44 protein-coding genes and 1 CRISPR repeat array (1 of these 45 cut by a window edge) are annotated in these 51,513 nt (G+C 59.9%); of the genes, 26 read left to right on the forward strand and 18 right to left on the reverse strand.

Annotated elements, in window-relative coordinates; translation table 11 throughout:
* From ACKVY0_RS19685 to ACKVY0_RS19700, 4 genes are all read right to left on the reverse strand, one after another.
* On the reverse strand, positions 1-2,639 hold the 5' portion of the coding sequence (locus tag ACKVY0_RS19685; RefSeq protein WP_409216548.1) for an ATP-dependent RNA helicase. 4 nt of this gene lie to the left of the window's left edge; the window shows 2,639 of its 2,643 coding nt (coding positions 1-2,639); the start codon lies at positions 2,637-2,639; its stop codon lies beyond the left edge, outside the window.
* A 152-nt stretch (positions 2,640-2,791) separates the two neighbouring features.
* Entirely contained in the window at positions 2,792-3,139 is a 348-nt protein-coding gene (locus tag ACKVY0_RS19690; protein WP_409216549.1) for a DUF5615 family PIN-like protein, read from the reverse strand.
* 6 nt (positions 3,140-3,145) lie between these two features.
* A complete protein-coding gene (locus ACKVY0_RS19695) occupies positions 3,146-3,532 on the reverse strand; it encodes a DUF433 domain-containing protein (RefSeq protein ID WP_409216550.1) in 387 nt (128 codons plus the stop codon).
* 72 nt (positions 3,533-3,604) lie between these two features.
* The gene (locus tag ACKVY0_RS19700; protein ID WP_409216551.1) at positions 3,605-5,086 is read right to left on the reverse strand and encodes a tannase/feruloyl esterase family alpha/beta hydrolase; all 1,482 of its coding nucleotides are present in this window, start codon (positions 5,084-5,086) and stop codon (positions 3,605-3,607) included.
* Between the two features lie 174 nt (positions 5,087-5,260).
* Between ACKVY0_RS19700 and ACKVY0_RS19705 the strand changes: the two genes are divergently transcribed.
* Entirely contained in the window at positions 5,261-7,111 is a 1,851-nt protein-coding gene (locus tag ACKVY0_RS19705) for a DUF1592 domain-containing protein (protein WP_409216552.1), read from the forward strand.
* A gap of 8 nt (positions 7,112-7,119) precedes the next feature.
* The gene (locus ACKVY0_RS19710) at positions 7,120-8,499 is read left to right on the forward strand and encodes a DUF1552 domain-containing protein (RefSeq protein WP_409216553.1); all 1,380 of its coding nucleotides are present in this window, start codon (positions 7,120-7,122) and stop codon (positions 8,497-8,499) included.
* A 159-nt stretch (positions 8,500-8,658) separates the two neighbouring features.
* Here the strand turns inward: ACKVY0_RS19710 and ACKVY0_RS19715 are convergent, their stop codons facing one another.
* The 3 genes from ACKVY0_RS19715 to ACKVY0_RS19725 all read right to left on the reverse strand — a co-directional run bounded on the left by ACKVY0_RS19715 (position 8,659) and on the right by ACKVY0_RS19725 (position 10,512).
* Positions 8,659-9,213, reverse strand: coding sequence for a cob(I)yrinic acid a,c-diamide adenosyltransferase (locus ACKVY0_RS19715; protein WP_409216554.1), 555 nt, complete (start codon positions 9,211-9,213; stop codon positions 8,659-8,661).
* Positions 9,214-9,340: 127 nt separating this feature from the next.
* Positions 9,341-9,511: a hypothetical protein gene (locus tag ACKVY0_RS19720; RefSeq protein WP_409216555.1), complete on the reverse strand. Its 171-nt coding sequence runs from the start codon at positions 9,509-9,511 to the stop codon at positions 9,341-9,343.
* A 17-nt stretch (positions 9,512-9,528) separates the two neighbouring features.
* A complete protein-coding gene (locus ACKVY0_RS19725; protein ID WP_409216556.1) occupies positions 9,529-10,512 on the reverse strand; it encodes a rhomboid family intramembrane serine protease in 984 nt (327 codons plus the stop codon).
* Positions 10,513-10,607: 95 nt separating this feature from the next.
* Here ACKVY0_RS19725 and ACKVY0_RS19730 point away from each other — a divergent pair, with 95 nt between their 5' ends.
* From ACKVY0_RS19730 to ACKVY0_RS19745, 4 genes are all read left to right on the forward strand, one after another.
* The gene (locus ACKVY0_RS19730) at positions 10,608-11,810 is read left to right on the forward strand and encodes a magnesium transporter (protein ID WP_409216557.1); all 1,203 of its coding nucleotides are present in this window, start codon (positions 10,608-10,610) and stop codon (positions 11,808-11,810) included.
* Positions 11,807-12,703, forward strand: coding sequence for a hypothetical protein (locus tag ACKVY0_RS19735; protein ID WP_409216558.1), 897 nt, complete (start codon positions 11,807-11,809; stop codon positions 12,701-12,703). Before ACKVY0_RS19730 ends, ACKVY0_RS19735 begins: the two co-directional genes overlap by 4 nt.
* Before the next feature lie 90 nt (positions 12,704-12,793).
* Positions 12,794-13,177, forward strand: coding sequence for a hypothetical protein (locus ACKVY0_RS19740; protein ID WP_409216559.1), 384 nt, complete (start codon positions 12,794-12,796; stop codon positions 13,175-13,177).
* Positions 13,178-13,195: 18 nt separating this feature from the next.
* The gene (locus ACKVY0_RS19745) at positions 13,196-13,345 is read left to right on the forward strand and encodes a hypothetical protein (protein WP_409216560.1); all 150 of its coding nucleotides are present in this window, start codon (positions 13,196-13,198) and stop codon (positions 13,343-13,345) included.
* 74 nt (positions 13,346-13,419) lie between these two features.
* On the opposite strand, the gene ACKVY0_RS19750 is transcribed toward ACKVY0_RS19745, so the two are convergent.
* Together ACKVY0_RS19750 and ACKVY0_RS19755 are read right to left on the reverse strand one after the other, a co-directional pair.
* The gene (locus tag ACKVY0_RS19750) at positions 13,420-13,650 is read right to left on the reverse strand and encodes a hypothetical protein (RefSeq protein ID WP_409216561.1); all 231 of its coding nucleotides are present in this window, start codon (positions 13,648-13,650) and stop codon (positions 13,420-13,422) included.
* Between the two features lie 174 nt (positions 13,651-13,824).
* Positions 13,825-14,739: a LysR family transcriptional regulator gene (locus tag ACKVY0_RS19755; RefSeq protein WP_409216562.1), complete on the reverse strand. Its 915-nt coding sequence runs from the start codon at positions 14,737-14,739 to the stop codon at positions 13,825-13,827.
* Between the two features lie 93 nt (positions 14,740-14,832).
* On the opposite strand from ACKVY0_RS19755, the gene ACKVY0_RS19760 reads away from it, so the two are divergent.
* The 12 genes from ACKVY0_RS19760 to ACKVY0_RS19815 all read left to right on the forward strand — a co-directional run bounded on the left by ACKVY0_RS19760 (position 14,833) and on the right by ACKVY0_RS19815 (position 31,666).
* A complete protein-coding gene (locus ACKVY0_RS19760; RefSeq protein WP_409216563.1) occupies positions 14,833-15,933 on the forward strand; it encodes a CmpA/NrtA family ABC transporter substrate-binding protein in 1,101 nt (366 codons plus the stop codon).
* Entirely contained in the window at positions 15,930-17,213 is a 1,284-nt protein-coding gene (locus ACKVY0_RS19765; RefSeq protein WP_409216564.1) for a CmpA/NrtA family ABC transporter substrate-binding protein, read from the forward strand. Before ACKVY0_RS19760 ends, ACKVY0_RS19765 begins: the two co-directional genes overlap by 4 nt.
* 23 nt (positions 17,214-17,236) lie before the next feature.
* Entirely contained in the window at positions 17,237-18,121 is an 885-nt protein-coding gene (ntrB, locus tag ACKVY0_RS19770; RefSeq protein WP_409216565.1) for a nitrate ABC transporter permease, read from the forward strand.
* 17 nt (positions 18,122-18,138) lie between these two features.
* Positions 18,139-19,059 (forward strand): ABC transporter ATP-binding protein, encoded by a 921-nt coding sequence (locus ACKVY0_RS19775; RefSeq protein WP_409216566.1) that lies wholly within the window; start codon positions 18,139-18,141, stop codon positions 19,057-19,059.
* On the forward strand, positions 19,056-19,934 hold the full coding sequence (locus tag ACKVY0_RS19780) for an ABC transporter ATP-binding protein (protein ID WP_409216567.1): 879 nt from the start codon (positions 19,056-19,058) through the stop codon (positions 19,932-19,934). The genes ACKVY0_RS19775 and ACKVY0_RS19780 overlap by 4 nt, the downstream gene beginning before the upstream one ends.
* Before the next feature lie 36 nt (positions 19,935-19,970).
* A complete protein-coding gene (locus ACKVY0_RS19785; protein WP_409216568.1) occupies positions 19,971-21,371 on the forward strand; it encodes an alginate export family protein in 1,401 nt (466 codons plus the stop codon).
* A gap of 177 nt (positions 21,372-21,548) precedes the next feature.
* Positions 21,549-22,754 (forward strand): MFS transporter, encoded by a 1,206-nt coding sequence (locus ACKVY0_RS19790; protein WP_409216569.1) that lies wholly within the window; start codon positions 21,549-21,551, stop codon positions 22,752-22,754.
* A gap of 102 nt (positions 22,755-22,856) precedes the next feature.
* Positions 22,857-24,494 carry a protein kinase domain-containing protein gene (locus ACKVY0_RS19795; RefSeq protein ID WP_409216570.1) on the forward strand — a complete coding sequence of 546 codons (1,638 nt, stop codon included), beginning with the start codon at positions 22,857-22,859 and terminating at the stop codon, positions 24,492-24,494.
* 21 nt (positions 24,495-24,515) lie between these two features.
* Positions 24,516-26,138 (forward strand): sulfite reductase flavoprotein subunit alpha, encoded by a 1,623-nt coding sequence (locus tag ACKVY0_RS19800; RefSeq protein ID WP_409216571.1) that lies wholly within the window; start codon positions 24,516-24,518, stop codon positions 26,136-26,138.
* Entirely contained in the window at positions 26,128-27,861 is a 1,734-nt protein-coding gene (locus tag ACKVY0_RS19805) for a NirA family protein (protein ID WP_409216572.1), read from the forward strand. The genes ACKVY0_RS19800 and ACKVY0_RS19805 overlap by 11 nt, the downstream gene beginning before the upstream one ends.
* A gap of 60 nt (positions 27,862-27,921) precedes the next feature.
* Positions 27,922-29,478 (forward strand): DmsC/YnfH family molybdoenzyme membrane anchor subunit, encoded by a 1,557-nt coding sequence (locus ACKVY0_RS19810; protein WP_409216573.1) that lies wholly within the window; start codon positions 27,922-27,924, stop codon positions 29,476-29,478.
* Between the two features lie 19 nt (positions 29,479-29,497).
* Positions 29,498-31,666, forward strand: a complete 2,169-nt coding sequence (locus tag ACKVY0_RS19815) for a molybdopterin oxidoreductase family protein (RefSeq protein WP_409216574.1) — start codon at positions 29,498-29,500, stop codon at positions 31,664-31,666.
* A 54-nt stretch (positions 31,667-31,720) separates the two neighbouring features.
* Here ACKVY0_RS19815 and ACKVY0_RS19820 read toward each other — a convergent pair whose 3' ends face one another.
* Positions 31,721-32,665 (reverse strand): YHYH protein, encoded by a 945-nt coding sequence (locus ACKVY0_RS19820; RefSeq protein ID WP_409216575.1) that lies wholly within the window; start codon positions 32,663-32,665, stop codon positions 31,721-31,723.
* 106 nt (positions 32,666-32,771) lie between these two features.
* Between ACKVY0_RS19820 and ACKVY0_RS19825 the strand changes: the two genes are divergently transcribed.
* The 5 genes from ACKVY0_RS19825 to ACKVY0_RS19845 all read left to right on the forward strand — a co-directional run bounded on the left by ACKVY0_RS19825 (position 32,772) and on the right by ACKVY0_RS19845 (position 39,515).
* On the forward strand, positions 32,772-33,935 hold the full coding sequence (locus ACKVY0_RS19825; protein ID WP_409216576.1) for a substrate-binding domain-containing protein: 1,164 nt from the start codon (positions 32,772-32,774) through the stop codon (positions 33,933-33,935).
* Positions 33,936-34,240: 305 nt separating this feature from the next.
* Positions 34,241-34,852, forward strand: coding sequence for a DJ-1/PfpI family protein (locus ACKVY0_RS19830; RefSeq protein ID WP_409216577.1), 612 nt, complete (start codon positions 34,241-34,243; stop codon positions 34,850-34,852).
* A gap of 5 nt (positions 34,853-34,857) precedes the next feature.
* Positions 34,858-36,933 (forward strand): c-type cytochrome, encoded by a 2,076-nt coding sequence (locus tag ACKVY0_RS19835; RefSeq protein WP_409216578.1) that lies wholly within the window; start codon positions 34,858-34,860, stop codon positions 36,931-36,933.
* A 110-nt stretch (positions 36,934-37,043) separates the two neighbouring features.
* A complete protein-coding gene (locus ACKVY0_RS19840) occupies positions 37,044-38,468 on the forward strand; it encodes a hypothetical protein (RefSeq protein ID WP_409216579.1) in 1,425 nt (474 codons plus the stop codon).
* 135 nt (positions 38,469-38,603) lie between these two features.
* A complete protein-coding gene (locus tag ACKVY0_RS19845; RefSeq protein ID WP_409216580.1) occupies positions 38,604-39,515 on the forward strand; it encodes a ThuA domain-containing protein in 912 nt (303 codons plus the stop codon).
* A gap of 55 nt (positions 39,516-39,570) precedes the next feature.
* Here the strand turns inward: ACKVY0_RS19845 and ACKVY0_RS19850 are convergent, their stop codons facing one another.
* The 3 genes from ACKVY0_RS19850 to ACKVY0_RS19860 all read right to left on the reverse strand — a co-directional run bounded on the left by ACKVY0_RS19850 (position 39,571) and on the right by ACKVY0_RS19860 (position 41,548).
* Positions 39,571-40,482, reverse strand: a complete 912-nt coding sequence (locus tag ACKVY0_RS19850; protein WP_409216581.1) for a bifunctional riboflavin kinase/FAD synthetase — start codon at positions 40,480-40,482, stop codon at positions 39,571-39,573.
* Between the two features lie 71 nt (positions 40,483-40,553).
* Positions 40,554-40,745 (reverse strand): hypothetical protein, encoded by a 192-nt coding sequence (locus ACKVY0_RS19855; protein ID WP_409216582.1) that lies wholly within the window; start codon positions 40,743-40,745, stop codon positions 40,554-40,556.
* Between the two features lie 104 nt (positions 40,746-40,849).
* Positions 40,850-41,548, reverse strand: coding sequence for a hypothetical protein (locus ACKVY0_RS19860; RefSeq protein WP_409216583.1), 699 nt, complete (start codon positions 41,546-41,548; stop codon positions 40,850-40,852).
* Between the two features lie 505 nt (positions 41,549-42,053).
* Between ACKVY0_RS19860 and ACKVY0_RS19865 the strand changes: the two genes are divergently transcribed.
* Positions 42,054-42,947 (forward strand): hypothetical protein, encoded by an 894-nt coding sequence (locus tag ACKVY0_RS19865; RefSeq protein ID WP_409216584.1) that lies wholly within the window; start codon positions 42,054-42,056, stop codon positions 42,945-42,947.
* 1 nt (position 42,948) lies between these two features.
* Here the strand turns inward: ACKVY0_RS19865 and lspA are convergent, their stop codons facing one another.
* Genes lspA through ACKVY0_RS19880 form a run of 3 tightly spaced genes read right to left on the reverse strand, consistent with a single transcriptional unit; the run spans position 42,949 to position 45,050 of the window.
* Positions 42,949-43,479 (reverse strand): signal peptidase II, encoded by a 531-nt coding sequence (gene lspA, locus ACKVY0_RS19870; RefSeq protein ID WP_409216585.1) that lies wholly within the window; start codon positions 43,477-43,479, stop codon positions 42,949-42,951.
* Between the two features lie 5 nt (positions 43,480-43,484).
* Positions 43,485-44,594 (reverse strand): galactitol-1-phosphate 5-dehydrogenase, encoded by a 1,110-nt coding sequence (locus ACKVY0_RS19875; protein ID WP_409216586.1) that lies wholly within the window; start codon positions 44,592-44,594, stop codon positions 43,485-43,487.
* Between the two features lie 51 nt (positions 44,595-44,645).
* Positions 44,646-45,050 (reverse strand): peptide chain release factor-like protein, encoded by a 405-nt coding sequence (locus tag ACKVY0_RS19880; protein ID WP_409216587.1) that lies wholly within the window; start codon positions 45,048-45,050, stop codon positions 44,646-44,648.
* A 77-nt stretch (positions 45,051-45,127) separates the two neighbouring features.
* Here ACKVY0_RS19880 and ACKVY0_RS19885 point away from each other — a divergent pair, with 77 nt between their 5' ends.
* Positions 45,128-45,925, forward strand: a complete 798-nt coding sequence (locus ACKVY0_RS19885) for a thymidylate synthase (protein ID WP_409216588.1) — start codon at positions 45,128-45,130, stop codon at positions 45,923-45,925.
* Positions 45,926-46,014: 89 nt separating this feature from the next.
* Here ACKVY0_RS19885 and carA read toward each other — a convergent pair whose 3' ends face one another.
* Positions 46,015-47,184: a glutamine-hydrolyzing carbamoyl-phosphate synthase small subunit gene (gene carA / locus ACKVY0_RS19890; RefSeq protein WP_409216589.1), complete on the reverse strand. Its 1,170-nt coding sequence runs from the start codon at positions 47,182-47,184 to the stop codon at positions 46,015-46,017.
* 70 nt (positions 47,185-47,254) lie between these two features.
* On the reverse strand, positions 47,255-48,826 hold the full coding sequence (gene metG / locus ACKVY0_RS19895; RefSeq protein ID WP_409216590.1) for a methionine--tRNA ligase: 1,572 nt from the start codon (positions 48,824-48,826) through the stop codon (positions 47,255-47,257).
* Positions 48,827-49,046: 220 nt separating this feature from the next.
* Here metG and ACKVY0_RS19900 point away from each other — a divergent pair, with 220 nt between their 5' ends.
* Positions 49,047-49,223 carry a hypothetical protein gene (locus ACKVY0_RS19900; protein ID WP_409216591.1) on the forward strand — a complete coding sequence of 59 codons (177 nt, stop codon included), beginning with the start codon at positions 49,047-49,049 and terminating at the stop codon, positions 49,221-49,223.
* A gap of 291 nt (positions 49,224-49,514) precedes the next feature.
* Positions 49,515-51,496: direct repeats of the CRISPR family, unit length 37 nt; unit sequence GTCTCCAATGCCTTTCGGCTGTGTGGGCTTTGATGCC.
* The last annotated feature ends 17 nt before the right edge of the window (positions 51,497-51,513 follow it).

Below are 51,513 nucleotides of genomic sequence, written 5' to 3' on the forward strand. Positions count from 1 at the left end.
CGCCACATCACGCTCGGAAACTTCTTCGCCACTGCCTGCCGATGTTTCGGCCACTCGCGGGTCAGGAAGGTCGGCCAATCAGTCGTTGTGGCCAATCGTTTGCCATCGGGCGTGCAGAGCAGGAGTTGCACCGGGAGGCGGCCTTCGCAGAGCGTCGGGTGTGCAGTGAGGTCGAAGCATTCCTGGAGCTTCACTTGGGCTTCGGGGGTGTCATTGACGTAGCTGACTTTGACGGTGCCGCCGCTGGGCCAGGGGATCGAGAGGGGCGCTAACTCATCGAGCCAACTGACTTGGCCATTATCCAAATGCTGATGGAAAGAGGAGATGAGGGGCGCGGCTTGGGCTTCTTTGGCGAGGGAGAGCCCCTTGAAGGCACGGGCGAGGCTGGCGGTGAGGGCGGCTTCGTCGAAGGGGGTGAACTCCAGCTCGGGCAGCGTGGCGTGGACGAGGTTCACGCGGGCGATGAATTGCTTCAGTCGGTGATCCATGAGCGGCAGATCGAAGGCTCCGGCGTGGTGCGCTTCGGCGAGGCAGCGGCCGCTGGCGACGGGATCGAGGTCGCGCTGCTGGGCTTTTTGCTCGATGACGAGATCGCGGTAGCGCACGAGTCGCATGGCGGCGACGCGCTTGTTTTGGGCATCGAAGAGGTGCTCGATGGTGGTGCTGAGATGCTGCGGGAACATCTCGGCGATCCACGCAGGCTGCACAGAGGTGGCGAGGCTCAGCAGGGTCTGGCGCGAGGGTGTTTCGCGCAGATTGGCGGCGACGAAATAGGCGGCGTCGATCACCACGCTTTCGCGCACGAGCTGGCCTTGGCGTTGATCGGTGAGATCGCACTCAGGCTTGCCGGGAGTGCGACGTTTGGCGAGTTGATCGACGAAACCGGCCATGAGGCAGCGCAGCAGGGCATCGCTCGGTTTAGCGGAACCCTGATTTGCACCGCAGAGATGGGACGGTCGCAGAGGAATGCCATCTGAGTCAGTCCTCTGCGTCCGTCCATTCTCTGCGGTGAAGGTTTGATTCAGCGCCTCCTTAGCGGGTGCGGCATCGCGGTCGTAAAGGCGCTGCTGGTGGGCGGCGTGCAGGATTTGCTGAAACGTCTGCTCCACCTGTCGTGCGACTTGCGCGTTGATGCCGTAACTGCGGCAGCGATCAAAGCTGAAGCCGTTCGCTTTGGCGAAGTCGTAGGCTCGCATCAGCGTGATGAAGTCGGAGTCCGCGCTGTCCTCGAACATCTCGCGGGCGGCTTTGGTTTGCGCATCATCGCGATCCAGTCGCGCGAGCAAATCGCGACCACTCACCAAAGCGGCACACAAGGCGGCATCGGGCACGCAGCCGCGCTGGCTGGCCTCGATCAACATGCGCGAGTAGCGCGGGTGCATGGGCAGGCGCAGCATTTGGCGACCGATGAGCGTGAGGTCCGCATCCAGCAAGGCCCCGAGCATCGTGAGCAGGCGCTCGGCGCGCTCGACGGCCTGCGGATCGGGTTTGTCCAGCCAGTCAAACGTGGCCGCCTCGCGAATGCCGAGCGAGTGCAGCAGCAGCACGACCTCCGCAAGGTCGCTGCGCTGAATCTCCGGCGTGTTGCGCTCCTCGCGGTCTTTGTGGCCGATCACGGTCCACAAGCGATGACAAGTGCCCGGCGCGGTGCGTCCCGCGCGGCCTTTGCGCTGATCCGCACTGGCGCGGCTGATGGGCTCCAGCAAAAGCGTGCCGATGCCGCGCTCGGCATCGTAACGCGCCACGCGGGCCACGCCGCTGTCCACGACATGCCGAATGCCGTCAATCGTGATGCTGGTCTCCGCGACGTTGGTGGCGACGATCACTTTGCGCAGCGCGTTCGGCGCAAAAGCGCGGTCCTGCTCCTGCGGTTCGAGTTCGCCATGCAAAGGGATGCAGGCCACGCGTTCCCGCGTTCTCAGGCCACGCAGAGCATCGAGCGTGCCCTGGATCTCGCCACGGCCGGGCATGAAGACGAGGATATCGCCGGGGTCTTCGTCTTGCAGGATGCGCTCGACCGCTTCCGCCGCCTGCACGGTGATCGGACGCTGGTCAGGCATCGAGAGATAGCCCACCTCCACCGGATAACTTTGCCCTTCGGAGATAAGAATCGGGCATTGATCCAAATACGCCGCCACCGGCTCCGCATCGAGGGTCGCCGACATCACCACCATCGCCAAATCCGGCCGCTGGGTCTGCTGCAAATGCTTCACCAACGCCAGCGCGACATCGCTGAGCAAGTTCCGCTCGTGAAACTCATCAAACACCACCGCGCCGATCTTCGACAGCGAGCGATCATCCTGAAGCCACCGCAGCAGAATGCCCTCCGTGACAAAACAGATGCGAGTGCCAACGCTCGTGTGGTCATCAAAGCGAATCTGATAGCCGACCTCCGCCCCGAGCCGACTCTCACGCTCCCAAGCCACCCGCGTGGCCACCGTGCGAGCCGCGACGCGTCGAGGTTGCAGCACCACGATCATCTTTTCACCCGCGATCCCCGCATCCAGAAGCATCTGCGGCACCTGCGTGGTCTTCCCCGATCCCGTCGGAGCTACGAGCACCAAGCGATTGCCGCCCCGCAACGTGCGCAGGATGTCAGCGTGGATTTTCCAGATGGGAAGCGCGGTGGAGGCAGGCATGTAGTGGGGCACGGAGGCTAGGCCTTCGGGTGGGGAATGCCAACGCGAAGCTGACCTACCACAATGGGCTCAATCGTCGGCTCATGAATGTGCATAGGTATGATGTGAGGGACCTGCCGACGCGAGGAAGGGCGAGTTCCCTCAAAGCACAGTCACTTCGCAGGCCGATTCACCCGCAGGAGCTGCCCGTTCAGAGCGCCTGCATTACGAATGGTCTCGTCTATCCTTTGTGCCAGGGCTGCGGTGTCGTGATCCGTGGAGCAGACGATGATGCCTTGGTGTTCGGCGTTTGTGTCCCGGTGCAGGCGTAGGAAATGCAGGCGATTGAAGGTCAGCACCGCGCGTCCATCGTTCTTCGCAAACTCCAGCACTTCCTCGTCCGGGATTCTCTGATTGGCACGGCCAGCTTCCGCAGAGGTGAGCACATCGTGGCCCAGCTCACGCAGCGCCACGACGACGCGACGGTCGAAGTTCTCGTTGGAGTAAAGACGGGCTGGCATGGCGGATCAGGCTTCCTCGTTTTCGCGGATTGCGTTCTCGACCTCAGGCTTGTTGCCTGCAACATAGGCCCATGCTGCGGCCAAATCATGGCGCTTGAGGCTCGGATAAGCATCAAGCAGTTCTGCTTCGGTGGAGCCGAGCCGTCGCGATTGCTCCAACGTCCAGACCGGAATGCGGGTGCTGGCGATGCAGGCATCACCGCCGCAGATGTTCTCCGTCTTCTCGATTCCCTGAGCTGCCTCTTGAACATAGCCTGCACGACTAGCAGAGCCGCTGTCCGCCATCACCAGCAGCACATGACTCCGCCCAGGCCGTAACCACGCTGGCAGGGGCGACAGCAATCGCACACTGCCGTTGGCACTGATCTCAATGTCGGTTTCAAGGGTGTTCATGGTGCGAGTCTAGGACAGGTTTGGGAAAACGTAAAGCCGACGCTAAGCAGGTGAGGGGCGATGGATTCCGTTTCACTCCACCGCAGCCGGACGGAAGCGCTCGGCAATCCTCTCCACGCCACCGCGTTTGCCATGCACAGGCTCGTGGCTTTTCGTGGCCGCATTCCATCCTGTCTGCGTCGGATACGGATAGATCGGCATCTCCCACGAGGTCTTGCCGTTCTCGGCGTGGCGGCCCTGCAAGGCGACGGGCGCGGTGCCGGTCTCGCGCCAGGCTCGTACGGCATCAAGGAGGTTCGGCGGTTGATTGATGCCGGGGCCGCCGCCGTGGGCGAGGCCGGGGACGACGTAGAAGCGGAAGAAGGACTGGGCTTGGTCGAGTCCGCCGAGGCGCTCGATGACGCGTTCGTAGTAGTCGATGGAGGCGTGGTAGGGCACGACGGAATCGGCGGTGCCGAGTGTCATGATGAGCTTGCCGCCGCGCTTGGCGAAGGCGCTGAGGTCGGGGTTCTCGGCGTTGAGATAGGGCGCGAGCTTGGCGGTGTAGGTGTCGATGTCCGCGCCGAAGTTGAGGCCCTCCATCTTCTTGTCTTTGCCGAAGACCCATTGGAAAAGATACAGGTGCCCGTGCGAGGCCTCGATGGAGCTGCCGAGCGGGATGCCGTTAAAGATGCGTTCGCCAGTCACGGCATGGCGTGGGCCGTCGAAGAGCTTTCGCAAGGCTGCGGCGTGTTCGTCAGTGAGCGTGGCGTCCTTCTTCCGCGCCAGTGCGATGACTGCTTCGATGTCCTGCGCGGTGCAGCGCGGATCGGCGACGAACTCGCCTGCGGCGATGGGGATTTCGCGCGAGGCCATGAATTCATTCGCGGCGGCGATGACGCTGGCATCTTGCGATTTGGTGAAGGGGCACTTCTTCAAAATCTGATCGTTCCACAGGAAGTAAGCATGCAACGGCGTGCGACAATGCGCGGCCACGGCAGCGGCGATGCCATCGTAATCCTCGGGATAACGCTGCGCCTCCTGCAAGGCCTGCTGGCCGCCCGTTGAGCCGCCGCTGAAATACGACAGCTCCGGGTCCTTGCCATAGTGCGCCTTCACGATCTGCTTGCCCACGACGGTCATGAGATGCGTGGCGCGATAGCCGAAGTCCTTCCACACTTCCTCATTGCCGATGCCGGAGTCCGAGTTCGGTGCCGTGCCCATGTCCGTCGTCGCCACGGCGTAACCCGCCGCGCTTGATGCCGCGAGGCTGCCGGAATTGATGCGACCCGCCGCACCACCATTGCCGAGGCCGAGAAAGCGGGCGTTCCACTTCTCCGCATCAGGTAGCCAGACTTCGACGTTGATGTTCGAGCCTTTCGCGGGATTCAGCACCAGCTTGACGATGGTCTTCGTCGCGGATGCATCGCGCTCCACGGTGGTGATGGTGCCTGCGTCGATCTTCAGTGCGCGGAGAGTTGCCAGTTTGGCATCGGCGGCGTTCGGCGGCTCGCCGAAGGCTGAGAAACAACTGAGCAGCGCAATAATGGCGAGGGATGTGAATTTTTGGGTCATGGGAGTGGGCAAGTTCAGGGGAGGAGTCGATCAACACAATGATGAACAGCAAGGCCAACCGCCGCAGTGGGGATTCAAAGCCGATAGAGCCACGACAAATCACGCGTCATAGAAGGCCTCTTTTTGAAGCGCCAATCTCCCAATTCCCGAATTTCCCGCCGTGGTGGGATCGCCATGACTTTGCTGAGCCTCTCACTGGCTTCGGCCTTGCCGTGTTTGGCGGAGACGGACGAGGATAAAGAAGCCGCTGCGCAGTTGGCGGATGCGAAAAAGGCTTTCAAGCAGCACGTCGAGCCTTTCGTGAAGAACTACTGCGTCGAGTGTCACGGCAACCGGAAGTCGAAGAGCGCGATCAACTTTGAAGTGGCGGTGAAGAAACCCGGCGACTCGGCTTTCAGCCAGAAATGGACGCAGGCCTTGGCCAATGTTAACGCGCACGACATGCCGCCGGAGGATGAGGACAAGCAACCGACGGATGCCGAGCGCCAGGGCTTTCTGGACACGATCGCCAAGCTGAAATACCTCAGCGCGCGTGATCCCGGGCCCTTCGTCATCCGCCGCCTCACGAAGGTGGAGTATGGTAACACACTGCACGATTTTCTTGGCGTTGACCCGGCGGTGACCGCTGAGTTGCCCGACGAGGTGGCTGGCGAGGGCTACATGAACTCGCTGTCGCCGTTGCAGTCGGAGCAGTATCTCAGCATCGCCAATGAGGTGCTCCGCAAGATGCCCGCCGAGGTGGAACGACGTCTTTGGGAAAGCGGCCTGAGTTCAGGAGTCGATGTGCGGCAAATCGCCCGTTCACTCGCCCGCACTGCCTATCGCCGTCCGCCTTCGGATACGGAGGTGGACACGCTCCTCGGTGTCTTCGATCTCGGTCGCAAGAACAAGCTCGATCACACTGCCTCACTGCGCCTGATGCTCAAGGCGGTGCTCGTGTCGCCGCAGTTCCTCTTCATCACTCCGGCGAAAGAGGCCGCAGTGGGCCAGAAGATCGTGCCGCTCGATGATTATCAGCTCGCCAGCCGCCTGTCGTATCTGCTGTGGGCCACTATGCCCGATGCGGAGCTGTCAGCGCTCGCGGATGAAGGCAAACTGCACGAGCCTGTGGTGCTGAAAGCGCAGGTGAAGCGTCTGCTCGCCGATGCGCGCTCGCGGGCTTTGTTCGATGGCTTTGGCGCTCAGTGGCTTGGACTTGGAGAGATGAAGAGCAAGACCTTCGACACCGCCAAATTCCCCCAGATGACCGACGCGATGCGCTCGGCGATGTATGACGAGGCGCGACTGTTTTTTGACAGCATCGTGCGCGAGAACCGCAGCGTCGTCAGTTTCGTGGAAAGTGACTACACCTTCCTCAATGGCACCCTCGCCACGCTTTATGGCCTAGAAAAATCCGTCACCGGCCCAGCGATGCGCAAAGTGAAGCTCACCGATGCGAATCGCGGCGGCATCCTCGGCATGCCCGGCATTCTAGCGACCACTTCGTTCCCCAATCGCACCAGCGCGGTCAAACGCGGCGTGTGGGTGCTCGAACAAGTGCTCGGCGAACACGTCCCGCCTGCGCCACCGAACGTCCCCACGTTGGAGAAGCAGAATCAGAAAAAAGTAGCGAACCTCACCCTGCGTCAGCGCACCGAATTGCATCGCACCAACGCCGTGTGCAACAATTGCCACAAGATCCTCGACCCCATCGGCTTTGGCCTGGAGAACTTCGACGCCATCGGTCGCTGGCGCGATCAGGACGATACCGGCGGGAAGATCGACGCCGCTGGCGAACTGCCTGGCGGGAAGCGCTTCTCCTCGCCCAAAGAACTGAAAACCATTATCGCCGCACGAAAGGATGATCTGGCGCGTAATTTGACTGAGAAGCTTCTAGCCTACGCTCTGTGCCGCAAGCTGGAAGGTTACGACGAAATCGTGGTGGATCGCCTGATGGAAACCATCGCCAAGGACGGTTATCGTATGCAGACGCTCATCGCCGAGATCATTACCAGTTATCCCTTCACGCAATATCGGATCCAATAACACGTCCCATGAGAAACAAAGCCCTCATTGATCGCCGCACCTGCCTCAGAGGCATCGGAGCCTCGCTCGCGCTGCCGCTTTTGGAAACCATGGGCTGGGCCGAAGCCGCCAAAGGCAGGCCTTTCAAAGCACCGGTCCGCATCGGCTTCATGTATATGCCGCATGGGGTGATCATGGATCAGTTTTGGCCTGCGACGCCGGAGAGCTTCCTGAAGTCGCCGCCGCCGGCTTTGGAGTCGCTGCGGCCCGTGCTTAGCCAATGCTTGCTGATGAAGGGCATCGCGGGCGTGCCGATCTCGCCGTTCAATGGTGCTCCACATGCGCTGGAGCTATCCACTTGGCTCACGGCGCAGTTGCCGGATGCGGCGACACGGAATCGCATCAACATCGCCATCTCTGCGGACCAGATCGCGGCGAATTACGTGGGTGGACTCACTTCGTTGCCATCGCTGGAGTTGGCGACGATGCCGCAGACGCACAAGGAGAACCAAGAGGGGCTGAATGAGGGCTATTACTCGCATTGCAGCTTCCGTTCGCCCACGCAGGCCGTGCCTGCTGAGACGAACCCACGCAGCGTGCTGAATCGACTCTTCGGCAAGTCCGACAAACCCGGTCACGTGGCCCAAGCGGACCCGCTGGATCGGCAGATGCTGGATTTGGTCATCGGTGGAGCGAAGGACCTGCGCCGTAGGCTGCCGCAGGAGGATCAGCACAAGCTGGATGAATACCTCGACAGCGTGCGTGCCGTGGAGCGCCGCATCGCCGCTATTGAGTATCGCCAAAAAGAAGCGGCGCTCGAAAAAGCCGGTGTCGCTGCCAGCAAACGCACAGCCAGCGATTCACCGCCCATCGAGATCAAAATTCCCGTGGGCGACAAACGCAGCGAATACATGCAGGTGATGTGTGACCTCAATGTGCTGGCTTTTCAGACCGACACGACCCGCGTGAGCACCTACATCGGCTCTACGCCGAACGGGGTGTCCTATCCCGAACTCGGGTTCAATGACGCGCATCACTCCCAAACCCATCACAACAACGAGGTCGGCAAGGCTGGTAAAGTCGCCGCGATCACGAAGTTCAACATCGACCAGTTCGCTTATATGGTGAGGAAGATGGCCAGCCTCCGCGAAGGCGACGGCACACTGCTCGACAACTGCATCATGATGTGGGGCAGCGGTCTCGAAGACGGGAACAAGCATTCTCGCGAAAACCTCCCCTTCATCATTGCTGGTGGCGGTGGCGGCTCCATCAACACGGGGCGCTTCCTGCCCAACACAAAAGGCAATCAAGGCGACTTGCTCACCACGCTGCTCGCGTGTGCCGGTGTGCCGCTAGACCGGCCCATCGGTATCGCGACGAAGCAGATCAAAGAGATGATGAAGGTGTGAGAAAGGAGCGCGGGCACTCCTCAAAAGCATCAGGTGGCCTTCCAAGCTCACTTCCTCTCCCACAGCTTCAGGTCATCAATTTGGCAGGTGCCGAAATCGACGGCCTTGAAGTCGATCTGCGCCTGCCCGGTCATGTCGCTGTTCTTGCTCTCGAAGCGGTCAGTCGTCCGCTACGTTCTGTTGCTCCTCCCAGCGTGCCAGCAGCCAGAGCACGTCCGAGAGGCGGTTGAGGAAGCGGATGATTTCCTCATTGGGCAGGCCGTCCGGCGTGCCTTGCAGGTCGATGATGTTGCGCTCCGCACGGCGGCAGGCGACGCGGGCGAGATCGGCATAGGCACCGCTCATGACACCGGCCTCACCGGGCAGCGCCCAGCCTTTGAATTTCAGCGCACCGCCCGCTTCGAGTTTCGCGACCCAGTCATCGAGCCAAGTAACGTTCTTGGTGGAGATACGGTCGGTGTGGGTTTCAGCGTAGCGGGTTTCATCGCCGGGCGGGGTGGCGAGTTCGCCCATGAGGCTGATGAGCCAGCGCTGCACCTGCGGCACGATTTCCTGCGTCTCCGCGCGTGCGGCGGCGATGCGCAGCGGGCCGAGTGCGGCGTTCAATTCATCCACCGCACCGAGGGCGTGGACGCGAGGATGGGATTTGGCGAGGCGGCAACCGAATAGCAGGTCGGTCTGGCCTTGGTCTCCTTTGCGGGTGGCGATGGACATGATCCTGAGTTGATGGTGGGTGGTTGAGAGTTGATGGACAGGCTGCGAAGTGACTAGTCGCGTCCCCATGCCAAGCCTGCGGGTGTCGGGAGGCTATCAACCATCAACTCGCAGCCATCAACCGCTCTCACTCGTCGGGGAAGGCCGTTTTCGGTGTTTCTTCAATCGGTGCGGCCAATGGTGCCGGGACCACTAGCGGGGCAGGCGCTTCACCTTTGCGATAAGCGCGAACCGTCCAGCCCAGCAGCAGTGCCAGGAGCAGCGTGGCGGCGAGTCGGGCGGAACGTGAGGCGAGCATGGGATGAAGGCTGTGCTTCAAGCGCCCTTGGCCTGCCGGTGGCGGTCCACCTCGCGGCTGGCACGTTCCAGCCGCCGTTTTTCCTCGTCCGTGAGGCTATCCATGCCGTGCAGATTGATTTTATCGAGCAGTGGATCGACTTCGGCTTCGATCAAGGACTCCACCGGATCAAGCGGCCTGCTTGGTGCTGCCTTCATCGGTTCCTGCTCAAGATCGACGACGGGACGCACGCGGGCGCGGGCCATGGCAGGCTGGCGGTGGGTTTGCGCCGTCGTCGGCTGCCACTGGCTGGCATACGTGAGCGGCCGGCCACCGTAGCCGAGGCTGCGCGCATAGAACCAACCCAGCGCCGCGCCGCCGAGATGCGCGAAGTAGGCGATCTGCATTCCCTCGGGCAGGATGTTGAACAACACACCTGCCAAACCGAAGACGAGCTGGATGAGGAACAGGCCTTTGGCCAGCGTCCACAGCCGCATCCGCACGGGAATGATGAAATAGATGAAGGCGGTGATCTCCTCATTGGGCAGCACCACCGCCAGGGCGGTGAGCAGACCGAAGGCCGAGGCTGAAGCGCCCACCAGCGGCGTGATCGTGTCGCCGCGATAGCCGTTCACCGCCATCTCAGCGCCGGCACCCGCAATGCCGGCGAGCAGATAGATCAGCACGAAATGGTGGCTGCCGAAGCGCTGCTGCACGCCGCTCCCGGCGAAGTAGAGCATGAGCACATTCAGCAGCAGGTGGCCCAGGCTGCCATGCACAAACATGTAGGTGAGCAGCGTCCAGATTTTTCCCTGCGACAGCTCATGCACACTCACGCCGCCCAGCGGTAGGATGTCGCCTGTCAGTGGATGGCGGATGGAGCCAGTCTCAAACACGAACTGCATCACAAACACCGCGATGTTCAGCGCGAGGAAGCATTGCAACGCCGTGAGGCCACGCAGCGTCTGCGTGAACGAACGGGGAGATGATTCGCGCATGTAATCGCGGTCGTACAAGGCCATAGGGTGGGAATGTGCGCGCCAGCGCGTCTTGCGCGAGGTTTTTTTCGCCCGGACTGGTGACAAGCCGGTCCGCGTCGGTTACGCTCTCCTATTGCATGAACTCGACCTCCGAATCTCTGCTTGCCGCCGTCTCCGGGAGTGGTGCGCATGACGCCGCTGACCTGCTGGAACAAGCTTCGGGCGAGGACGCCGCCAAGGTGCTCCAGCAACTGAACCCGCTGGTCGCACAGCAGGTGATGGAGGAGATGGAGGACGCCCCACGCACCGCCGCGCTGCACTTTGTGCCGCTCGAAAAAACCCGCCAGTGGCAGGCCAACCGCGAATATCCCGACGACAGCGTCGGCTGGCTCATGGAGTCACCGGTCGCAGTATTCCGCCCGTCCCTGACCGTGGGTGAGACGATTGAGGAACTGCGCAAGCTGACCAGGACGGCCTTTGTCACCTACGGTTACGTCACTGACGATGCCAACAAGCTCCTCGGCGTGCTTGTGATGCGCGACCTGATGCTGGCCAAACCTCACAACACGCTGCGGGAGGTGATGTACACGGACGTTTTCACCCTGCGGCCCGACATGCTGCTGACCGAGGCGATGAAGTCGTGCGTGGGCCAGCACTATCCAGTCTATCCCGTCTGCGACGCTGCGGGGCATCTCCTCGGACTGGTGCGCGGACAGACGCTCTTTGAAGCACGAGCCATCGAAATCAGCGCCCAGGTCGGATCGATGGTCGGTGTGAAGAACGAGGAGCGTCTTTCCACGCCGCTGCTGCGCAGCCTGCGCTACCGCCATCCCTGGCTGCAGATCAATCTGCTCACCTGCTTCGTCGCTGCTGCTGTGGTCGGCGTTTTCCAAGGCACGCTCGATCGTCTGGTGCTTCTCGCGGTGTTTCTGCCGGTTCTTGCAGGACAATCCGGCAACACCGGCTGTCAGGCGCTCGCCGTGGCGCTGCGCGGCATGACTCTTGGCGACTTGAAATCGGGCGAGGAACGCAAGCTCGTGATGAAGGAAGGATTGCTCGGTTTGCTCAATGGCATGCTCGTCGGTGTCTCCGCCGGTCTCGGCATGTATGTGTATGCGCGCATGAACGGCAATCCCAGCCCGGGTGTGCTCGCCGTTGTCGTGTGGATGGCGATGGTGGCCAGTTGTGTCGTCAGCGGTCTCAGTGGCGCGTTGATTCCACTCACGTTGCGGAAGTTCGGCGCTGATCCTGCCACCGCCTCCAGCATCTTCCTCACCACCGCTACGGATGTGATCAGCATGGGCACCTTCCTCGGCCTGGCGACTTTGTTGGTGCCATGATCGTCTTGGTTCGCGATGAATGGCGTTCGCGCATGCAGTCGCATCACGACCGCGTCGCCGCTCATGCGGATGCCTTCGTGGACCGCCGCAGTCGTGGTGCCAAGCATCCGGTGCATGATTTTTTGTTCACCTATTACAGCTTCGCGCCCGCCAAGCTCAAGCAATGGGTGCCGCCATTCGGCGTGAGCCTTGAAATCACCGCCGCCGATCTCGAATCGTGTCCCTGGCTGCAAAGTGACCGCTTCATCAAAGAAAACGGCCTACTGCATCTCGATGCACGCCGCTTCATGCAGCGTGAACGTGAATTCGCCGCGTGGGTCGTCATGCTTTGCACACGCATCCTCGGCAGGGCAGGGCGCTTCACCTGCTACGGCCTGCATGAGTGGGCCATGGTGTATCGCCAGTCAACGGAGCAGGTGCGGCATCAAGGTTACGAGCTGCGCCTTCCTGCCGCAGAACTCGCCGCCTTCGTCGCGTCACAACCCGTCTGCTGCTCGCACTACGACGCGTTCCGCTTCTTCACACCCGAGGCGCGTCCGCTGAATTCCTTGCAGCCCACGCTCGACTCCCGTCCCGATCTCGAACAGTCCGCCTGCCTCCACGCGAACATGGATTTGTACAAATGGTCCTCCAAACTCTGGCCCTGGACCGGCTCCGATCTCATTGGCGAATGCTTCCTGCTCGCGCTCGCGGGCCGTGATCTCGACATGCGCGCCAGTCCGTATGACCTCAGCGCCATGGGCTACGAAACCGTGAAAATCGAAACGGTCGAAGGCCGTGCGCAGTATGAGCGTGAACAACGTGATCTGGCGGCCAAGGCTGCCGTTTTGCGCCAGAAGCTGCTCACAAGCTGCGACAGGCTTCAAACCGTCGCCATCGCGCCCGTGTGCTGATGAGTGCTGGACACCGGCCCTTATAAGGTTGGGAGGAAATTTTTGAACAATGCCCATCCAATAGATAGGCTGGCGGCGCTTATCTCTTGTGTGAACTTTCGCTCCTTGATGGGGCATGAGTTCGGCAATCTCATTGGCATCAGCGAGACAGGACTGGACAAAACGATCCGCAAACTCGCGCCCGGCTACATGACGATGGAAGCCACCGGCATGGGGGACATGGGCGATATGGGCATGAAGGTTCCCGCCAACTCCCTGCCCATGATCGGCGGCCCCAGACAATACGACTACATCACCATGGGCGGCATGTTCACCATTCTCAAAGTGCGCGACTCACTCCCCGCCGATGGCAGCGATCCCGGCTGGTTCAAAAGCCCGCCCGGCATCGTCTTTCAGCTTCTCATGTCCACCGTCACCATCATCGAAGACGGACTGATGCTGGCGATGGCGGTGATCATGTTGCTCCAGTCATGAGCCGGTAAAGTGTCGAACATGCAGCTCAGCAACGCCATCGGCGGCACCCGCAGCAACACGAATGCGGTGAACACGCTCGGCATGACGGTGAGTGATCCGCCGACGCAAGGCGAGATGCAGGCCATCGCGAACAAGCTCGATGAGCTGATCAGCGCATTGCGGCGGTAACCGGCATAAAAAAACCAGCCTGCGCCGCAGGCTGGTTCTTCACGCAAGCCGGACTGAGACGCGCGCTCCAGCGCTTAATGATGCCCTGGGCACCAGAAGTGCTCGTAGCCGCCACACCACTCATGTCCGTGGTGATGGCAGTGATGGCCGCAGAAACGCGTGCATAGATGTTCGCGCATCGTGGCGGTTGCCAGATCGAGCAGCGAAACGGCCTGCGCTGGCATGGCAAAGGCGATGATAGCGACGAGTGCGAGAGCCGCACCCGCCCAGGTGACAGGACGATTGAGTTTATTGGATGGTTTCATGATGGATGGCTGTTGTTGATGTGGCCTGCGGACCTGTGTGGAGCCGCAAAGTCCGGGCTTCGACGAGCCTGACGGGCATCTATTCAACTCCGCTGGCATATCATGGCTCTGCATGTGCAGGCCATCGAGAACAAGCTCGACGAGCTGATCGGCGCGTTGCGGCGGTGAATCTTTTTAAATCCTGACATCAATCATCCGCCGTCCCACTTCCTCGCACAGACCGATGAACGTGCGCTCCGGCAGGTTTAAGGGCCGATCCTTCAGCGTGGAGACGACCCAGCGGCGTTTCAGCTTCGCTTTCGGCAATGGCAGCGCGATCAACTGCCCCGCCTCGATCTCCGCTCGCGCGATCCAGCGTGCGGCAATCGCCACACCGATGCCGAGCTTCGCCAGCTCCTTCGTGGCCTCGGAGCTGCCGAGTTCGATGAATGAACTCAAGCGCACGCCCTGCTTCATGAAGAACTCTTGAATCAGCGCAAAGTTCAGGCTGTTGCGGCTGGCGACGATGAAGGTCTCGCTCGCGGCATCCTTGAGTTTCGGTGCTTTCTGCGCCCACGGATGCAGCGGTGACACGAGAAACTCGAGTTCGTCATCAAAGATCGCGTGGCAGTTCAGCCGCTTCACATCCTGCGGCCGCAAACTGACGGAGATGTCGATTTGATTCTTCACCAGCCGCTCGATCGTGTCCGGCGTCTCGCCGGTGATGACTTTGATCTCATAGAGAGGGAAGCTCTCTTTGAATTCGCGAAACACCGTCGGCAGGATGAACTGCGCCGCCGCCGTGGTGCAGCCGATGCGAAGCTTGCCGCGCGGGGTTTGATCCAGCGTGCCCAGTACGGCGCGTGCATGGCTCATGGATTGCAGGATTGCCTCCGCATGCGGCAGTAGCTCGCGACCGGCATGGGTGAGATGCACGCTCTTGCCCTGACGGTGGAAAAGCTGGCTGCTCAGATCGGTTTCGAGCGACTTGATCGCGTGGCTGATCGCGCTCTGCGTGAGATGCAGCTCGCGCCCTGCCTGCGTGAAGCTGCCGCTGCGTGCAAGGCAGACGAAGGCGCGGAGCTGACGGGTGTCGATGGTATGGTCCATGAATGCAATTCATACGCGAAGTGAAAAACTTTGCGCGCTGTTTATGCATGAGTTTGGCATGCTGGCACTGCTGATGCTTAGAGGATGGCTGTCATGTCCAAAGCCGCTCACTCTCACCAACCTGCTCTCAGCGGAGTCATCCAGCCGGTGCGCATCGGGTTCATCCCGCTGGCCGACTGCGCGCCGCTGCTGGTGGCCAAGGAGCGTGAGCTGTTCACCAAACATGGCGTTCGAGTTGAGTTAAGTTGTGAGGTCGGATGGGCCACCATTCGGGAGAAACTCCTTTATGGCCAGGTGGATGCCGCCCACGCCATTGCCGGCCTCGCGCTGGCCATGCGCATGGGCCTCAGCACGCCGCCCTGCCGGGTGGTGGCACCGTTCGTCTTCAATCTGCACGGCAACGCAATCACGCTGAGTCGTGATCTCTGGAATCGTGGCGTGCGTGATGCCGCGAGCTTGAAGAAACTCATCCGCAGCACCACCAGCCGTCGCTTCACCTTTGGTGTTGTCTCGCGTTGCTCGTCCCACAATTTCCTCCTGCGTCAGTGGCTGTGTTCCGGCGGCATCGACGTGGACGGCGAGGTGCGCATCGTGGTGCTGCCTCCCACTCAGGTGGTCGCCAATCTTGCCGCCGGCCTCGTGGATGGTTACTGCGTCGGCGAGCCATGGAACTCCGTCGCCGTCGAACGCGGCATCGGCTGGATCGCCGCCACCAGCGAGCAGCTTGCACCTGGACATCCTGAAAAAGTACTGCTCACGACCGAGAGCTTCATCCAACGCCACGCCGAGGAGGCCGCCGCCATCATTCAGGCACTCAAAGAAGCCTGTGTGTTCTGCGATGTGAAGGAAAACCGCATGGAAGTGGCGCACATCCTCGCCGCCAGCGGTTACTTCAATGGCAACGAAGAAATCTTGAAGCGCTCGCTCGTCGGCCCGCTCGATCTCGGCACCGAGACGACAGCGGATGTCACCAACTTCCACATTTTCCATCGCAGTGACGCCAATGAGCCCACCAGCGAGCGTGGACGCTGGCTGCTCGATGAATTCATCGCTCATGGCCTGCTGCAACCATCGCAGCGTGCCGAAGCCACCGTGGTACTGCGCCAATGCTGGTCCTCCAGCGCCATCACTTTTCCCAAAGCATCCGCCGCCGCCCCTAAAACCAACAAACGAACCAAACTCGCCCACGCATGAAACCCACCACTCCCATCACCCGTCGTTCCATCCTCCGCACCGGTGCCACCGCCGGTCTCGGTGCCCTCTTCAGCGGCCTGCCGCAAGGCTGGGTCGGCTCCGCCTATGCGGACGACTCACCAGAAATGCCCGACATCAAACTCGGTATCATCGCCCTCACCGATTGTTCCAGCATCATTCTGGCCCACGAAAAAGGCCTGTTCAAAAAATACGGCATCAACTCCACCGTCAGCAAAGGCGCAAGCTGGGCCGCCATTCGCGATTCGCTCACCAATGGCGACATCCAGGCCACGCACATGCTGCTGGGCATGCCGATTGCCTCCACGATGGGCCTCGGTGGTGCGCCGAAGAAGCCGATGATCGCGCCCTTCATTCTGAACCGCAACGGCCAAGCCATCACGCTTGCCAACACCTTCAAAGGCAAGGTCGCCGCTGATCCGAAAGCGCTGAAACCCTTCGTCGATGAAGCGAAAGCCAAGGGCAACCCGCTGACCTTCGCCATGACCTTCCCGCCGGGAACGCACGCGATGTGGATGCGTTACTACCTCGCCGCCGGCGGCATCAATCCGGGCGACGCTGCCGGTGCCGGTGCGGATGTTTCTCTCATCACCGTGCCGCCGCCGCAAATGGTGGCGAACATGAAGGTCGGCAAGATGGACGGCTTCTGTGTCGGTGAACCTTGGAACGCCAAGACCATCGCCGAAGACATTGGTTATACCTCCATCGCCACACAAGGCATCTGGAAGGATCATCCCGAGAAAGTCTGCGCCTTCACGGAAGAATTCGCCGCCAAGAATCCGAAGACCGTCAAGGCTGTGATGAAGGCGCTGCATGAAGCCGGTGTCTGGCTCGACAAGATGGAAAACCGCGAAGAGCAGGCCCAGATCGTCAGCGCCGCGACCTACATCAACTGCCCGCCGGAAACGATCCTTGGCCGTCTCATGGGCAAGTATGACATGGGCGATGGCCGCAAGATCAAAGACCCCGATTACATGATCTTTAGCGACCGCAACTGCAACTACCCGCAGGCCAAGTACGCCAAGTGGTGGCTCACGCAGCTTCGCCGCTGGGGCTTCGTCGAAGGCGCGCCCGATTATGAAGGCGTCGCGAAGCAGGTCATGCGCTCCGATCTCTATGAAGAAGCCATGAAGGAAATCGGCTACGCCCACGGCGGTGCTGATGAGAAGGCCGAGACCCTGTTCGACGGCGTCTCCTTCGATCCGAAGGCCGATCTCGAAGCCTATGCCACATCCTTTGCCGTGAAGACGCTCAAAGCTTAACCCCAAAACCGCATAGCCGCATTATGCACCTGATCCAACGCTACAAACTCGACTCCATCTATCTGCCGCTCGCGGCGATCCTGGTCTGCTGCTTCCTTTGGTATGTCATTGCCGGGAAGTCCGTGATCACGACAAAAAAGGATGATTGGGGAGATACTGTGAAGGTCACGAAACGCCAGGGCATCTCCGCCGATCTCCCGACTCCAGCGGAGACTTGGACAGCGAGCAAGCTCTACGTTACCGAGCCTTTCGCGAAACGTGGCGAGCTGGATCAGGGCATATTGCGGTTCACGTGGATGTCGCTCGTGCTCGTGGCGCAGGGCTATTTCATCGCACTCGTCATCGGTACGCCGATTGGCTTCTTCCTTGGCCTCTCGAAACCATTCACGAAGGCCTTTGATCCCATTATCCAGGTGTTGCGGCCCGTTTCGCCGCTCGCTTGGCTGCCACTCGGCATGATTCTCTTCAGCGGGGTCAAGATCGTCAACGGTGACGGTCGCACCACCTTCGGTGCCTCGGATGCCGCCGCTCTCTTCACCATCGCCATTTGTGCGATGTGGCCCACGGTGATGAACACCGCCGTCGGCGTCCGTGCCGTGCCGCAGGACTACCTGAATGTCGCCAAGGTGCTCAAGCTTTCGAAATCGAAGACGCTGTGGAAGGTTCTCGTGCCTGCCACGCTGCCTTACATGTTCACCGGCTTCCGCTTGAGCCTCGGCATTGCCTGGCTGGTCATCGTCGCCGTGGAAATGCTCACCGGTCGTCCGGGAGTCGGCGGCTTCCTCTGGCAGCAATACAACGCCAACAGCTACGCCCACATCATTCTCTGCATCCTCACCATCGGTGTCGTCGGCTACGTGCTCGACCGCCTGATGAGTGTCATCGAATCGCGCTTCAAGACCGCTTAACCCACTCTGATCAAGATATGCCGCTTATCGAAATCAAAGGTGCCTCCAAAGGCTTTGGACTTCCGGGCAATCGCACGGAAGTGCTCAAGAACATCAATCTCAGCCTGAACCAGGGCGAGTTTGTCGTCATCGTCGGTTACTCCGGCTCAGGCAAGAGCACGCTCATCAATCTCATCTCCGGCTTGGTGAAGCCTGATGCCGGTGAGGCATTGATCGAAGGCAAAAAGATCACGGAACCCGGGCCGGATCGCGGGTTGGTCTTCCAAAACTACTCGCTGCTGCCCTGGCTCACCGTGGAGGAGAACATCGCGCTCGCCGTTGATGAAGTATTCAGAGACTGGACCAAGGAGCAGCGTGTCGCGCATGTGAAGAAGTACATCGAGATGGTCAAACTTACCGCCGCAGCACACAAACTGCCCAAAGAACTCTCCGGCGGCATGCGGCAACGCGTTTCCGTCGCCCGCACGTTGGCCATGCAACCGAAAGTGCTGCTGCTCGACGAACCACTCAGCGCCCTCGATGCCCTCACGCGAGCCACGTTGCAGGACGAGATCAGCGACATCTGGCGTGAGAATCTCACCACCGTGCTGTGGATCACGAATGATCCTGATGAGGCGCTCCTGCTCGCGGATCGTGTCATTCCGCTGCTGCCTACATCTCCCGCCACTCTCGGCGAACCCATGGTGGTGGACCTGGAGCGTCCGCGTGATCGCAAAACACTCAATCACGACCCCAAGTTCAAGAAACTCCGCACTCAGCTCATTACCACGCTGCTGGATGCCAAAGGTCGCACGAAATCGAAGACCAGCGTGAAGCTCACAATGCCCGACATCCTGCCCGAAGACCTCACCTATGTGAACTCGCTTCAGTTCCTCACTCGTAGCGGACCGAAGCGCCGCTCTGACAACAAACGCGAAGAAGTGGAGGTGGCTGTATGAGTTCTCCGCTGCCCATGCTCGAACTGGATCGTCTCTGGAAGACGTACGACACACCGAAAGGTCCGGCGACGATCGTTAAAAACTTCAACCTCAAACTCAAGGAGGGCGAATTCACCACGCTCATCGGTCACAGCGGCTGCGGTAAGAGCACTGTGCTCATGATGGTCGCCGGTCTCAGCGATCTCAGCCAGGGCAACATGATTCTCGGTGGCCGTGAAGCCAGCGGCCCTGGCCCAGATCGTGGCATTGTGTTCCAATCGCCCTGTCTCCTGCCGTGGATGACCGCGTTTGAAAACGTCATGCTTGGCGTGAACCAGGTCTATTTCACCGCCAGCAAGGCCGAGCGACGCCAGATGGCCGAGTACTACCTCACCATCGTCGGTCTGGGTGAAGCGATGCACAAATATCCCGGTGAACTCTCACAGGGCATGCGCCAGCGCGTTGGCATCGCCCGCGCGTTCGTGCTGCAACCCAAGATGCTGCTGCTCGACGAACCTTTCGGCATGCTGGACTCGCTCACACGTTATGAATTGCAGGAAGTGCTGCTCGAACTGTGGCGCCGCAATCGCATCACCACGCTCATGGTCACGCATGATGTCGATGAGGCCATCTTCCTCTCCGACCGTGTGGTGATGATGACCGACGGCCCCGAGGCCGAAGTCGGCGACATCTTGAAGATCCCCTTCGAGCGTCCGCGTAACCGCAAGCAAATCATGGAAGACCCGCGCTACTACGAACTGCGCGAGCACCTCATCACCTTCCTCAACGAACGCTCGCACATCCGTCCGAGTCGTGAGCCGAAGTTCGTCCCATCTCCTGACATGGCCGCCGAACTGGCTGCTCATGCCATCCCTTTCCCCTCAGCCGCCGCTTGAGTCGATAAACCCACACCCCACCACACACATAACATCATGAAAAGGCTGCTCCCGCTCTTGCTAGTGACCACGTCGCTCGCATTCTCCCAAACACCCGCCCCAAAAACGGCAACCCCGCCAGCGGGGCCTGCCTACGGGCCGGCTCCCGTTGTTCCTGCCTATGCTCCCATCAAATTCGGCGCTCTCACCGTCGATTTGCAGGAAAAAATGCGATTCGAGATCCGGGAAAACAATTTCGACTTTAACAGCGCCGTCAACGGCTTGCAGGACGCCTCCTGGCTGCTGCAACGCTTTCGTCTTGGCCTCGGCTACGATATCAATCCTTGGCTCAAGCTCTATGTGCAGGGCCAGGATGTTCGCGAAATCGGCGGCAGTCGTCCCAACATGGCCGGGGTCGCTGGTGCCGAAGGCGATGACATCTTCGACATCCTCAAGGCCTACATCCAGATCGGGAACATTAAAAAAGGCCTGAGCGCCACGCTCGGCCGCCAGTTCCTCTCTTATGGCGATCAACGCCTCGTCGGGCCACTGGAGTGGCTCAATCAGGCGCGCACCTTCGACGCCGCCAAGTTTCGCTACACGACCAGCACCTGGTCGCTCGATCTCTTCACCTCCAGTCCGGTGAGTTACATCAACAATGTCTGGAATCAGTCTGATTTTATCGACCAGGGCGATGGTCGTAACGCGATCTTCAGCGGCGCTTATCTCAGCACCGCCTTCGTGCCATTCAACACCACGACCGACTTCTATTTCTTCCACAATCGTGACGACGGGCTGGCCACCTTCGGCGCTCCCATCGGCACGACGAATTTCTACACCCTGGGAACGCTGTGGAAAGGCAACCCCAAGAAGCTCAACGGCTTCGATTATGAGACCGAGATGGCGCTCCAAACCGGCAAGGTGGGCGGTCGCACCCTCAAGGCCTTCGCCGGCCATTGGGGTACGGGTTACAACTGGCTGAAATCCTCATGGAAACCCCGTCTGGGCGTTCAGTACAACTACGCCTCTGGCGACAGCAACTCGGCGGATGGCGACGTCGGCACCTTTCAGAATCTTTATCCCACCAACCATCTGTTCTACGGCTACATGGACACGACGGCCTGGATGAACATGCACAACCCGCAGCTCAACCTCAGCTTCACGCCATCGGCCAAACTGAAGGTCATGATGGACTACCACCTCTACTGGAATGCCACGAACAACGACGCCTGGTACCGGGTCAATGGTGCCACCCGCGTGCGTCCGGTGAATTCCGCAGCCACCTCCGCCAGCAGTTTCCGCGGTCAGGAGATCGACGTCACCGCCATCTACAAGCTCAACCCTCATGTCGCGCTGCAAGGCGGCTACAGCTACTTCATCGCCGGTGACTACCTGAAGAACACTGGAGCCGGCGACAATGCCCACTTCGCCTACATGCAGGTGCAGATCGACTTCTGATCCTGGCAGGCTGTTTTTGCCACGCCTGCCACACCTTTGCCGGGTGGCAGGCGAATCAAAGATGGATGAGGATTATTCATCAATATCATCAAAAAGATTCAAGCGGCTTTTGGGTGGTCGGCCCAAACTTGGCACGCTGACGGCTAATGTAAGGAGCACCACCCAACAAGCTCACCAATGAAACTCTCCGATCTCAAAACATCCGGTCACTGGCCCACGCTCCTCACCGCTTTTCTTTATTTCGATGTCAGTTTTATGGTCTGGACCATCCTGGGCGCGCTCGGCGCACAGATCGGCACCAGCTTGCATCTCACCCCGCAGGAAAAAGGTCTCATGGTTGCCATTCCTTATCTCTCGGGTGCTTTCATCCGCATCCTGCTGGGCATGCTGGTGGACCGCCTTGGTGCGAAGAACACCGGCATCATCGCCCAGCTCATCGTCATCGCGGGCATGACGATCGCCTGGCTCACCGGGCTGCATCAGTTCTCCCATACGCTCATGCTCGGCGTCGTGCTCGGTGTGGCGGGCGCCAGCTTCGCCGTGGCACTGCCGCAGGCGGGTCGCTGGTATCCGCCGCACATGCAGGGCCTCGTGCTCGGTCTTGCTGGCGCAGGCAATGTCGGTGTTGTCATTGATGCCATCCTCGCGCCTCGTCTCGCCGCCATCTATGGCTGGAACGCTGTGTTCGGGATCGCGCTCATTCCTCTTCTGCTCGTGTTGGCGCTTTATGTGTTCTATTCCAAAGAAGCGCAGGTGAAGGTGAAGAAGAAGACGCTGAAGGACTACGTGAACCTGCTGAAGGAAAAAGACGCGCATTGGTTTTGCTTTTTCTACACCATCAGCTTCGGCGGTTTCTCCGGCCTCGCTGCCTCGCTCATCATTTACTTCACCTCAGAGTTTCAGATGTCACCGGTCGATGCAGGATCATGGGCTGCCATCTGCACGCTGGTTGGAGCGCTTGGCCGGCCGGTGGGTGGTGCGCTGGCGGATCGTCTCGGCGGCATCCGTGCGCTGCATGTCTTCTTCATTGTCGCGGCACTCGCGCTCGTGCTTGCAGCTTCCACCGGATCACTGCCTTTGTGTGCGGCGGGCTTCTTCCTCGCTTCAGGTGCCTTCGGTATGGCGAATGGCTCCGTTTTCCAGTTGCTGCCGCAGCGCTTTGCCAAAGACATCGGTGTCATGACCGGTCTCGTTGGCTGTGGCGGAGGTCTCGGCGGTTTCATGCTCGCCAGTTCGCTAGGTTATTCCAAAGGACTCACCGGCAGCTACCTCACAGGCCTGCTTGCTTTCTCTGCACTCTGCCTCCTGGCCCTCGTCGGTCTCAATCTCGTCAAACTGCGCTGGCGCACCACCTGGGGTGCGCTCGCTGAGGCACGCATCTGAAAGTTGATCGAAAGAGAGTTGGTCGTTGATGGCAGCTTCCAACTTCGCCCGCATCGTGCATCAATCAGGCTATCAACCATCAACTTCAAACCATCAACTGACTTGAAAATCCTCACCACCAGTTACGGCATGGCTAGCGAAGATGGAACTCCATCTTCGGACGCCTTCGACGTGCGGTCGTGGGATCAAACCGTCATCGCCGTGCTCAGCGATGGTGCTGGCAGCGGCGCACCGGCCCGTGAGGCTGCGCAGCGTGCCGTCGGCTCGCTCATCGAGCATTACAGCGCCCGTCCACGTTCCTGGACGCCACAGCAGGCGCTCAGCACCTTTGCCCGCATCCTCAATCGCACGCTCTATCAGGAATCGCAGGTGCGTTACGAGCGCACAGAGATGGTCGCCACCCTCGCCGCCGTCGTCATCGAGGGCGACACGCTGCACGGCATCAATCTCGGCGATTCCTCCGTCTGTCTCTGGCGTGATGGCAGCCTGCGCACACTTTCCACCGCGCATGTTGAAACGGCAGCGGAGCGCTCTCACATCCTCACCCGTGCGCTGGGCATGAGCGAGGAGGTTGAGCCCTTCTGCTTCACCACCACCCTGCAGGACGGCGATGTCGCCATGCTCTGCTCCGATGGCGTCTCCAATCACATTTACGGCGACGATCTCACCAGCGCTCTCGCACGCCGCAGTTCTGCGCGTAGCATCGTGCTGGCCGCCCGCCAGAAGGCGAAGGCGGAAACGCTCGACGACATGAGCGCCCTTGTGCTCGACATTCATCAAACCGGCAAACTCCACGCCATGAATGCACGCACCCTCATTATTCCCGCCGTTTTGAGCAAGGGCGACACCATCGACGGCTACGAGATGCTCCGCTCGTTTCATGGCACCAGTCGCGTCTGGCTGGCTGAAAAGGACGGCCAGCGCGTCGTCATCAAATTCGCCCCGGTTGAGGCCATCGACAGCCCGCAGCACCTCGAAGCCTTCACGCATGAGACCTGGAACGCCACGCGTGCGCAGTCCGCGCACTTCGTTCGTGCGCATGAGCCCATCGGGCAGACCATGCGCTACTACGTCATGGAGTTTGCCGACGCGCCCAGCCTCCACGCCGTGCTGCGCGAGCGTATGCTCTCCGTGGACTCCGCTGTCGCGCTCGGCAAATTCCTCGCCGATGCCGCGCAGACGCTGCTGCGCCTCGATCTCGCCCATGGCGACATCAAACCTGAAAACATTCTCTGCATCGGCGATTACACGAGCCTCAGCTTCAAGCTCGTCGATCTCGGCAGCGCCGCCGCCATCTTCTCTGTTTCTTCACGTGCAGGCACCGCCAGCTACCTCGCACCGGAACGTTTTCACAGTGCGCCCATCAGCGAGCGCACCGAGATCTTCGCCATGGGTGTCACTTTATATCAGGCGCTCACCGGGAAACTGCCCTACGGCCAGATCGAGCGCTTCCAGACGCCCGTCTTCCATCCCGCAAAGCGTCTCTCCAAAATCAATCCCAACATCCCTTCGTGGCTCGAGGCCGTCATTCATCGCGCCATCGCCCTCATGCCGGAGCGCCGCTACCAGCATTGTTCCGAGCTTGCCCATGATCTCGCGCATCCCGGGCGCGTGCAGCCTTTCTTTGAAGCCGACACGCCGTTGCTGGAGCGCAACCCGCTCGCCTTCTACAAGACCGGTTTTTTCGTTTTTCTGTTCACCACGCTCTGGCTGGTATTCAAGCTGCTCAGTCAGAAGTGAACCTCTTTTATCCTCCGCCGCATGACAATCGTCCCCCTCATTCCTGACAACGCGCCCTTCAGCGTCGAACAACGCGCCTGGCTCAACGGCTTCCTCGCCGGAGTACTCAATCGCGGTGCACCGGTGCCTGGTGCAGCGCCAGTGGATTCAAAACGATCACTGCTCATTGCCTTCGGCAGTCAGAGCGGCAATGCGGAAAGTTTGGCCAAGCGGCTGGCCAGGGAAGCAACGGGTCGGGGTTTCGTGGCGCGAGCTGCGGGCCTCGATTCGTTGCAACCTGCCGATCTTGTTAAAGAGCAGAACGTCCTCGTCATCACCAGCACCTGGGGTGAAGGCGACATGCCCGACAACGCCGTCTCCTTCTGGGACAGCATCAATCAAAACGGCAGCAGCCCCAAGCTCGACAACGTCAAATACAGCGTCCTCGCCCTCGGCGACAAAAATTACGCCGACACCTTCTGCCTCGCCGGCAAAAAACTCGACGAACGCCTCGCCGAACTCGGTGCCACGCGCATCACCGAGCGTGTTGATTGCGATGTGGACTTCGACGATCTCGCCAAGAAATGGAGCACCTCCGCGTTTGCCGCGCTCAGCGGGTCAGACTCGTCCGACATGTCAGACCAGTCCGACTCTTCCGAGACCGGCTACACCAAGAAAAATCCTTTCCCAGCCAGGCTGGTCGCCAACGATAATCTCAATGCACGCGGCAGCGCCAAAGACACGCATCACATCGCCCTTTCGCTCGCTGGTTCCGGCCTGTCGTATGAAGTGGGAGACGCCCTCGGCGTCTATGTCCAAAACTGTCCCGAAGTCGTTGATGCCATCATCACTTCTCACGCTTTTGATCCAAACGCCGAAGCCACATTGCCCGATGGCGGCACCGCACCACTGCGCGATGCGCTTTTGAAGCACTACGAAGTGCGCAATCTCTTCGGCAAGACACCCGCAGCGGGTCTCACCCTCACCGCCTTCCTCGAAAACCTGCGGAAGCTCCAGCCGCGTCTCTACTCCATCGCCTCCAGCCTCAAGGCGCATCCCGAAGAAGTGCATCTCTGCATCGCTGCTGTGCGCTACAGCGCCGACGGCGTGCCGCACAAAGGCGTCGCCTCCACCTTCCTGTCTGATCGCCTTGCGCTCGGTGACACCACCGGCATCTATTTTCACGCCGCGAATCACTTCCGCCTTCCCACGGATCTCACCAAGCCAGTCATCATGGTTGGCCCCGGCACTGGCATCGCCCCGTTCCGTGCTTTCCTTGAAGAACGCGAAGCCACCGCCGCCCCCGGCAAGAACTGGCTGTTCTTTGGCGACCAAAAACGCGCCTGTGACTTCCTCTACCACGATCAAATCATCGAGTGGACACAGAAGGGCTTCCTCACGCGGCTCGACACCGCCTTCAGCCGCGATCAGGAAGAAAAGATCTACGTGCAGACCCGCATGCTCCAGGCTGCCAACGAACTCTGGCAGTGGCTGGAGGAGGGCGCGCACTTCTACGTCTGTGGTGATGCCAAACGCATGGCCAAGGATGTCGATGAAGCCCTGCACAGCATCATCCAGACCGCTGGAGGCAAATCTGCCGACGAAGCCGCCGCCTACATCACTCAAATGAAAAAGGAGAAACGTTATGCCCGCGATGTCTATTGAGCCACCCACACCCGCCAATTCTTCGGCTGCCGACTTCTCCGCCGAGCAGAAGCGTTATCTTGAAGGCTTCTTCGCCGGCATCGCCGCCGGTGGCGTCAGCTTCGGCGATCTCGCCCCCGCCCCATCAGTCCCATCCCTCGCATCCGTCCCATCTCTGGATGATTTCACCAAAGAAGAACGCATCAAACGCGAGCTGCATCCCTTCGATGCAATCGAGCAGCTCGTCATGGATGCGCGCTGGAATTCCAAACCGGAGCCGGAATCAGTCTTCCGCTACAAGTGGAACGGCCTGTTCTGGCTGAACCCGGTGAAGGATGGCTACATGTGCCGTCTGCGCATCCCGGGCGGTGTGGTGAAAAGTTACCAGCTTCGCGAGATCGCCGCTATCGCGAGTGAACTCACCACGGGTTACATCCAGATCACCACGCGGAACAATTTCCAAATCCGCCTCATCGAGCCGAAGAACTGCCCCGAAGTGCTGCGTCGCATCCAAGGCTGCGGTTTGCACTCGAAGGGCGCTGGCGCGGACAACATCCGCAACATCACGATGAACCCGTGCGCTGGTTATGATCCGCATGAACTCATCGACGTGCGTCCGCTCGTGAACGAACTGGCCACGCTGATCATCAGCTCCAAGGAGTTCTACGACCTCCCGCGCAAGTTCAACATCGCCTACGACGGCGGCGGCCTCATCAGTGCGGTGGAGGACACCAATGACATCGGCGCTAGCGCCGTGAAAATCGGCGATGAAGTCTATTTCCGCATCGCGCTCGGCGGCGTCACCGGTCATCAGACGTTTGCCAGCGACTGGGGCGTCATCGTGAAGCCTGAGCAGCTCAACGATGTCATGGTGGCCCTGCTGCGCGTGTTCATTCAGTTTGGCGACCGCACCAACCGCAAAAAAGCCCGCTTCAAATACGTCATCGAAGACAAGGGACTCGATGGCGTGCTCACCGAGGTCGAAAAGCTCCTCAAATTCAAACTCACACGTCTAGCCGCTGATTCGCCCACTCAGGAGAAGCGCAGCTTTTCGCAACAAGGCCACTCACACGTCGGCACCTATCCGCAGAAGCAGGAAGGCCTCGTTTATGTCGGCGCGACTGTTCCAGTCGGTCAAATGACCGCGAAGCAACTCGTGCGCCTCGCGGATCTCGCCGACAGCTACGGCAGTGGTGAAGTGCGGCTCACCGTTTGGCAAAATTTCATCATCCCGAACGTCAAAACGGCCTATGCGGCCACTTTGGCGAAGTCGCTGAAGAAGCTCGGCTTCCCCTGCGAGACCTCACCGCTGCGCAATGGCTTCATCGCCTGCACCGGCAACAAATACTGCAAGTTCGCCGCCAGCGACACGAAGGGTCACGCCATCGCCATGATGGACTACCTCGACAAGCGCGTGAAGCTCGACCAGCCGGTCAATGTTCACTTCACCGGCTGCGCTCATAGTTGTGCGCAGCACTTCATGGGCGACATCGGCTTGCTCGGCACCAAGGTGAAATCTGAGAGTGGCGAAGGCTACCATGTCACCGTCGGCGGCGGCTTCGGCGAGAACCGCAAGATTGGCCGTCAGATCTTCAGCGGCGTGGCCTTCGAAAGTCTCGGCACCACGCTTGAAGCCATGCTCAAAGGCTACCTCAAAGGCCGCCAGGGCGATGAATCGTTCCATTCTTACTGCAACCGGCACAGCGTTAATGAGCTGCAAGTGGCCTTTGACTCAGCGGCCTAATTTATGATTTACGATTTGGAAGACACGCTTTCAGGCCGCGCCTGCGCTGCTTCTGAAATCATGAATCATCAATCAAGAATCATAAATGAAGCGCTCCTAGAGCAGCAGACGCTCCGCACCCCCGTCGCACTGTTCGCCGAAGCCCACGATTCCCAATCGGTTGCCTCGCGCTTCTCGCATCTCATCCCGCTCTCCAAGCCGCATCCCGGCGAGCAGTACGCCTTTGAGGTCAATCTCGATGCCTGCACCGGCTGCAAGGCCTGTGTGGCGGCCTGTCATTCGCTCAATGGCCTCGATGACGATGAATCCTGGCGTGACATGGGCCTGCTCGTCGGCACGCGAAAGCAGCCCTATCTGCAAACTGTCACCACCGCCTGCCATCACTGCGCGGAGCCGGCCTGTGCGGATGGTTGTCCGGTGCTCGCCTACGATAAAGATGCTATCACGGGCATCGTGCGGCACCTGGATGACCAGTGCATCGGTTGTAGCTACTGCATCCTGAAATGCCCGTATGACGTGCCAAAGTTCAATCTGAAGCGCGGCATCGTGCGCAAGTGCGACATGTGCCAGGGCCGTCTAGCCGATGGCGAAGCCCCCGCATGTGTTCAGGCTTGTCCGAATGAGGCCATCAAGATCAAAGTCGTCAAACTCACCGAAGTGCCGGATCGTGGCCAAATCATTGCTGGAGCCTTTGATTCGAACTACACACGGCCCACAACAACTTATGTCTCATCGAAGCCGGTTCCCACAGCCGCCAAAGCTGCGGATGCAGGCAGGCTGGAACTCGATCACGGCCACGAACCGCTCGCCTGGATGCTCGTGCTCACGCAGATGAGCGCCGGAACGTTCATCGGCTGCGCCGTGGCGATGTGGCTGAATGCGTTGAGCCCACAACAGGCCGTGATCACGAGTGCTGCGGCACTTGTGATTGGTCTGGCCGGCATCGTCTTGAGTGTATTGCACCTGGGGCAGCCGTTGAAGGCCTGGCGTGCGTTTCTCGGCTGGCGCAAATCATGGCTGTCACGCGAGATCATGGCCTTTGGTGCTCTGCCCGCCGGAGGTTCAGCCATCTTTGCCACATGGTGGCTTGGCAGCATGGATTGGATGCGTTTCGCCGTCACCGGCACCGCCTTGGCGGCCGTGGTGGCCGTGTGGTGCTCGGTGATGGTCTATGTGGACACGCGCAGGCCGTTTTGGTCGATGGTGAATGTCGCGGGAAAATTTGTTGGCACCATGCTGCTGCTCGGCGCTGGCCTGTGTGCCGCAGTGTGGTGCTGGCTCGGCATTCAAATCGTTGCGTGGGCGATGGCGTTCACGCTCTTGTTTCTCTGGGTTCTCTTGATTTGGGACATCTCGACGTTTCGTCAGGCATTGAGTGAAGAAACCAGCACGTGGCACAAATCCGCACGCATATTGCAAAAACATCTCTCTTCTCATCTCGATCTGCGTGGTCTGGTGCTCGTGATGTCCGGCCTCATGATTCCTGTTTTGATCGCTGGCGGCGCTTCGATGCCATGGCTGCTCACGCTGTCGCTGCTGCTCACGTTTGGCAGCCAGTTGATCGAGCGTCGCTACTTCTTCACCGCCGCCGCTGGCTCCAAAATGCCTGGGAACTGACATGATCACCGCACCCGCCATGACTTTTCGCGAATGGACCGGCCCGCTCACGGCGGACTTGGTGCGCGAGCCAGCTAAGTTCGGTCTCGGGCAGGTGCCATCGCGGTTGATGCCAGATGCAACGGCGAAAGCCATCTGCGGCTTCTGTTCGACCGGTTGCGGCCTCACGTTGCATCTCAAAGACGGCGAGGCGATCAATCTCACGCCTGATCCTGACTATCCCGTCAATCTCGGCACCGCTTGTCCGAAGGGCTGGGAGGCACTCAGCGTGCTCGATGCGCCTGATCGCGCCCGGATGCCGCTGCTGCATGGCAAAGAGGTCGATTGGGACACGGCGCTCAAGTATTTCTGCGACAACATGCGTCGCATCCTCGCCACGCATGGCCCGGAGGCTGCCGCGTTCATTAGCACCGGGCAGATCATGTTTGAGGAGATGGCCTTCCTCGGTGCTCTCGCCAAATTCGGCATGGGCATGCGCCACGGCGATGGCAACACGCGTCAATGCATGGCCACCGCCGTCACCGCCTACAAGGAGAGCTTCGGCTTTGATGCGCCGCCCTTCACGTATGCTGACTTTGAAGAGAGCGATGTGCTCGTCTTCATCGGCGCGAATCCGTGCATCGCGCATCCCATCATGTGGCAGCGCGTGCTGCGGAACAAAAGGAACCCCGAGATCATCGTCGTCGATCCTCGCAAAACGGAAACCGCCATGGCGGCCACGCAGCACTACGCCATCAAGCCCAAGAGTGACCTCACGCTACTCTACGGCCTCGCGCATCTCATCATTCGTGAGGGTGGGCTTGATCCAGCCTTCATCCGTGAACACACCAACGGTTTCGATGCATTCTCAGACTTCGTTTCCGCGTTCACGCCTGACCGAGTCGCCACCGAAACCGGACTGAGCACTGAGCACTTGGCACTTTTTGCCAAGACCATCATCACTGGCACCCCACGCGTCTCCTTCTGGTGGACGATGGGCGTCAATCAAGGCCACGAGGCCACGCGCACGGCACAGGCGATCATCAATCTGGCGCTGATGACGGGAAACATCGGCAAGCCGGGCACGGGAGCTAATTCGATCACGGGCCAGTGCAATGCCATGGGATCGCGCCTGTTCTCCAACACGACGAATCTTCTCGGCGGCCACGACTTCCGCAATCCACTGCATCGCGAAAAGATCGCCGCTGCCACCGGCATTCCGGTGGAGCGCATTCCCGACCAACCCAGCCTCGCCTATGATCAAATCATCGACGCTGCAGATGCGGGCACGGTGAAAGCGCTTTGGTTCATCGCCACCAACCCGAGTCATTCATGGATTGATCAGGGCCGCCTCAACCGCATCCTCGACAAGCTCGACTTCCTCGTGGTGCAGGACATGTATTGCACCACGGAGACCGCCAAGCGTGCTCATCTCGTCTTTCCCGCCGCTGGTTGGGGTGAAAAAGAAGGCTGCTTCATCAATTCCGAACGCCGCATCGGCCACAGTCCGAAAGCACGCCGCGCACCCGGCCAGGCACTGGCCGATTTCCACATCTTCCGTCTCATCGCGCACTACTGGGGCTGCGAGGATGTGTTTCGCGGCTGGAGCAGCCCCGAGGCCGTCTTCCGCGTGCTACAGCGCTGTTCAGAAAATCAGCCGTGCGACATCACGGGCATCAACGGTTACGAGATGATTCGGAAAAGTGGTGGTGTGCAGTGGCCGTTGAAAAGAAGTGCTCAGTGCTCAGTGCTCAGTGCTGAAAGGAGGCTGTTTGAGGACGGGAAATTTTACACGTCGGACCAGCGGGCGAAGTTCGTGTTTGATGAGCCACAACCCATCCCCGAGCAGCGCAGCGATGAGTTTCCGCTGATTTTGCTCACCGGACGCGGCACCAGCGCGCAATGGCATACGGAAACACGCACCGCGAAGTCAGCCGTGCTAGCGAAGATGATACCGGTGGAACTGATGCTCGATCTGAATCCAACGGACGCTGAAACGTTGGGCCTCCGCGATGGTGCCATGGTTCGTGTGATCTCGAAACGTGCTGAGCTCGTCACCAAAGTCCGCATCACGACCTGCGTGTCACCCGGCGAGGTGTTTCTGCCCATGCATGACAATCGCGTGAACCAGCTCACGCATGCGTCCTTCGATCCGCACAGCCGCCAGCCGAGCTACAAGCACTCGGCGGTGCGGGTGGCGGCAAAGTAGTCCTGTTGGTGTGCAACACGCTCCTGAGCCGTTGCACAGCAACTGCGCTACTTTTCAAAACGGCGGTGGCGGAAAGCCGGGCGGTGGCGGCGGGCGCATGCCGGGACCGCCGCGTCTCCCGCCACGTCCTGGCGGACCGAAGCCGCCACCGGGCGGCCCACGGCGCTCGAAGCTGGCATCCGGCGTGCCGGCAAACTGGCGCGGGATGAAGGGAAATTCGGCAGTGAGCACATAATAATAGGTGCCCGCAGGAAATTCGGGCGTGATGCCGAAGCGGCCGTTGCTGGCATCGAGATCGCCCACGCCTTCGAGGTATTCGTAATCGTTCACGAAAGAGCCGTCGTACTTGCCGCCGGGCGAGCCTGCGGGGCGTGCGCCTTGTTTGATGGCATAGCTGGCTTCGAGTTTCTTCAATGGACTCGCAGCATCTTTCGCCTCGCTATAACCCCAGGGGCCATAGATGGGGAATCCATCCGCCGCCCAGCCGACGAGCGTCATCTTGGGCTTGTCGCCACTGAGTTTTTCGAGCAGGCCGTTCGGGATGCCGTGGTAGTGATAAGCGCCATTCGGCTGCACATGGGCATTGCTGGAGTCGAGGCCGAGATCAATCGCGCCACCATGCGGTTCATACTGCCAGCCGCTTGCCGGATTGCCCTGCCACCACTCGGCGGCGAAGGGGTCAAACACGACACCATTCACCGCGATGCCAAACGGCTGCATGTGATACGCCACGGGCTGTTTTGCGACCTTCGGCTTCAGCGGCACTTTGTAGTCGTAGTTTTGCGGGCCGATGACGTTCGGGTTGTGGCGGTTGGGAAACTGTCCCGGCGTGTGATCGGGAATGCCATTCGCGGTGATGTGCCGGTAATTGCCAACGGTCGTGATTTTGACCTCGTTCGGCGGCAGTTGCGAAGACGCGGCAAGGCAGGCGGACACGAGGACACAGCCGCTGGTGCGGAGGAACAGAATGGGGACGGGGGAGAGGCGGGAGATTCTCATGTTGGCACGGTTAACCCTGAATCGTCAGAATCGTTACCGCAAAAAATCTGGAATGATTTGTCGATGCCGTCTTTGATGCGTCGTGCCTTCCCGCCAGTCAGCCGCAATGCCATCCCGCATCCCCCAGGTCGCCATTCTCGTCGATACCTCGCGTTCCTACGGCCGCGACATCGTGCGCGGCGTGCGGCGTTATGTGGCGGAGCATGGACCGTGGTCGTTGTATCTGGAGCCGCGTGATCTGCGCAGCCGCTTCCCCGACTGGCTGAAAAACTGGCCTGGTGACGGCATTCTCGCCCGTACCGTCGATGATCAGCTTTTGCGGCACCTGCAGGCCACGAAACTGCCGGTCATCGAACTGCGCACCAGTGTGCTGCAGCATTCGTTTCCCTTTGTCGGGATGGACAACAGCGTCATCGGCGTGCGCGTGGCCGAGCATCTGCGCAATCGCGGTTTCCGGCGTTTCGCCTGCTATCTCGACAGCTCCGAGGCCTTCTTCGTCGAACGCAGCGACCGCTTTGTGCAAACCGTGCGCGAGCATGGTTTCGAGTGCTCGCAGTTCAAATCGAGCGGTGCCGGGAAGAAACCACTGCGCTGGGATCAGCATCAGCGTGCGCTGGCCGACTGGCTCACGTCATTGCCGAAACCGCTCGGCATCTTCGCTGTGAACGATCAGCTCGGCTTCTGGCTGCTCGATGCCGCACGGCGTGCCGGCATCGCGGTTCCTGAAGAAGTGGCCGTTGTTGGTGCTGAGAACGACAACATGCTTTGCGACACCGCCTCCCCGCCGCTTTCCAGCGTGCGTCTGCGCGGCCAGGCCGTCGGTTACGATGCCGCGCGCATTCTTGATGAGTGGATGACCAAGAAACGCATCCCCAAAGCAGGCGAGAAGCATCTACATGCGCCCGGCGACATCGTGGTGCGCCAGTCCAGCGACATCGTCGCCGTCGAAGACTCACGCATCGCCGCCGCGCTGCGCTTCATCCGCCAGCACGCCACCGAGAACCTCGACGTCACTCGTGTCGCCCGCGAAGTCGCCTTGTCCCGCAGCGTTCTCGAACGCCGCATGAAAGCCCTCATCGGACGCAGTCCCGGCGAGGAGATCAACCGACTGCGTTTTGCTGCGGTGGAGAAGCTCCTCACTCAAACCGACCTCACTCTCGATGCCATCGCCTCACGCTGTGGCTTCACCCATCCGCAATACATGGCTGAAGCCTTTCGAAAGCGCAGCGGTGTGACGCCGGGCGAGTTTCGGAAGCGGAGAGCGCTCTAACATCGGAGGTCAGGCATCCTGCCTGACAATGGATCGAGGCGTCCCACCTTTTCTTCTGAGATCAAAGGCGAGACGCCTCGATCCGCTGACAGCCTGGAAGGCTATCTTCCGTGCCGCAAAACCTGAAGAAGGGAAATTAAAGTCTGAATGAAGTGGGTGCGGGGCGGGCGTTTACTCGACCACCATGAACCGCCATCGCTTCCTCTAATCGCTGTCCGCCATCGCCGCAGTGCCTGCTTTCGTGGCGAAAACACCGTGAAGGCCGAATGACAGGCATCGCTACAAACCAATGATTCATTCAAACTATGACCAAAGCCAAAGTCCTCCTCATTGTCGGTGATGCCACCGAGACCGTTGACACTCTCTACCCGTTCTACCGCCTCATTGAAGGCGGTTACACGCCGGTGGTCGCTGCGCCGGAGAAGCGTAAATACCAGATGGTGCTGCATGAAGTGAAGCCAGGCTGGACCATCACGAAGGAGTGGGAAGGCTACAGCATCGACGCCGACATCGCCTTCAAGGACATCAAGCCGGAAGAATATGTCGGCATCTTCTTCAGCGGTGGCCGCGCTCCTGAATACATCCGCGAGGACGTCGATCTGCTGCGCATCACGAAGTGGTTCTGGGAACAGAAGAAGCCCTGCGCCAGCGTCTGCCACGGCGTGGAGATCCCGGCGCGTGCAGGCATCGTCAAAGGCCTGCGCATGGCCACGGTGGCGAAGTGCAAGTTTGACCTCGAGATCTGCGGCGGCATTTATGTGAATGAGCCCTGCGTGATCGATCAGCACATGTATTCGGGCCGCACGTATCATGACTCGGGGCACTTCATCGCCCCGTGGATCAAGGCGCTGGATGCCGAACGTGCAAAAATGGAAGCGGAATGGCCATCGAAACACGTCAAGAAGCGCAAGAAATGAAGCTGATGAAGTTCTGGACCTCTTTTGCCGCTTTGGCGTTTTGTTGCGGCCAGCTCCAGGCGCATCCGCTGCAAGCGGAGCCGATCAATCACGCCTACGTCTTCACCTTTGATCAATTCTACATTCCGCAGGACCCGGATGAGAATGTCGTGAATGGCGGCTTCCTACTGCTGGCGGAGTTGAACTGCACGGCCTGCCATGAGGTGCCGAAAGCGTGGCAGGAGCGGCTGAAATCGAAGCCGGGCCCAAATTTGAGCGGCGTGGGCTCGCGGTTGGATGCGGACACGCTATGGCTGATGATTCGCAGCCCGCAGCATCGGAAGAAGGGCACGCAGATGCCGGGCTTGTTTGCCGGTGAAGCGGGCGATGACGAAAAGGTCGAGGGGTTGGTCGAATTTTTGAGCGCGAGTAAGTGGGATGCGCCGCAAATGCCTGCGGGTAATGAGGATCGCGGCAAGGACCTGTATCACAAGGTCGGCTGCGTGGCCTGCCATGAGCCGGCGCTAGATGTGCGCCCGCCGAAAGTGGCGGCGAACGCCGAAGTCGATAAACCGGGCAATGGTTCGGTGCCGATTGCGCTGGCGGATGCTTACGATGTGAACGCGCTGGCGGCTTTTTTGCATGATCCGCTTTCCATGCGACCTGCGGGGCGCATGCCGGACATGCGCTTGAGCAAGGAGGAGGCGGCGGACATCGCGGCGTATCTGCATGTGGGACGTGTGGCGGAGAAGGCGACGGCGCGTGCGGCGTTGAAGATGCCGGCGCAGGGGATTGAGAAGGGGCGCGAGGTGTTCGAGAAGATGAACTGCGTGGCGTGTCATCAAACGGGTCAGACCAGTCCTCCACGTCAGACGAGTCTGACCAAGCTTGATGCGACGAAGGGCTGCCTCGCCGAGAAGCAGCCCTCCGGTGTTCCACGCTTTGATTTGAATGAGCTGCAAAAACGCGCGCTGAAACTGGCGCTGGCTGCAATCCAAAACGGGGCAGCACCGAAGCTGACGGCGCAGGAGAACGTGGACTGGCAGATGTCGCGGTTGAACTGCTATGCGTGTCATGATCGCGATGGCAAGGGCGGACCGGAGGATCCGCGGGCGCAGTATTTCGGGGTGAATGACTCGACGGCCGAATCCTTGGGGCAGTTGGCGCATTTGCCGCCGAGTCTCGATAAGATTGGCCGCAAGCTGACACGCGGTTGGTTTGAAAAAATTCTGTGGGGCAAGGACGGCAGCGTGCGGCCTTACATGGACACGCGGATGCCGAATTTTGGCCGTGAGCAGACGGAGATGATGATCGGTTGGCTGAACGAGGCCGATGTGGCGGAGCAACCGGTGACCATTGATGTCACCGGCCTGCTCAAACATCATCGCGCGGAGGCGGGACGGCAGCTTTTGGGTGCGAAGGGGCTCGCGTGCGTGGCGTGTCATGGCTTGAAGGACCGCAAGTCGCTCGGGCCGCCGGTGATTCGTCTCACGCACACGGTGGAGCGCATCCAGCCGGAGTATTTCAAGGAGCTGCTGCTCAATCCGCAGGTCACGCAGCTCGGCACGGTGATGCCGCCGATGTTTGTGGGCCGCAAGAAGGCGGATCTGGAGATCGAGAGCATCTGGACCTACCTGCGCGAGGTGGAAGGCCAGCCGTTGCCTGAGGGGCTCATGTCGTCGGAGGATTTCGAATTGAAACCGGGCAAGGAGAAGCGCGTGATCATTTTCCGCAGCTTCATTGAGGGTGCAGGCTCGCATGCGATCGGGGTGGGCTTCCCGAGCGGCGTGAATGCGGCGTTTGATGGGATGACGAGCCGCTGGGCAGTGATTTGGAAAGGGCGATTCCTTGATGCGATGAGCAACTGGCAGGATCGCGCGATGCCGCCGGTCAAACCGCTGGGCACGAATGTGAAGGAGATGCCTGCGGCGACGGGTGAGCGTGTGTTCGGCGGCTACAAGGTCGGCAAGGATGGTGTGCCGACGTTCTTGTATCGTCAGGATGGTCAGCAGGTCGAGGACACGCTGCGTCCGGTGAAGAACGGCTTTGAGCGCAGCGTGAAGATCAACGGCAAGGAAACGAAGGAGGTTGTGTCATGGTGAGTCAATGGACGTTCGATTTTACCGCAGAGGGGCAGAGGAGCAGAGAAGGCAAAGTTCTTTCCTGTTTCAAAAATCTCTGCCCTCTCCGCCTCTTTGCCCCCCTGCGGCTAATGCTGAGTCTCCTGGCTCTCGCCACGGTTTCCCACGCGCAGCAGCAGTCCGACTACTATCGCATCGAGACGTATGAACTGCCGAAGGGCGTGAATTTTGAAGCCAGTGGTCTTGCGGTGACGAGCGATGGCAAACTCGCGGTGGCGTTGCGCAAAGGGGAGGTGTGGATCGAGGGGAAGAAGGGCTTCCAGCTCTTCGCGAGCGGGCTGCATGAAATCCTCGGCCTCGCGTGGCATGACGGGGCGCTGTATGCGACGCAGCGGGCGGAGGTGACGAAGCTGCGGGACACGGATGGTGACGGCAAGGCGGACGAATACCTCACGGCCTCGACGGGCTGGGGCGTTTCGGGCGCGTATCACGAGTATGCGTATGGGCCGGTGTTTGATGCGCAGGGCAATGCCTACACCTCGCTCAATTCCAGCATGGGCAAGGCCTGGAAAGGCGCGGGCGATGAGTCCACGCATCCGCTGTGGCGCGGCTGGGTTGTGCGCACGACGCCGGCTGGCAAGCTGGAGCCGTGGTGCGCGGGATTCCGTTCGCCCTGCGGCATCGGGCAGGATGCGGACGGTGAAATCTTCGTCACCGATCAGCAGGGCAATTGGATGCCGACGACGCCGTTGTTTCATATTCGCAAAGGCGCTTACTTTGCGCATGCGGAGTCGATTCCTGACGCGATGCGGCCGGAGTCGCCGGTGAAGATCGCCGCGAAGCAGCCGGACGGCATCACGGTGGCCGAGGCGATGAAGGCGGTGCAGGGCTATACGCCGCCTGCCGTGTGGCTGCCGTATGTGAAGATGGGCCAGAGCGGCACGGGCATCGCCTGCGACAAAAGCGGCGGCAAATTCGGGCCGTTCGAGAAGCAGCTTTTTCTTGGGGAGTTCGTGCTCTCCGGCGTGAACCGCGTGTTCCTCGAAAAAGTCGGCGGCGAGTATCAGGGCGCGTGTTTTCCGTTTGTGGACGGCCTGCAATGCGCGGCGCTGGCGCTGACGACGCTGCCGGATGGCTCGCTCGTCGTGGGCGAGTCGAATCGCGGCTGGAACAGCAAAGGCAACCGGCCCTTCGGCCTGCAGAAGATCGTGTGGACGAAGCAGATGCCGCTGGAGGTGCAGAAGATGGAGCTGCTGAAGGGCGGGTTTCGTTTCACCTTCACGCTGCCAGTGGACAAGGCGAGCGTGGATGCGCTGACTGGTCAGAGCTACACCTATCCCTTCCAGAGCAAGTATGGCGGCGAGGAACTCGATGCGAAGCCGATCAAGATCACGAGCGTGACGCTGTCCGAGGACGGGCTGGTGCTCGACGTCGCCTGCGCGGAGCTGCGCACCGGTTATGTGCATGAGTTTGAGCTGCCGAAGCTGAAGGCGAAGGATGGCACGCCGCTGTGGCATCGCATGGCGTATTACACGCTGAACCGACTGCAGGAGTGACAGGATGGAAGCGCTCCTCCTGTTCGGGTTTGCCGCAGAGAGGCAGAGTATTCTCCGAGACCGTGCATCGACCGGGCCGGTGGTGAGTATTCGTTCTTGCCAAAATGGCGGCTGACTGATAGCAACATGCCAACCATGCGCTCCTTGATCCTCACCCTCCTCGTTTGCACGCTCACCAGCCTGCACGCCGCCGACAAGCTGAAAGTCCTCATCGTGGACGGACAGAACAACCACAAGTGGGACATCACCACGCCCGTGTTGCGAAACGTGCTGGAGAGCGGCGGTGCGTTTACGGTGGATGTGAGCACGACACCGCCGAAAGGATCGCCGTCCGAAGCGTGGCAGGCGTGGAAGCCGGTGTTCAGCGACTACCAGGTCGTGATGAGCAATTACAATGGCGAACCCTGGCCGCAGAACGTGCGCGAGGTGTTTACGAAGTTCGTCGCGGCTGGCGGTGGCTTTGTTTCCATTCATGCGGCGAACAATTCGTTCCCGGAGTGGAAGGAGTACAACGAGATGATCGGTGTCGGTGGCTGGGGTGGGCGCGATGAGAAGTCAGGGCCGTGGATTTATGTGAAGGATGGCAAATTGTTCCGCGACACGACTGCGGGCAAAGGTGGTGCGCATGGCGCGCAGCATGAGTTTGTGGTGGAGATTCAAAATCCTGATCATCCGATCACGCGTGGTCTGCCGAAGCGCTGGCTGCATGCGAAGGACGAGCTGTACAGCAAGCTGCGTGGTCCGGCGGAGAACGTGGATGTGTTGAGCACCTCGGTGTCCGATCTCACGGCGGTGGGTGAGCCGAACAACATGGTGCTCGGTTATCATAAAGGCCGCGTGTTTCACACCACGCTCGGTCATGCGGACTACTCGATGCTGGACCGTGGCTTTTACACCATCCTGCAACGCGGCACGGAATGGGCGGCGACGGGTAATGTGGAACGCACGGCGGCGGTGCCAGCGGATTTTCCAACGGAAACGGCGGTGAGCGTGGTGAAGCTCGAGGGTTATCCGAAGCAGGAGGCACCGAAGCCGAAGAAGCCGTGAGGAAAAGTAGCCTTGTTCCTGTGGAACAGGCAGTCCTTGTTGCACAGCAACAAGGCTACTTTGCTGCGGCGATGTCGCGCTGGATCTGGGCTTTGAGTTCGTCGAGGCCGCTGAATTTCATCTCGGGGCGTAGGAACTTCGTGAAGCGCACCTCCATGTCTTTGCCGTAGAGATCGCCGTTCCAGTCGAGCAGATGCACTTCGAGCGCAGGTTCGGCATTTTCGGCCACCGTCGGCCGACGGCCGAGATTGGCGACGGCGGGCAGCCAAGTGTCGTCGATGCGTCCCTGCACGGCATAAACACCGAGCGGCGGCAGTTGCTCGTTTTCGACATCGACATTGGCCGTGGGGAAGCCGAGCTGGCGGCCGAGTTTGCGACCTTCGACGACGGTGCCGAAGACGGAATACTCGCGACCGAGCAGACGCGTGGCCTTGGCGAACTGGCCGCTGGCGATTGCTTCGCGAATGAGCGTGCTGCTGACAATTTCGCCGTCGATTTTCAAGGGTGGTACGCCATAAACGGCGAAATCGTGTTGCTGGCCCATTTGCATGAGCAGGTGGATGTCGCCCTCTCGCTTGTGGCCGAAATTCCAGGTGTAACCGACGGATATGCAGCCAAGCGGTCGAGCGGCTTCGACGAGTTGTTGGATGAAGTCGCGGGCGGGTGTTTTCGCCGTCTCAGTGGTGAAAGGGCAGGCCAGCAGACAGGGGATGCCGATCTGAGCGAGGACGAGCTGCTGATGACGCGGGCCGCAGAGCAGTTTCGGTGCTGATCCAGGGCGCAGCACATGCACCGGATGCGGATCGAAGGTGACGACGACGGCGGTGCCGTGATGCTGGGTGGCGTGTTCTTGGGCGGCTCTGATCACCTCCTGGTGGCCGAGGTGGATGCCATCGAAAACTCCCACGGCGAGCGCCAGCGGGCCGGGGATGGAGGAGAGGGCGTCGATGGAGCGGAGAACCTGCATGCGGTGGAGGCTTGAGCCATATCAGCGACGATGCAGAGCGCAAGGCGAAGGGCAGGACGGCGGGGCTTGCTTTACTTGAGGTTGCTCAGCGTGCTCCAGAAGGAGGTCAGGACGCTCTTCTTTTCGAGCTTCAGGCTGCTGGTCACATCGGTGTGGGCGGTGCCGATCAGGCTGGTCATCACTTCGCCGTAAGCAGGCATCGAGGTCCAGCCGAGGGTGATTTCGTTGTTGGAGGCGGTGGAGAGGGTGGCGTTCGTTTTCATATGATTCGTAGGTTTGAGAGGTTTGAGGTGCTTTTGGCGGGTGAGTTTCAGGTTTGAGTGGTCTTTTGGTTTCGTGAATGAGAATCGAGTCACAAAAATGAGAATCACATGCCAAAAGGATGGCGAGGGCTGAAGCCGGCATAGCTGCGGCCCTTGGTGCGCCAGCGGGGGCCTTCGCCAGTGACCTGGCCGGAGGTGTCCATGCGAAGACCGCAGATGGTCATGAAAACATGTTCGCCAGGCTTCACCCAGATGGTGATGAAGCGGCCGACACCAGCGTCGCCATAGGTGGCGAATTCCTTGCTGGACAGGCAGCGGTTCAGCAATCCTGCCTTGATGAGGATGTAAGAAGTGCTGCTGGAGCAGTCATAAGCGCTGTCTTCGATGTTGCGATGGCCGCCACCAAGCACATAGGGCTTGTTCTGGAGGGTGTTGGCAGCGTAAACGGCGAACTGAAGGGCCTGAGGAGCGGTCTGGCCGACGGCGGCGAAGCGGCCGTCGAAGCGGATCTGAGAATTGCCACCGACAGGGGCAGCAGCGGCAGCACGCTGTGCAGCGGCGCGTTGGGCGGCAGCCTGCTGAGCGGCGGCTTGCTGGGCGTAGTAGTTGGACCAGGCTTGAGCATTGGCCTGCTGGGCGTGGTAGGCGGCCCAGGCTTGAGCGTTGGCCTGCTGCTGTGCATAAGCGGCCTGGGCCTGAGGGGCGGCGTAGTAGCCGGCAGCGGAATAACCGTTCTGAGCGTTCGCGGCGGTAGCGACTGTGAGGAGGCTGACGGTGAGGGCGAGGCGGATGAGTGTTTTCATGGCTGCGTAAGTGGTTCTTGTTTCTGCTAGTATTTATAGCAAAAATTAGAATCACTGCAACAACTATATCATAATTAACACAAATTGTTGTAAATTTGATAAACTCAAGGTTTTGGATTTGAGCTAAACAACTCAAAATCAACAACTTAAAATGATCGCGAATTTGACGGCCCTGAACCCTCTTGGGTAAGGCGGATTGGTTTTGGCGAAGGTTTCCGAGCCCAAAACCGGTTTGGCGGCCCGATTTGACCAAAAATGCGATAATTATAGAGGATCCGCTAAAACCTCTTTTTCTAATTCTTGCACATGCGCCATTCGCTTATGAGAATGAGCGACGATGAATGCATGCCTGAACTCGAACTTCGTCCCCTTATTGGTTATGTGCTTGGCCGGAACAGTGGCCCAAGCTGTTGAGTCGCCGGGTGTCTCGCATTTTTTTGATGAGGTGGGACAGCGGTATCTCACTCTCAGCACCTCAGGCAGCCGGGTAGAGGTCAGTGTTCGTATGGCGGCTGAACCAGGATCGACGGGACGCTGGGCAGGGCAGGGGACGCGGAAGGACAACCAGATCGTGTTTGCCGCTGTCGTCGATGAAGGTCAGGATCGTGGCTCGTATTTCATCGCCAAGGGCGGTGAGTCGAAAATGGAGATCAGTTTCAAGCCGGAACAAAAAATTCCGCAGGATCCGGGCATCCTGGGCATTTACCGCCGGGTGAGTGATGAGAAGCGCGTGCAACTGGCTCGCAAAGAGTTTCAAGCCGCCGAGGATCGTCTGGCAGCAGCTTGGAAGAACGCCTCGCGCACCTGGACTGCGGCGGACAAGCCGCTGGCCTCAGACTGGAAGGCACGCTGGCCTGTGCTACGAGAGCGCTGGATGAAGATCGCCTATCAGGCGCCAGCACCGGCGCTGTCGAAGCCTGCACAACCCTTCCCCGCAGGGAAGGCGCAGCCGCTTCAGGAGAAAGATGCCAACTACTGGCTCAAACTGGCTGAGTCCACGGCGTTGGGGTATTATTACATGGAGCAGCCGCCTGACCCGAAAAGCGCCGGAGCGTGGGATGGCGAGTATGACGATGGTTTTGGCGGCCATGTGAGCATCCGCCGTGCGAAAGACGGCAAACTGCGTGTGAATCTCTCCTGCACGCGGGTGAATGAAAACCAAGGATCAGATCTGGCGGGTCAAATCCCAGCCGAGTCGGTGAAATCGAAGAATGGCGAAAACACGGCGGAAGCGGTCTTCGTCGAAGCTGAGGTGCCGGAGAATGCGAAGGACATCAGCTTCAGCTTGAAGCGCAAAGGCGGCTTCCTCTGGGTGGATACCAAGCGCAAAGCCACTCCGACCGGCAGCCTGTCGTGGTTCGACGGCATCTACCGCTGGTCGCCGGTGCCGGTGGAATAACTCAGGCCTTCTTCGCCTCTGGTGTTTCCAAGAACGATGCCAGCGCCAGCAGGATCGCTGCGCAGACGACGCAGGAGTCGGCCACGTTGAAGGACGGCCACGGATGGAATGGCGCGAAGCCGAAGTCGAACTTCAGGAAATCGACGACATAGCCGTCGAGGAACGTGCCGGAGAAAAGTTTCCCGCCATCATGGGCGCGGAACAGGCGGTCGGTGAGATTGCCAAACACACCGGAAACCAGCAGCGCCACGGCGAGACGGCTCAGTTTGCCGGGGAACAGCCCTTTGCGATGCATCACATAGATGAACGTCAGCGCCGCGAGCGAGACGGCGGTGAAGGCGTAGTTCGCATACTGCGTGCCGTTGAACATGCCGAAGGCCACGCCGGTGTTCGCGGCGTGATGCAGCCAGAAGATGCCAGGGATGATCTCTCGCTCGGTTTCATAGAGCCGGAAGTTCGCCACGATCCAGCTCTTCGTGAGTTGGTCGAGGATGTAGAGCGGCAGTGAAAGCAGGAGAAAGAGACGGATCATGGCAATCACGCGGGTTGCAGCACCACTTTGAGCAGGCCTTCTTTGTTATCATGCAGGCGTTTGAACCAGTCGGCACCTTCAGACAGCGGGGCCACGGCGCTGAGCAGTGGTTCGACTTGAATGCTGCCGTCTTGAATGCGGCGGATCGCCTCGGGATACTCACCGGCGCAGGAGCACGAGCCTTTGATCGTGATCTGCCGCGTGACGACTTCTTGCAACGGGAAGGGCGTGTTCGGCTGGAGATTGCCAATGAGAACAACCTGGCCGCCCTTGCGCACGCTGCGGATCGCGAGATCAAGCGGTGCCGCAGCGCCGACGACTTCAAAGCTCGCATCCGCGCCATCACCACCGCAGATTTTGCGCAGGTGCATCGCCAGACCTTCCTGCTTCGCGTTGAAAACTTCTGCCGCACCCAGCTTGAGAGCGAGTTCGAGGCGCTTGTCATCGAGATCGACAGCGATCACTTTTTCCCAGCCACGCGCCTTGAGCGCCTGAATGACCAGCAAGCCGATCAAACCGGCACCTACGACTACGGCGATGCCGCCTTTCGCTTCGGGTTCGCAATCGCAACCGCCTTCATGGCAGTGATCTTCGGTGGGGGCAAAGGCCTCACCCACTTCGATGCCATCGGCCAAATTGACCGCATGCAGTGCAATCGACACCGGTTCGGCAAAAGCGGCCTTCTCATAGGAGAGCGCTTCCGGGATGCGATACAGGATGCGAGTCGGCAGCGCGATCTTTTCGGCAAAGCAGCCGTGACGACGATATTCGCCCGGTGAGACGCCTAACACGCGACGGTTTGGGCAAAGATTGACGAAGCCTTCTTTGCACTCGTCGCACTCACCGCAGTATTCGGTGGAGTCGAAAGTGACGCGATCACCGAGGTTCCAGCCGTTCACGCCTTCGCCGAGGCCGATGATTTCGCCCGCAGCCTCATGGCCCATCACGATCGGCATCTGGCGGCGGCCACTGCGGCCGTCCATGCCGTGAATATCGCTGCCGCAGATGCCGCAGGCCTGCACTTTGACCAAAACTTCACCAGCGGCGGGCGTGGGTTCGGGAAAGTCGAGATCGTAATTGAATTCAGACGGGGCGGTGAGGACGAGCGCTTTCATGGGAACGCGGATCATGCCGCGAGTGCGCTCTCTAGCAAGGAAGTTTGCGACTCACTCATCCCCACCCACTTTGCCGCGTCCTTCTTTGATCCCAGCACGATGGCGCTTGCCAGCGACGAGACGTTTTTTCAGGCCTCGGGGCCGTGCGCGGGTCTGACGGCGCACTTTTTCGCGCTCATTCTGGATTTCGAGCTTCGCTGTCTGAAACGCGGCCTCCAGGCGCTCGCAAAGTTCCTGTCGGGCGATCAGGCGGTTCTGCGATTGTGATCGTTCGCGCTGGCAGCGCACCTCGATCCCGCTGGGAATGTGCCGCAGCACGACCGTGGAGCTGGTTTTGTTGATTTTTTGGCCGCCGGCCCCAGAACCGCGAATGAACGACTCCTCCAGATCCTCCTCGCGGACGCGGAGTTTCTGCATGCGGGTGCGCAGGGTGTTGTCTTCAGGCAGATCGGCCATGGGCGAGCATCGGGGCAGGGGAGCGCTGCCGCAACTGCCGCGTTTGCATCCGCCGCACGCCCCGCTATGACTGGACGATGGAAGAATACCACCGCCTGCTGCGCAAAGTGCTCGAACACGGAAGCTACCGTGAGGACCGCACCGGCACCGGCGCTTACTCAGTTTTCGGCGAGCAAAGCCGCTACGACCTCAGCACCACCTTTCCGCTCGTCACCACGAAAAAACTGCACCTGCGCTCGATCATTCACGAACTGCTCTGGTTTTTGAAGGGCGACACCAATGTCGGCTACTTGCGTGAGAACAAAGTGACCATCTGGGACGAGTGGGCCGATGAAAACGGCGATCTCGGCCCGGTTTACGGTGCCCAATGGCGACGCTGGCAGGGCGCACCCGAGGCCGAGACGCACGATCAGATCGCTCGTCTCATCCACGGCATCAAAACGAACCCCTACAGCCGCCGCCACATCGTCAGCGCCTGGAACGTGCCGCACATTGAAAAAATGGCCCTGCCGCCCTGCCACTGCCTGTTTCAGTTCTTTGTCGATCGCGGCAAATTGAGCTGCCAGCTCTACCAGCGCAGCGCGGATCTCTTTCTCGGCGTGCCGTTCAACATCGCCAGCTATGCGCTGCTCGTGATGATGGCCGCTCAGGTCTGCGACCTTCAACCCGGCGAATTCGTCCACACCTTCGGCGATCTGCACCTCTACAAGAACCATCTCGATCAGGCGAAACTTCAGCTCACCCGTGAGCCGCGCCCGCTGCCCACGATGCGCCTGAATCCCGCCGTCAAAGAGATCGACGCCTTCCGTTTCGAGGACTTCACACTTGAGGGCTACGATCCGCATCCGGCGATCAAGGCGGAGATCGCGGTGTGAAGACTCTGTCGTAGCCACATTCGCCAGAATGTGGAAGTCGGCTCCACAAAGAGAACGCACATCCACGCTCTGGCGAGCGTGGCTACGTCTCACCGTCCCGTCTCAATCATCCGCGCAAACTCGGCGAAGAAATACTTCGCGTCATGCGGTCCAGGTGCGGCTTCGGGATGGTATTGGACGCTCAGCACCGGCGCTTCGCGGTGGCGCATGCCTTCGACGGTGCCGTCATTGAGGTTGATGTGTGTGACTTCGACGTTGCTGGGCAAGGACGATGGGTCGATGGCAAAGCCATGGTTCTGGCTGGTGATGGACACCTTGCCATTGCGCAGGTCTTTGACGGGTTGGTTGCCGCCACGATGGCCGAACTTCAGTTTGAAGGTCTTGCCGCCGTAGGCGTGGCCGAGAATTTGATGACCGAGGCAGATGGCGAAGATCGGCTTCACGCCGATGAGCTGTTTGATCTCCTTATGGATGTAATCGAGCGCCGCAGGATCGCCGGGGCCGTTGGAGAGGAAGACGCCGTCGGGATTTTTGGCGAGTACGTCTTTGGCGCTCGTGGTGGCGGGAACGACATCGACGCGGAAGCCGTTCTGACGTAGGCGGCGCAGGATGTTGCGCTTGATGCCGAAATCGTAGGCCACGATGTGATGCTTCGCGCGTGGCAGCGGATGATACACTTCACCATCAGGTCCGGCTTCACGATTCTGCGAGGGGCTGGGGATGTCCCAGTCGCGGCTGTCCTTGTCCTCGGGATCCCAGAGGTAAGGCGTCTTGGTGGTCACTTCCTTGACGTAATCACTGCCTTCCATCGGCGGACTGCTGGCGGCCATTTTCACGGCTTCTTCAGCGCTCGCGGCGGTCGTGGTGATGACGGCACGCATCGCACCACGGGTGCGCAGATGCTTGGTCAAAGCGCGTGTGTCGATCCCCTGAATGCCGGGGATGTTCCACTCCTTCAAATAAGCGTCAAGCGACTGCGTGCTGCGCCAGTTGCTCGGCACATCGCAAAGCTCCTCAATGACGAAGCCGCGCACGTGCGGTTGGTCGCTTTCGGTGTCGAGCGGGTTCACGCCGTAGTTGCCGATGAGCGGATAGGTCATCGTCACGATCTGGCCGCGATAGGAAGGATCGGTGAGAACCTCCTGATAACCGGTCATGGAGGTGTTAAAGCAAATTTCGCCGGTGTGGGCGGCATCGGCGCCAAACGCCGTGCCTTCAAACACTCGGCCGTCTTCGAGAGCGAGGAGGGCTTTCTTCATCAAGGTGCGCCGCTGGTCATAGCCAGAAGGGCGGGGGGTGCAAGGAATGATCGTGTCGTTGTTTTTGGGATCACTTTTCTTCGGCGATCTCCAGACGCGGGAACAACGGCACAGGCGCGCCGAGTTGGTGGCCGCTTGGCAGCAGTCCCCACTTCAAATCGCTGACTTTGAGGCCCGCAGGCAATTCCCAGCCGATCTGCGCACGCGCTGTGACCATCGCGGTCGGCATGATCGGATTGAGCAGCACGGTGACGTGCGTGAGCGCCTCGGCGAGGTGGTAGAGCACGCTGTCGAGGCGGGCGGCTTGCGCGGGATCTTTGGCGAGCGAGAAGGGCCTCGTGCTATCGACGAAGGCGTTCGCATGCGTGACGATCTTCCACGCGGCGGCGATGCCTTCGTGGATGTCCCAGCCGTTCATCTTATCAAGGTAGAGCGGCAGGGCCTCCGCGACCGTCTGGCGCAGGGCTTGGTTGATTTCGTCATCGTAATCACCGGGCGTGAGCACGCCGCTGCGATATTTCTGCGCCATGTTGATCGAGCGGTTGAGCAGATTGCCCAGACCACCGGCCAGCTCCTTGTTGTAGCTCATGATGATGCGCTCATCGCTGAAATCGGCGTCGTAGCCGGTGGCGATGTCGCGCATGAGATAATAACGCAGGCCGTCGGGCGTGAAGGTGTTCGAGAGCACGTTCGGGTCGATCACATTGCCGAGGCTCTTGCTCATCTTGGCCCCTTTCACGTTCCACCAGCCATGAACGATGAGTTTGGGGATTTGATCGTCGGGGAAACCGAGCGCGTGCAGCATGATCGGCCAATAGACGGCATGCGCGGGGACGAGGATGTCCTTGCCGATGACATGCGCGTCGGCGGGCCAGATTTTTTCAAACTCCGGCAGACCTTCGTTGCCGACTTCATCGGCCAAGTAGCCGGCGAAGCTGACGTAATTCACCAGCGCGTCGAACCAGACATAGTTCACGAATTTTTCGTCAAAGGGCAGCGGAATGCCCCAGCTCAGGCGTTCGATGGGTCGTGAAATGCACAGGTCCTGCGCGGCTCCTTCGAGCGAGTTGAGCACATCGTTGGCACGATGCGGCGGGAAGATGAAATCGGGGTTGCCGCGAATGTGGTTCTTGAGCCACTCGACATGATCGCTGAGGCGGAAATACCAGTTTTCCTCCTGCAACTCGACCACTTCGCCCCATTCCTCGCCGTACTGGCCGTCGGGGCCGCGTTCTTTGTCGGTGAGGAATTGCTCCTGACGCACGGAGTAGAAACCGCCGTAGCTCTTTTTGTAAAGCTGGCCGCAGTCGTGGAGCTTTTGCAGCATCGCCTGCACCACGCGCTTGTGTTTGATGTCTGTCGTCGCCGCCCAGCCGTCGTAGCGGACGTTCAGCTTGTCCCACAGCGCCGTGAAATGCTGCGTGATACCATCCACAAAGTCCTGCGGCGTCTGCCCGGCCTTTTCCGCACTCTTCTGCACCTTCTGGCCGTGCTGATCCACGCCGGTGAGGAAATACACCTCGCGCCCATTCAGCCGCTGAAATCGCGCCATGACATCCGCCAGCACCTTCTCATAAGCATGGCCGATGTGCGGCGCTGCGTTGGTGTAGTCGATGGCGGTGGTGATGTAGTAGGGCTTCACGGCGGTAATTGGGGCGCGAATGATGTCGCGGAATGCCACGTCGTCCAGTCGCGCCGCGAACCGGAGCGCGAGTATTCTACCCGCCTGACTTTCCTGTGGGTGCGCTGAACATGGCGTGTTCGGAGTCGTTCAGTGCTAAAGCGAACGCTGGGTGATCAAAGTGGCGAGTATTCCACTCTCGTCCGCTCGTCTCCAAGTCTCCCCGCACGCCCACGGCACCATGCCAGTCGAAATCACGACCAAGCTCTGCCCAGACGGGAGCAAGTCCCGCAAAAAAGCCGTCACCTTCCAGACCGAAGTGCCCGACTTGGGCCCCGTCTTGATCAAGTCCACTCGCCCAGGCATGATCTTCCGCGCAGACGTGATCACCTTCGTCTTGTCCTTGATCACGTCCTGATCAATCGTTGTCACCTTCCACACACACTTGATGGCCACTGGTGTGGACGTGCTTTCATTCAGCCTCGACTTGATCAAGCTCAGCCGATTTTTGATCAAGTCCGCGCCAGAGGTGACAGCCTTTCGCGATGGAAACGTCAAAGGACTCCGAGAGAAGCTGGATTTTATGGATATTGCAGGGTGGCGCACACCGACGGTGAGTTGAAGCACCCCAGACCAAGTTCCAACGCGTTTCGGCTGCGCGGCTTTCAGTCGCCCAGGTGTACGAATACAAAGGTGGCTACAAGCGCCGGTCTCCAATGCCTTTCGGCTGTGTGGGCTTTGATGCCGCGTAAGATGTTCAAAGTGTCCAGTTACATTGAGGAGTCTCCAATGCCTTTCGGCTGTGTGGGCTTTGATGCCTTCGCTGGAACGACGCTGGCCAAGCAGGAAATCAGTAAGGTCTCCAATGCCTTTCGGCTGTGTGGGCTTTGATGCCCCCGCGGGTACCAAGATGCGGCTCGGCCTCATCTTCGTCTCCAATGCCTTTCGGCTGTGTGGGCTTTGATGCCCTGCCGCTGGTGTAGTCGGTGATTACAGTCACGATAAAGTCTCCAATGCCTTTCGGCTGTGTGGGCTTTGATGCCCTGGATGCAGTGATGCGGGTGGCTGTGACAGCAGTGTCGTCTCCAATGCCTTTCGGCTGTGTGGGCTTTGATGCCACGATGAACGACGACCCTCGGTGGCCTCACTGGCAAGGAGTCTCCAATGCCTTTCGGCTGTGTGGGCTTTGATGCCAATCGCCAAGGATTTCGACCTCACCGTCGATTACCCATTGTCTCCAATGCCTTTCGGCTGTGTGGGCTTTGATGCCGGCGAAATCGGACGCTGCGGACTTCCTCGACAAAGAATGTCTCCAATGCCTTTCGGCTGTGTGGGCTTTGATGCCCAGCAGCCCGATGTCGGCGACCTGCCAGGGCAAGTGCTGTCTCCAATGCCTTTCGGCTGTGTGGGCTTTGATGCCGTCGTTACTATCGGGGATACAAAAAAGTTTACCCTTTCGTCTCCAATGCCTTTCGGCTGTGTGGGCTTTGATGCCAGCATCTCATTAGCCTTGAGGTTGACGAGCAGTGTTTGGTCTCCAATGCCTTTCGGCTGTGTGGGCTTTGATGCCACGGCAAAAAAGCCGAAGGGAAGTTCGCATCATGCGGTGTCTCCAATGCCTTTCGGCTGTGTGGGCTTTGATGCCGCTCAGTTCGGTCTCCGTCATCGTGCTCGTGAAGTCTTCGTCTCCAATGCCTTTCGGCTGTGTGGGCTTTGATGCCCAAAGGGTTCCTGCACGAGGGGCGGCACGGTCTTCTGGCGTCTCCAATGCCTTTCGGCTGTGTGGGCTTTGATGCCCAGCACCTCCGGGTTCCTCCGCCGGCAGACCAAGCTTCTGTCTCCAATGCCTTTCGGCTGTGTGGGCTTTGATGCCCTCTTCCTGAAGCACGTGCTCCGCGAGGATCGTCTGCGTCTCCATTGCCTTTCGGCTGTGTGGGCTTTGATGCCAATCTGCCTCAGTGGTGGATGGAGTCCGTGATCTTCGTGTCTCCAATGCCTTTCGGCTGTGTGGGCTTTGATGCCTGGATCATTGTTGTGGCAAAAAAAATTACAAATTAGTCTCCAATGCCTTTCGGCTGTGTGGGCTTTGATGCCAAGAAGGCTGGGGTGTCCAGGTAAGGGGATCCCGGTGTCTCCAATGCCTTTCGGCTGTGTGGGCTTTGATGCCGACCCTCCACGCCTTCGAACCCACATCAAGTGACGTGTCTCCAATGCCTGTCGGCTGTGTGGGCTTTGATGCCCCGGTCTGGAGGTGGGAGATGGCGTCACGTTCGTGGCACGTCTCCAATGCCTTTCGGCTGTGTGGGCTTTGATGCCCTCCGAGGAGAGCACGCGCGAGACCGAGGTGACTACCGTCTCCAATGCCTTTCGGCTGTGTGGGCTTTGATGCCAGGAAAGTGCGCCAGCGGCCAAGTAGCCACCCCGAGAAGTCTCCAATGCCTTTCGGCTGTGTGGGCTTTGATGCCGTGCAATGTCAACTTCAACGGCAAGACGACGAAGATCACGTCTCCAATGCCTTTCGGCTGTGTGGGCTTTGATGCCTTCGTAGCCTGAATTGGTTCTTCGAGTCTCACAGCGCGTCTCCAATGCCTTTCGGCTGTGTGGGCTTTGATGCCTCGAGCAAAAGACCCGGCGTACTTTGTCCACGGACCAGAGTCTCCAATGCCTTTCGGCTGTGTGGGCTTTGATGCCCTTGCCGGCAAGTTTGG

Origin of the sequence: Prosthecobacter sp. (assembly GCF_046154365.1) — a bacterium.
Lineage (GTDB): Bacteria > Verrucomicrobiota > Verrucomicrobiia > Verrucomicrobiales > Verrucomicrobiaceae > Prosthecobacter.

Bases quoted from the DNA above. Each gene is read 5' to 3' on its own strand.
- ACKVY0_RS19875 (WP_409216586.1), bottom strand. From the start codon at position 44,594: ATGAAAGCGCTCGTCCTCACCGCCCCGTCTGAATTCAATTACGATCTC.
- ACKVY0_RS19840 (WP_409216579.1), top strand. From the start codon at position 37,044: ATGCTGAGTCTCCTGGCTCTCGCCACGGTTTCCCACGCGCAGCAGCAG.
- ACKVY0_RS19810 (WP_409216573.1), top strand. From the start codon at position 27,922: ATGAATCATCAATCAAGAATCATAAATGAAGCGCTCCTAGAGCAGCAG.
- ACKVY0_RS19715 (WP_409216554.1), bottom strand. From the start codon at position 9,213: ATGTCCATCGCCACCCGCAAAGGAGACCAAGGCCAGACCGACCTGCTA.
- lspA (WP_409216585.1), bottom strand. From the start codon at position 43,479: ATGATCCGTCTCTTTCTCCTGCTTTCACTGCCGCTCTACATCCTCGAC.
- ACKVY0_RS19735 (WP_409216558.1), top strand. From the start codon at position 11,807: ATGATCGTCTTGGTTCGCGATGAATGGCGTTCGCGCATGCAGTCGCAT.
- ACKVY0_RS19725 (WP_409216556.1), bottom strand. From the start codon at position 10,512: ATGGCCTTGTACGACCGCGATTACATGCGCGAATCATCTCCCCGTTCG.
- carA (WP_409216589.1), bottom strand. From the start codon at position 47,184: ATGAAGAAAGCCCTCCTCGCTCTCGAAGACGGCCGAGTGTTTGAAGGC.
- ACKVY0_RS19765 (WP_409216564.1), top strand. From the start codon at position 15,930: ATGAAACCCACCACTCCCATCACCCGTCGTTCCATCCTCCGCACCGGT.
- ACKVY0_RS19705 (WP_409216552.1), top strand. From the start codon at position 5,261: ATGACTTTGCTGAGCCTCTCACTGGCTTCGGCCTTGCCGTGTTTGGCG.
- ACKVY0_RS19860 (WP_409216583.1), bottom strand. From the start codon at position 41,548: ATGAAAACACTCATCCGCCTCGCCCTCACCGTCAGCCTCCTCACAGTC.
- ACKVY0_RS19750 (WP_409216561.1), bottom strand. From the start codon at position 13,650: ATGAAACCATCCAATAAACTCAATCGTCCTGTCACCTGGGCGGGTGCG.
- ACKVY0_RS19730 (WP_409216557.1), top strand. From the start codon at position 10,608: ATGAACTCGACCTCCGAATCTCTGCTTGCCGCCGTCTCCGGGAGTGGT.
- ACKVY0_RS19900 (WP_409216591.1), top strand. From the start codon at position 49,047: ATGCCAGTCGAAATCACGACCAAGCTCTGCCCAGACGGGAGCAAGTCC.
- ACKVY0_RS19815 (WP_409216574.1), top strand. From the start codon at position 29,498: ATGACTTTTCGCGAATGGACCGGCCCGCTCACGGCGGACTTGGTGCGC.
- ACKVY0_RS19720 (WP_409216555.1), bottom strand. From the start codon at position 9,511: ATGCTCGCCTCACGTTCCGCCCGACTCGCCGCCACGCTGCTCCTGGCA.
- ACKVY0_RS19830 (WP_409216577.1), top strand. From the start codon at position 34,241: ATGACCAAAGCCAAAGTCCTCCTCATTGTCGGTGATGCCACCGAGACC.
- ACKVY0_RS19790 (WP_409216569.1), top strand. From the start codon at position 21,549: ATGAAACTCTCCGATCTCAAAACATCCGGTCACTGGCCCACGCTCCTC.
- ACKVY0_RS19745 (WP_409216560.1), top strand. From the start codon at position 13,196: ATGCAGCTCAGCAACGCCATCGGCGGCACCCGCAGCAACACGAATGCG.
- ACKVY0_RS19825 (WP_409216576.1), top strand. From the start codon at position 32,772: ATGCCATCCCGCATCCCCCAGGTCGCCATTCTCGTCGATACCTCGCGT.
- ACKVY0_RS19760 (WP_409216563.1), top strand. From the start codon at position 14,833: ATGTCCAAAGCCGCTCACTCTCACCAACCTGCTCTCAGCGGAGTCATC.
- ACKVY0_RS19885 (WP_409216588.1), top strand. From the start codon at position 45,128: ATGGAAGAATACCACCGCCTGCTGCGCAAAGTGCTCGAACACGGAAGC.
- ACKVY0_RS19785 (WP_409216568.1), top strand. From the start codon at position 19,971: ATGAAAAGGCTGCTCCCGCTCTTGCTAGTGACCACGTCGCTCGCATTC.
- ACKVY0_RS19800 (WP_409216571.1), top strand. From the start codon at position 24,516: ATGACAATCGTCCCCCTCATTCCTGACAACGCGCCCTTCAGCGTCGAA.
- ACKVY0_RS19710 (WP_409216553.1), top strand. From the start codon at position 7,120: ATGAGAAACAAAGCCCTCATTGATCGCCGCACCTGCCTCAGAGGCATC.
- ACKVY0_RS19755 (WP_409216562.1), bottom strand. From the start codon at position 14,739: ATGGACCATACCATCGACACCCGTCAGCTCCGCGCCTTCGTCTGCCTT.
- ACKVY0_RS19845 (WP_409216580.1), top strand. From the start codon at position 38,604: ATGCGCTCCTTGATCCTCACCCTCCTCGTTTGCACGCTCACCAGCCTG.
- ACKVY0_RS19805 (WP_409216572.1), top strand. From the start codon at position 26,128: ATGTCTATTGAGCCACCCACACCCGCCAATTCTTCGGCTGCCGACTTC.
- ACKVY0_RS19775 (WP_409216566.1), top strand. From the start codon at position 18,139: ATGCCGCTTATCGAAATCAAAGGTGCCTCCAAAGGCTTTGGACTTCCG.
- ACKVY0_RS19835 (WP_409216578.1), top strand. From the start codon at position 34,858: ATGAAGTTCTGGACCTCTTTTGCCGCTTTGGCGTTTTGTTGCGGCCAG.
- ntrB (WP_409216565.1), top strand. From the start codon at position 17,237: ATGCACCTGATCCAACGCTACAAACTCGACTCCATCTATCTGCCGCTC.
- ACKVY0_RS19690 (WP_409216549.1), bottom strand. From the start codon at position 3,139: ATGCCAGCCCGTCTTTACTCCAACGAGAACTTCGACCGTCGCGTCGTC.
- ACKVY0_RS19695 (WP_409216550.1), bottom strand. From the start codon at position 3,532: ATGAACACCCTTGAAACCGACATTGAGATCAGTGCCAACGGCAGTGTG.
- ACKVY0_RS19700 (WP_409216551.1), bottom strand. From the start codon at position 5,086: ATGACCCAAAAATTCACATCCCTCGCCATTATTGCGCTGCTCAGTTGT.
- ACKVY0_RS19880 (WP_409216587.1), bottom strand. From the start codon at position 45,050: ATGGCCGATCTGCCTGAAGACAACACCCTGCGCACCCGCATGCAGAAA.
- ACKVY0_RS19780 (WP_409216567.1), top strand. From the start codon at position 19,056: ATGAGTTCTCCGCTGCCCATGCTCGAACTGGATCGTCTCTGGAAGACG.
- ACKVY0_RS19820 (WP_409216575.1), bottom strand. From the start codon at position 32,665: ATGAGAATCTCCCGCCTCTCCCCCGTCCCCATTCTGTTCCTCCGCACC.
- ACKVY0_RS19850 (WP_409216581.1), bottom strand. From the start codon at position 40,482: ATGCAGGTTCTCCGCTCCATCGACGCCCTCTCCTCCATCCCCGGCCCG.
- ACKVY0_RS19855 (WP_409216582.1), bottom strand. From the start codon at position 40,745: ATGAAAACGAACGCCACCCTCTCCACCGCCTCCAACAACGAAATCACC.
- ACKVY0_RS19865 (WP_409216584.1), top strand. From the start codon at position 42,054: ATGGCGGCTGAACCAGGATCGACGGGACGCTGGGCAGGGCAGGGGACG.